The 57,671-nt window shown below is 70.6% G+C and carries 46 protein-coding genes (1 of these 46 cut by a window edge); 18 read left to right on the forward strand and 28 right to left on the reverse strand.

Annotated elements, in window-relative coordinates; all coding sequences use genetic code 11:
- Positions 1 to 6: 6 nt before the first annotated feature.
- From prfA to GF068_RS19285, 4 genes are read left to right on the forward strand one after another with little or no spacing between them, the layout of a single operon-like run.
- Positions 7 to 1,098, forward strand: a complete 1,092-nt coding sequence (gene prfA / locus GF068_RS19270) for a peptide chain release factor 1 (protein WP_153820873.1) — start codon at positions 7 to 9, stop codon at positions 1,096 to 1,098.
- Complete coding sequence (locus tag GF068_RS19275) at positions 1,095 to 1,673, forward strand: hypothetical protein (protein ID WP_153820874.1); 579 nt, start codon at positions 1,095 to 1,097, stop codon at positions 1,671 to 1,673. The genes prfA and GF068_RS19275 overlap by 4 nt, the downstream gene beginning before the upstream one ends.
- Positions 1,674 to 1,703: 30 nt before the next feature.
- Positions 1,704 to 2,042: a histidine triad nucleotide-binding protein gene (locus tag GF068_RS19280; protein WP_153820875.1), complete on the forward strand. Its 339-nt coding sequence runs from the start codon at positions 1,704 to 1,706 to the stop codon at positions 2,040 to 2,042.
- 17 nt (positions 2,043 to 2,059) lie between these two features.
- A complete protein-coding gene (locus GF068_RS19285) occupies positions 2,060 to 2,536 on the forward strand; it encodes an allene oxide cyclase family protein (protein ID WP_153820876.1) in 477 nt (158 codons plus the stop codon).
- Between the two features lie 9 nt (positions 2,537 to 2,545).
- Here GF068_RS19285 and GF068_RS19290 read toward each other — a convergent pair whose 3' ends face one another.
- From GF068_RS19290 to asd, 3 genes are read right to left on the reverse strand one after another with little or no spacing between them, the layout of a single operon-like run.
- Positions 2,546 to 4,582: an FAD-binding oxidoreductase gene (locus GF068_RS19290; protein ID WP_338046463.1), complete on the reverse strand. Its 2,037-nt coding sequence runs from the start codon at positions 4,580 to 4,582 to the stop codon at positions 2,546 to 2,548.
- Positions 4,579 to 6,600, reverse strand: coding sequence for a class I SAM-dependent methyltransferase (locus GF068_RS19295; RefSeq protein WP_153820877.1), 2,022 nt, complete (start codon positions 6,598 to 6,600; stop codon positions 4,579 to 4,581). Before GF068_RS19295 ends, GF068_RS19290 begins: the two co-directional genes overlap by 4 nt.
- Positions 6,597 to 7,400 carry an archaetidylserine decarboxylase gene (asd, locus tag GF068_RS19300; protein ID WP_338046464.1) on the reverse strand — a complete coding sequence of 268 codons (804 nt, stop codon included), beginning with the start codon at positions 7,398 to 7,400 and terminating at the stop codon, positions 6,597 to 6,599. Before asd ends, GF068_RS19295 begins: the two co-directional genes overlap by 4 nt.
- 367 nt (positions 7,401 to 7,767) lie before the next feature.
- Here asd and GF068_RS19305 point away from each other — a divergent pair, with 367 nt between their 5' ends.
- Together GF068_RS19305 and GF068_RS19310 are read left to right on the forward strand one after the other, a co-directional pair.
- Entirely contained in the window at positions 7,768 to 8,670 is a 903-nt protein-coding gene (locus tag GF068_RS19305; protein WP_338046465.1) for an MBL fold metallo-hydrolase, read from the forward strand.
- 89 nt (positions 8,671 to 8,759) lie between these two features.
- Complete coding sequence (locus GF068_RS19310; protein ID WP_153821196.1) at positions 8,760 to 10,301, forward strand: sigma-54-dependent Fis family transcriptional regulator; 1,542 nt, start codon at positions 8,760 to 8,762, stop codon at positions 10,299 to 10,301.
- A 9-nt stretch (positions 10,302 to 10,310) separates the two neighbouring features.
- On the opposite strand, the gene GF068_RS19315 is transcribed toward GF068_RS19310, so the two are convergent.
- Positions 10,311 to 11,843, reverse strand: coding sequence for a hypothetical protein (locus GF068_RS19315; RefSeq protein WP_153820879.1), 1,533 nt, complete (start codon positions 11,841 to 11,843; stop codon positions 10,311 to 10,313).
- The gene (locus tag GF068_RS19320) at positions 11,840 to 14,731 is read right to left on the reverse strand and encodes a DUF4175 domain-containing protein (protein WP_170319569.1); all 2,892 of its coding nucleotides are present in this window, start codon (positions 14,729 to 14,731) and stop codon (positions 11,840 to 11,842) included. The genes GF068_RS19315 and GF068_RS19320 overlap by 4 nt, the downstream gene beginning before the upstream one ends.
- A gap of 97 nt (positions 14,732 to 14,828) precedes the next feature.
- Here GF068_RS19320 and GF068_RS19325 point away from each other — a divergent pair, with 97 nt between their 5' ends.
- Positions 14,829 to 16,037, forward strand: coding sequence for a radical SAM protein (locus GF068_RS19325; RefSeq protein ID WP_170319570.1), 1,209 nt, complete (start codon positions 14,829 to 14,831; stop codon positions 16,035 to 16,037).
- A 1-nt stretch (position 16,038) separates the two neighbouring features.
- Positions 16,039 to 17,382, forward strand: coding sequence for a serine/threonine-protein kinase (locus tag GF068_RS19330; protein WP_153820882.1), 1,344 nt, complete (start codon positions 16,039 to 16,041; stop codon positions 17,380 to 17,382).
- Between the two features lie 10 nt (positions 17,383 to 17,392).
- Here the strand turns inward: GF068_RS19330 and GF068_RS19335 are convergent, their stop codons facing one another.
- Positions 17,393 to 18,751, reverse strand: coding sequence for a sigma 54-interacting transcriptional regulator (locus tag GF068_RS19335; protein WP_153820883.1), 1,359 nt, complete (start codon positions 18,749 to 18,751; stop codon positions 17,393 to 17,395).
- A gap of 91 nt (positions 18,752 to 18,842) precedes the next feature.
- On the opposite strand from GF068_RS19335, the gene GF068_RS19340 reads away from it, so the two are divergent.
- Positions 18,843 to 19,952 carry a serine/threonine-protein kinase gene (locus tag GF068_RS19340; protein WP_170319571.1) on the forward strand — a complete coding sequence of 370 codons (1,110 nt, stop codon included), beginning with the start codon at positions 18,843 to 18,845 and terminating at the stop codon, positions 19,950 to 19,952.
- Positions 19,953 to 19,958: 6 nt separating this feature from the next.
- Here GF068_RS19340 and GF068_RS19345 read toward each other — a convergent pair whose 3' ends face one another.
- From GF068_RS19345 to GF068_RS19355, 3 genes are all read right to left on the reverse strand, one after another.
- A complete protein-coding gene (locus GF068_RS19345; protein ID WP_153820885.1) occupies positions 19,959 to 20,819 on the reverse strand; it encodes a hypothetical protein in 861 nt (286 codons plus the stop codon).
- Positions 20,820 to 21,007: 188 nt separating this feature from the next.
- The gene (locus GF068_RS19350) at positions 21,008 to 21,661 is read right to left on the reverse strand and encodes a hypothetical protein (protein ID WP_153820886.1); all 654 of its coding nucleotides are present in this window, start codon (positions 21,659 to 21,661) and stop codon (positions 21,008 to 21,010) included.
- Positions 21,662 to 22,101: 440 nt separating this feature from the next.
- A complete protein-coding gene (locus tag GF068_RS19355) occupies positions 22,102 to 25,290 on the reverse strand; it encodes a serine/threonine-protein kinase (protein WP_153820887.1) in 3,189 nt (1,062 codons plus the stop codon).
- A 63-nt stretch (positions 25,291 to 25,353) separates the two neighbouring features.
- Here GF068_RS19355 and GF068_RS19360 point away from each other — a divergent pair, with 63 nt between their 5' ends.
- Positions 25,354 to 25,731, forward strand: a complete 378-nt coding sequence (locus GF068_RS19360; RefSeq protein ID WP_153820888.1) for a Smr/MutS family protein — start codon at positions 25,354 to 25,356, stop codon at positions 25,729 to 25,731.
- Here GF068_RS19360 and GF068_RS19365 read toward each other — a convergent pair.
- Entirely contained in the window at positions 25,721 to 26,584 is an 864-nt protein-coding gene (locus GF068_RS19365; protein ID WP_170319572.1) for an endonuclease/exonuclease/phosphatase family protein, read from the reverse strand. The genes GF068_RS19360 and GF068_RS19365 overlap by 11 nt on opposite strands.
- A 258-nt stretch (positions 26,585 to 26,842) precedes the next feature.
- On the opposite strand from GF068_RS19365, the gene GF068_RS19370 reads away from it, so the two are divergent.
- Entirely contained in the window at positions 26,843 to 27,757 is a 915-nt protein-coding gene (locus tag GF068_RS19370) for a DUF6882 domain-containing protein (protein WP_153820890.1), read from the forward strand.
- A gap of 300 nt (positions 27,758 to 28,057) precedes the next feature.
- On the opposite strand, the gene GF068_RS19375 is transcribed toward GF068_RS19370, so the two are convergent.
- On the reverse strand, positions 28,058 to 29,362 hold the full coding sequence (locus GF068_RS19375) for an ATP phosphoribosyltransferase regulatory subunit (RefSeq protein WP_153820891.1): 1,305 nt from the start codon (positions 29,360 to 29,362) through the stop codon (positions 28,058 to 28,060).
- Positions 29,363 to 29,649: 287 nt separating this feature from the next.
- Between GF068_RS19375 and GF068_RS19380 the strand changes: the two genes are divergently transcribed.
- Both GF068_RS19380 and GF068_RS19385 read left to right on the forward strand, forming a co-directional pair.
- Positions 29,650 to 30,342, forward strand: coding sequence for an RNA polymerase sigma factor (locus GF068_RS19380; RefSeq protein ID WP_153820892.1), 693 nt, complete (start codon positions 29,650 to 29,652; stop codon positions 30,340 to 30,342).
- Positions 30,343 to 30,461: 119 nt separating this feature from the next.
- Entirely contained in the window at positions 30,462 to 31,745 is a 1,284-nt protein-coding gene (locus tag GF068_RS19385; protein WP_153820893.1) for a hypothetical protein, read from the forward strand.
- Here GF068_RS19385 and GF068_RS19390 read toward each other — a convergent pair.
- Genes GF068_RS19390 through GF068_RS19405 form a run of 4 tightly spaced genes read right to left on the reverse strand, consistent with a single transcriptional unit; the run spans position 31,738 to position 36,396 of the window.
- Entirely contained in the window at positions 31,738 to 32,385 is a 648-nt protein-coding gene (locus tag GF068_RS19390; RefSeq protein ID WP_153820894.1) for an RluA family pseudouridine synthase, read from the reverse strand. The two genes, GF068_RS19385 and GF068_RS19390, sit on opposite strands and share 8 nt — an antisense overlap.
- A gap of 3 nt (positions 32,386 to 32,388) precedes the next feature.
- A complete protein-coding gene (locus GF068_RS19395) occupies positions 32,389 to 33,081 on the reverse strand; it encodes an HAD family hydrolase (protein ID WP_338046466.1) in 693 nt (230 codons plus the stop codon).
- A gap of 55 nt (positions 33,082 to 33,136) precedes the next feature.
- A complete protein-coding gene (locus tag GF068_RS19400; protein WP_153820896.1) occupies positions 33,137 to 35,419 on the reverse strand; it encodes a sulfatase in 2,283 nt (760 codons plus the stop codon).
- Complete coding sequence (locus tag GF068_RS19405; RefSeq protein WP_338046467.1) at positions 35,416 to 36,396, reverse strand: tyrosine recombinase XerC; 981 nt, start codon at positions 36,394 to 36,396, stop codon at positions 35,416 to 35,418. Before GF068_RS19405 ends, GF068_RS19400 begins: the two co-directional genes overlap by 4 nt.
- A 136-nt stretch (positions 36,397 to 36,532) precedes the next feature.
- On the opposite strand from GF068_RS19405, the gene GF068_RS19410 reads away from it, so the two are divergent.
- Together GF068_RS19410 and GF068_RS19415 are read left to right on the forward strand one after the other, a co-directional pair.
- Entirely contained in the window at positions 36,533 to 37,426 is an 894-nt protein-coding gene (locus tag GF068_RS19410; RefSeq protein ID WP_153820898.1) for a serine/threonine-protein kinase, read from the forward strand.
- A 6-nt stretch (positions 37,427 to 37,432) separates the two neighbouring features.
- Positions 37,433 to 38,701, forward strand: a complete 1,269-nt coding sequence (locus tag GF068_RS19415) for a serine/threonine protein kinase (protein WP_153820899.1) — start codon at positions 37,433 to 37,435, stop codon at positions 38,699 to 38,701.
- 7 nt (positions 38,702 to 38,708) lie between these two features.
- Here the strand turns inward: GF068_RS19415 and gor are convergent, their stop codons facing one another.
- From gor to GF068_RS47075, 12 genes are all read right to left on the reverse strand, one after another.
- On the reverse strand, positions 38,709 to 40,085 hold the full coding sequence (gene gor, locus GF068_RS19420) for a glutathione-disulfide reductase (RefSeq protein WP_153820900.1): 1,377 nt from the start codon (positions 40,083 to 40,085) through the stop codon (positions 38,709 to 38,711).
- A 55-nt stretch (positions 40,086 to 40,140) separates the two neighbouring features.
- A complete protein-coding gene (locus GF068_RS19425; protein ID WP_153820901.1) occupies positions 40,141 to 41,205 on the reverse strand; it encodes an STAS domain-containing protein in 1,065 nt (354 codons plus the stop codon).
- Between the two features lie 142 nt (positions 41,206 to 41,347).
- Positions 41,348 to 42,421 carry an STAS domain-containing protein gene (locus GF068_RS19430; protein ID WP_240807040.1) on the reverse strand — a complete coding sequence of 358 codons (1,074 nt, stop codon included), beginning with the start codon at positions 42,419 to 42,421 and terminating at the stop codon, positions 41,348 to 41,350.
- Positions 42,422 to 42,511: 90 nt separating this feature from the next.
- Positions 42,512 to 43,237 (reverse strand): dienelactone hydrolase family protein, encoded by a 726-nt coding sequence (locus GF068_RS19435; protein WP_153820902.1) that lies wholly within the window; start codon positions 43,235 to 43,237, stop codon positions 42,512 to 42,514.
- 11 nt (positions 43,238 to 43,248) lie between these two features.
- Positions 43,249 to 43,998 (reverse strand): hypothetical protein, encoded by a 750-nt coding sequence (locus GF068_RS19440; protein WP_153820903.1) that lies wholly within the window; start codon positions 43,996 to 43,998, stop codon positions 43,249 to 43,251.
- A gap of 129 nt (positions 43,999 to 44,127) precedes the next feature.
- A complete protein-coding gene (locus tag GF068_RS19445; RefSeq protein ID WP_153820904.1) occupies positions 44,128 to 46,230 on the reverse strand; it encodes a PAS domain-containing hybrid sensor histidine kinase/response regulator in 2,103 nt (700 codons plus the stop codon).
- 195 nt (positions 46,231 to 46,425) lie between these two features.
- A complete protein-coding gene (locus tag GF068_RS19450) occupies positions 46,426 to 48,543 on the reverse strand; it encodes an ATP-dependent helicase (RefSeq protein WP_338046468.1) in 2,118 nt (705 codons plus the stop codon).
- 86 nt (positions 48,544 to 48,629) lie between these two features.
- Entirely contained in the window at positions 48,630 to 49,556 is a 927-nt protein-coding gene (locus tag GF068_RS19455; RefSeq protein WP_153820905.1) for a hypothetical protein, read from the reverse strand.
- Between the two features lie 149 nt (positions 49,557 to 49,705).
- On the reverse strand, positions 49,706 to 50,899 hold the full coding sequence (locus GF068_RS19460; RefSeq protein ID WP_153820906.1) for a protein kinase domain-containing protein: 1,194 nt from the start codon (positions 50,897 to 50,899) through the stop codon (positions 49,706 to 49,708).
- The gene (locus GF068_RS19465) at positions 50,896 to 51,795 is read right to left on the reverse strand and encodes a serine/threonine-protein kinase (RefSeq protein ID WP_153820907.1); all 900 of its coding nucleotides are present in this window, start codon (positions 51,793 to 51,795) and stop codon (positions 50,896 to 50,898) included. Before GF068_RS19465 ends, GF068_RS19460 begins: the two co-directional genes overlap by 4 nt.
- Positions 51,796 to 51,977: 182 nt before the next feature.
- Positions 51,978 to 52,982 carry a FliH/SctL family protein gene (locus GF068_RS19470; protein ID WP_153820908.1) on the reverse strand — a complete coding sequence of 335 codons (1,005 nt, stop codon included), beginning with the start codon at positions 52,980 to 52,982 and terminating at the stop codon, positions 51,978 to 51,980.
- 86 nt (positions 52,983 to 53,068) lie between these two features.
- Positions 53,069 to 54,127 carry an extensin family protein gene (locus GF068_RS47075; protein ID WP_170319573.1) on the reverse strand — a complete coding sequence of 353 codons (1,059 nt, stop codon included), beginning with the start codon at positions 54,125 to 54,127 and terminating at the stop codon, positions 53,069 to 53,071.
- A 113-nt stretch (positions 54,128 to 54,240) separates the two neighbouring features.
- On the opposite strand from GF068_RS47075, the gene mrtC reads away from it, so the two are divergent.
- Genes mrtC through GF068_RS19490 form a run of 3 tightly spaced genes read left to right on the forward strand, consistent with a single transcriptional unit; the run spans position 54,241 to position 56,670 of the window.
- Positions 54,241 to 54,981: a myxosortase MrtC gene (gene mrtC, locus GF068_RS19480; RefSeq protein ID WP_153820910.1), complete on the forward strand. Its 741-nt coding sequence runs from the start codon at positions 54,241 to 54,243 to the stop codon at positions 54,979 to 54,981.
- Positions 54,981 to 55,646, forward strand: a complete 666-nt coding sequence (locus GF068_RS19485; protein ID WP_153820911.1) for an HAD family hydrolase — start codon at positions 54,981 to 54,983, stop codon at positions 55,644 to 55,646. The genes mrtC and GF068_RS19485 overlap by 1 nt, the downstream gene beginning before the upstream one ends.
- A 10-nt stretch (positions 55,647 to 55,656) precedes the next feature.
- The gene (locus tag GF068_RS19490; RefSeq protein ID WP_153820912.1) at positions 55,657 to 56,670 is read left to right on the forward strand and encodes an NAD-dependent epimerase/dehydratase family protein; all 1,014 of its coding nucleotides are present in this window, start codon (positions 55,657 to 55,659) and stop codon (positions 56,668 to 56,670) included.
- 10 nt (positions 56,671 to 56,680) lie between these two features.
- Here the strand turns inward: GF068_RS19490 and GF068_RS19495 are convergent, their stop codons facing one another.
- A protein-coding gene (locus GF068_RS19495) for an AI-2E family transporter (protein ID WP_153820913.1) crosses the window boundary here: on the reverse strand, positions 56,681 to 57,671 show its 3' portion. Its footprint extends 98 nt past the window's final position; only the last 991 of its 1,089 coding nucleotides appear in the window; the start codon falls outside the window, past its right edge; its stop codon occupies positions 56,681 to 56,683.

Below are 57,671 nucleotides of genomic sequence, written 5' to 3' on the forward strand. Positions count from 1 at the left end.
CCCCCCATGTTGCCGATCACGAAGCTCGAAGCCGTGGCGCGGCGCTACCGGGAGCTCGAGCACCTGCTCTGCTCGCCCGAGGTGCTCGCCGATCACGCGAAGCTGCAGAAGCTCAACAAGGAGCGCACGGAGCTCGAGCCCGTCGTGGCGCAGTTCGCGCGCCTCAACGACATCGAGCGCCGCATCACCGAGGACCGCGAGGTGCTCGGCGACCCGGAGCTCGGCGAGCTCGCGCGCGCGGAGCTGCCCGAGCTCGAGGCCGAACGCGACACGATCGCGCACGAGCTCGAGCTCCTGCTCCTGCCCAAGGATCCGGCCGACGCGAAGAACACGATCGTCGAGATCCGCAGCGGCGAGGGCGGCGAGGAGGCGGCGCTCTTCGCGGCCGACCTCTTCCGCATGATCGGCCGGTACGCCGAGACGAAGCGCTGGAAGGTCGAGATCCTCAGCGTGAGCGAGGCCTCGGCCGGCGGGTACAAGGAGGTCATCGCGCTCGTCACGGGCCAGGACGTCTACTCGCACCTGCGTTACGAGGGCGGCGTGCACCGCGTGCAGCGCGTGCCCGCGACCGAGGCGCAAGGCCGGATCCACACGTCGACGGCGACGGTCGCGGTCTTGCCCGAGGCCGACGACGTCGACGTGAAGATCGAGGACAAGGACCTCGACATCTCGATCGCGGCCTCCGGCGGCCCCGGCGGACAGGGCGTGAACACGACGAACAGCGCGGTGCAGATCCGCCACATCCCCACGGGGCTCATCGTCAAGTGCCAGGACGAGCGCTCGCAGCTCAAGAACAAGGCGAAGGCGCTGAAGGTGCTGAAGAGCCGCCTGCTCGACATCGAGCGCCAGCGCCAGGATGACGCACTCAGCGCCGAGCGGCGCACGATGGTCGGCTCGGCCGAGCGGTCGCAGAAGATCCGCACCTACAACTACCCGCAGAACCGCGTCACCGATCACCGCATCGGCCTCACGTTGCACAAGCTCGACCGCATCATGGACGGCGACCTCGACGAGCTGCTCGCCGCGCTGCGCACCCATCGCCAGGCCGAGCTCCTGAAGCAGGGCGGCGCGGAGGCACGCCCCGTCGTGGCCGAATGATCCCGCGGCCCGACCTCGAGGCGCTGCTCGTCGCGCTCGTGCTCGTCCCGGGGACGTACGCGCGTAACCGCTTCTTCGCCCTCTACACCGACCCCGCGGCGGCCCGCGTGCGCCGCCGCGCCCAGCTCCTGCGCAGCGTCATCGCCGAGGTCACGCAGAGAGATCCCGCGCGCCGCGGGCACGTGGTCGCGATCGACGAACACGAGGGCGGCGGCGCGAGCTTCACGTACGTCGTGCCCTCGTTGAACTTGCGCCGCACGACGACGCTCTCCGAGCTCGAGTTCGCGATCGTCCGGTACACGCTCTCGCGCCGCGCGCCCGCCGCGTCGCCGGACGAGACGATGTTCGCGCCGCTCGGCGAGGACGATCCGGCGAGGGCGCGTATCGAGGACGCGCTGCGAAGGCTCGCGCCCGACCTCGCCGCGCTCGGCGCGGGTGATCCGCTCGCCGTGGACGAAGGTTCGGACCTCGACGAGGCGGACGATCCGGACGAACACGATCCATCGGAATCCTGCGCGCCTTCCCCCGCGCCTTCCGGTCTTTCTTCTTTACCCGAGGGAGCGACCGAGCGATAAGGCGAGCTTCGGGCAGCCGGGGAGGACGAGATGTGCATCTTCTGCAAGGTCGCGAAGAAAGAGATCCCTGCGCGGATCGTGCTCGAGGACGATGATCTCGTGGCGTTCCACGACATCAACCCCGTGGCGCCGATCCACGTCCTCGTGATCCCCAAGCAGCACATCACGGGGATCGGCGACGTGACCGACGAGCACGCGCTCGTGCTCGGCAAGCTGCTCGTCGCCGCGCGACGCGTGGCCGAGGACGCGGGGCTCTTGCAGTCGGGCTTCCGCGTGGTCGTCAATCACGGCCAGCACGCAGGCCAGACCGTGCATCACGTCCACGTCCACGTGCTCGGCGGTCGGCCGCTCGCCTGGCCGCCGGGCTGATCCGAGCGAGGAGACCCATGCGGAAAGCTTCCTTGATGTGCGCCGTGCTCGCGTCGGCCGCGCTCGTGGGTTGCGGCGACGAAAACGGCGCGCCGGCCCCGGACACGAAGCGCGTGACGATCGAGCTCGTCGAGCACGTGGTGAACGAGTCGCTCACCGATCACCCGCCGATGGGTGACTCCGCGGGCGACGTGCTCACGTTCGCCAATCAGCTCTTCAACAAAGAAAACACGACGCAGGTCGGGACCGATCAGGGGTATTGCCTGCGCGTCGACGTGGGCAAGTCCTTCGAATGCACGTGGACGGCCTTCCTCGCGGACGGTCAGATCACGGTGAACGGGCCCTTCTTCGACACGAAGGAGTCGACCCTGTCGATCACGGGCGGCACCGGCGCGTACGCAGAGGCCGACGGGTACATGGAGCTCGGGTTCCGCGATACCCCGATGGGGACCGTCGAATACGATTTCGTCTATCAGGTGATCCTCCCCTACTGAGGAGAGCCGTCAATCGACGGAGGCCGCGGCGGACGCGATTTTCGCGATCCACGCCGCCTCGGCCTCGCCGACCGGCGGATTACGCTCGAGGCGCGCTTCGAGGGGGCGAGGGCGGTTCGACGTGTCCCGGGAATGCGCTCGCAAATGCGCCGAGCGAATCACGCCGGCCTCGCCGTTCATGCCAAAAAAAAGGGCGAAGAGGTCGGGGCCGACGGCGCGGCGCGGAGAGGGGCGCACCTCGAATTCGGCGCCGGAGCAGAGGCGCGCGGTGAAGCCGGCGACGAGGTGATCGGCCGGATCGAGCCAAGGGTCGGGCGCGCCGGGGGCGCCCCGCGAAAGCCAGGCGTCGACGGTCGTGGTGGCGAGGTCGGGCGCGCCTTCGCCGAGCGCGAGCGTGAGCCCCGACCGGGCGAGCAGGCTCTCCACCTCGCCGAGCGTGGCCGCGCCGCTCGCGTGGACGAGGAGCGAGGCGCGGTTGAGCGTGGGGCTCGGGGGCGGCGGCGTGACGGGGCGGCGCTCGGGCGGGTCACGCGGCAAGAGGTTGCCGGGGTTCATGATGCCGCGCGGGTCGAGCACATGTCGCAAGGCGTGGATGACGTCGACGCCGCGGCCGAGCTCGGCGCCGAGGCGCGGCGCTTTGCTGCGCCCGACGCCGTGGTGATGGGAGAGCGTGCCGCCGGCGCCGATCGCCGCGTCGAGCGCGGTGCGCCAGGTCCAATCGTAGACAGCCTCCATGGCGGAGGGCGTGGGCGCGCTGCCGGCGAACGTGAAATAGATGCTGCAGCCGTCGGGATACGCGTGGGAGAGGTGCGCCATGACGAACACGCTCTTGCCGAGGGCCTCGCGCACCGCTCGGTAGAGGTCGCCGAGGCGCGACCACGGGGCCGCGACCTCCATCGTGTCGCTGAAGGCTCCGGCCATGAAGACCGGCGATTGCCGATAACTGACGCTGTACCGATGCGAGAGCCAATGCCGCGCCGGCCCCTCGCCGAGGTCCTTCGCGCCGAGCGCGAGCGCGATTTGCCCCGCCCGCGCGAGGTCCGCCTCGCTCTGGGCGGCCTGCCCCTCGAAGACCAGGATCAACGTGGCGCCCCCGAGCCAATCGGACGGCGCCGCGTCGACGATACGATTGAGCACGTTCGGGCGACGCAGGATCCGACGCAGGACGGCCGCGCCAAACCCTGCGCCTTCGCCCCGCTCTTCGAGCGTCTTCTTCGGCCCGGCGTGTTTTTTCCGCCGAACCGAGCCGAGCCGCGCGATGAACGAATCGAACACGTCGTAGAGGCGCGCCACCGCGGGGCGGATGCCGCTCTGGAACATCTGCCGCATCGCCTCCCAGCCCGCCTCGACCGTGGGGAACGAGAAGGCGCCGAACGAGCGGCTCGCTGGCGCGGGGTGCAGCCTCAAACGCGCCGAGGTGACCACGCCGAGCACGCCCTCGCTGCCGATGATCAGCGGGGTCGCGTCGGGGCCACGCGTTCGGCGGTCGAATCGCACGATATCGCCCTCGCCGACGACACATTCGAGCGAGGCGACCATGTCCTCGATCTTGCCGTAGAGCCCGGAGCATTGCCCCGCGCTGCGGGCGGCGACCCAGCCGCCCACGGTCGAGCAGAGGATCGACGAGGGGAAATGGCCGAGCGTATGGCCCGCCGCATTCAGATCCTCCTCGAGCCGGATCCCCAGCGCGCCGGCCTCGACATCGAGCACGCCCGCCTCGGCGTCGAGGCGCCGAATTCGATCGAGGCGCTTCAAATCGAGGACGACGGTGCGTTCGTCCGGTAAAACCCCACCGCAGACGCCGGAGCCCGCGCCGAAGGGGACGAGCGGGATGCCCTCCCCGGCGCAGAAACGGACGATGGAGGCGACGTCCTCCGTCGTGTTCGGCCAGACGACGACGGCGGGCCGGTGCTCGGCGATGCGGCCGTCGGAGACGGCGAGGTGGTGGCGCGGCCAGAGGTCGCGCGCGTAGGCGATGCGATCGACCGGCGAGGCCGAGACCGTGAGGTTCGGCAGGGCCTTTCCGAGCGCCGCTTCGAGGTTCACTTGCGCTCGGCCACGATGACGAGCCGCGGCGACTCCGAGCCGAAGAACACGCCCGGATGCGCGGGGTGGCCCGTGACCTCGACGACCTTGAAATCGGCGTCGTGCATCATCTTGCCGATCTCGTGCAGGGCGTAGAGGCGGATCGAATACTCGATTTCGCGGGCGCGGCCGTCGTCGAACATGGCCGTGCGCTTGACCTTGAGCCGGCTCGAGAAGAAATCGACCTGCATCTCATCCATGCAGACGCAGCCGTCACCCTCGAACCACACGAGGCTCGGCTGGCGAGGGGCCACGTAATCACGGTTGACGATGTCGAGCACGAGGATGCCGCCGATCCGCAGGGCGCGGTGCATGCGGCGCAGGACGTCCAGGTTCTTCTCGTCGTCGAAATACCCGAAGCTCGTCGACCAGCAATACAGGCCGTCGAAGACCTGGTCGAAGGCCATCTCCCGCATGTCGCCCTGCAGGAAATTGAGCTTCTGCGCGCGGCCCTGCGCCTCGTCCGCGGCGAGCGCGAGCATGTTGAGCGAGAGGTCGTAGCCGACCACGCCATACCCACGGCTCGCGAGCTCGACGGCGTGCTGGCCCGTGCCACAAGCGAGGTCGAGGATCGTCGCGCCCTTCTCGAGGCCGAGGCAGGACTCGATGAAATCGGCCTCGCGACGGATCACCTTCGCCTCGGTGCGATCCATCGTGCGGATCATGTCGTCGTCGAAGAGGTCCTCCCACCAGGGCCGCTGCCGGCGGCGGCTCGGCTCGGGCAGGCTGACCGGCTTGGAGGGCGCCGATGCCGCAGGCGGCGGGGTCGCTTGCGCGGCCGCAGGCGGCGGCGGAGGCGCGCCCTTGGGCGGCGGAAGGGAGGGCGACGCGGCGGCCGCCTGCGCAGCGCCGGGCTCGGGGACCGTCGGCGCTTGACGCCGCGGCGGCGGCGGAGGCGGCGGCGGCTTCTTGGGGGCGGCCGCCGGCTGCGCTTCCACGGACGGAGGCGCCTTCTGCGTGGCCTCGGTGACCCGCTCGGGCTCGATCTCCTCGAACGCCTCGACCTCGTCGGCCTTGGCCTCCTCGGCCACGGCGGAGACGATCTCGTCGTCCGCCTCCTCCTCGGCGACCTCGACGACGAGGTCCGGCGCCGAGTCGAGCGGCTTCGCGCGAGGCGTCGCCGCCTTCGCCTCGATCGGCGTCACCGGCGTCTCCATCATCGGCCGGGGCGGCGGCGCGGCAGGCGGCGGCGCGAACGCGACGGTCTGCGCCTGCTCGGCGGCGAACTTCGCGGTGATGGCCGCGACCTCGGGCGGACGCGGCGTCCAGCCCTCCTCGACGAGCTCCTCCGCGGGCAACTTCGGCGGCGGAGCCGACGAGCGCGTCGGCTTGGCGGTCGCCTCGGCCGCGGGCATCGGGGGCGGCGGCTCCGAATACACCTTGACGGGCGGAAGATCGTCGCCGACCGAGAGGATGCGCATCGGCTGGATGACCCCGGCGTCACCGGGATCGGCCGCGGCCGGCTCGGGCGGCGGCTCGGCCGGGCTCGTGGCCTCGGGCAGCGGCGTGGCGGCGCTCTCCGGCGCGGCGAGTTGCCCTTCCGACGGCGGCATCGCGTCGTCCTCGGTCCGCACCGTGCGGCGCGAACGGCGACGCGGCAGCGCCGGAGGGGCGGGCCGCTCGGGCTCGGCGGCGGCGGCGGCCGGGGTCGGCGCGGGGGCGCCCTCGATCACGGGCACGGCGGGCGCGGGAGGCACCGCGGGCACGGGAGGCGCCGCGGGCGGGTTCGACGCGCGCGCGGGGGGCACGTTGGTGTTGGGGCGCGGCGGCGGGGATGAGCCGCTCACGGGCACACGCGAGGGGCGCGGCGGGGCCGGCACGTTGCTCGGGCGAGGCGGCGCGGGGCGCGGCGGCGCCCCGTCCAGGCTGGTCCCCGCGGCGCCGGCGACCCCCGAGACGCCGGGAGGGGGCCCGTCGATCCCGTTGGATGGTTGCGTCGCCGTGGAATCTTCAATCCCGCGGGGAGGTGTCTCGCTCATCGGGTGTCTGCTCCGTGCAGAGACTCGCCCATCCGGATCGGGCCGCCCTGGATCCCCCAGGGACGGGCCTTGCCCGGCTCGACGAAGATGACGGCGGTCGAGCCGAGATGGAACATGCCGATCTCGTCCCCGCGCTTGACTTCGTAGCCCGGCTCGAGCCGGTGCTCGCCGTACGGGACGTCGCGCGCGTCGATCCCGCTCACCGTGATTCGACCGACGATCATCGCGGCGACCATCACCACGGTGACGCGTCCGTGCGCCTCGGAGTCGATGCAGATCGCGACGCGCCGGTTCACCGAGAAGAGCTTCGGCACGTGCATCTCGCCGATCGCGTTCACCGGGAAGTACTCGCCGGGGAACGAGCGCACGAGCGAGATCGTGCCGCCCGCGGGGGCGTGCACGCGGTGGTAGTCGCGTGGGCTCAGGTAGACGATGGCGAACTGGCCGCCCTCGTAGCGGCGCGCGTCGTCCGCGTCGCCGACGAGATCGAGGGCGGAGTAGTCCTTGCCCTTGACGCGGAAGACGCCGTCTCGCTCGATGACGCCGTACGAGTCGATGCGCCCGTCGGCGGGGCTCACGAGGGCGCCCTCGTCGGGGCAGAGGGGCCGGGCGCCGTCACGCAAGGGGCGCGTGAAGAAGGCGTCGAAGCACGGGAAGCCCCCCTCGGGACACACGGCCTCGTCCATGTCGACGCGGTAGGCGCGTGCGTAGATCCCGACCACGGCGGACGTGACCGCCTGGGGCAACGGGAGGTCGCAGAGCCTTCCAACGGCCCGGGTGATGCGCTCACGGGGGAGCACACGCAGAAACTGAGCGGCAGCGTACGTAGCGATCATCGTCGAGATCGGAAAAAGTCGGCCTGGCGGAGCTTAGGCACCGGGCGGGATCAGGGTCAACGGCGGAGCGCGCCCGCGAGACCTGTTTTCACGGGGTTTCACTCGTACGACCCTGCTGCCCGACGCACGGCTGGGTACGCCTGGACGGCTGACTCGTGGGGCGCGCGTGTGTTCGGACCAACATGACGGCCCCTCTCCTCCTCGTCAACGACGGCGGGCGCCTCGTTCGGGCGCCGCGGGCGGGGGCGATCCGTTTCGGCGCGGCGCCGCTCGGTCTTGGTGCACCGCCAGAGGCCCGGCGGCGCGATCCGCGGGAAAATGGCGGGATTTCGTGTCGGCACGCCTCTCGCAAAGGGAGGAGCTCGAAGGCAACGACGAGGAGGAACTCATGGAGATCACGTTCTGGGGTGTTCGCGGCAGCATTGCTTCTCCGGGTCCGGACACGATCGGCGTCGGCGGCAACACGAGCTGCGTCGAGGTCCGCTGCGGCTCGACGAAGATCATCCTCGACGCGGGCACGGGCATCCGGGCGCTCGGCGACAAGCTCCTGCGCGAGGGGTCGGTCGAGGCGTCGCTCCTGCTCTCGCACGTGCACTGGGACCACATCCAGGGCATCCCGTTTTTCGTGCCGGCCTACGTGCCGAGCTCGAACATCCAGGTGATCGGCAGCGCGAACGGCGTGATGTCGCTGCGCGACGCGCTCGCCTACCAGATGACGGCGCCCGTGTTCCCGGTGCGCCTCGACCAGCTCGGCGCGAAGATCGACTGGCGCGAGGTCCGGAGCGGCGAGCGCTTCCAGATCAACGACGTCGTCGTGCGCGTGGCCCGGCAGAACCACCCGGGCGGCTCGTTCGCCTACCGCCTCGAGTGGAACGGCCGGAGCGTCGTGTACGCGACGGACACCGAGCACTTCGCGTGTATCGACCCCGAGCTCTACGCGCTCTCGCGGGGCGCCGACGTGTTGATCTACGACTCGCAGTACACGCCCGACGAGTACCGCGGCACGGCGCCGGGCAACTCCAAGGTGGGCTGGGGGCACTCGACGTACGTGGCCGGCGTGGAGCTCGCGAAGGCGGCGGGCGTCGGGCAGTACGTGCTCTTCCACCACGATCCGCGCCGCACCGACGCGGGCGTCGCCGACCTCGAAGAGAGGACACGCGAGCTCTTCCCGAGCGCCGTCGCCGCGCGCGAGGGCATGGTCATCGGCCTCGACTCCATCGCCAGGGCGGCCTGATGGGCCTCCCCGCGCTCCGCGTCCGGGACGAGCCGACGATGATGACGGCGGCGGCATGGCACCTTATGCTCGACCTCGCTCCGAGCTCCATGTCGCGCCTCTCCCTCCTCGTCGATCTCGCATCGCTCCTCGCACGCGAGGTCGACCTCGACGCGCTCCTCGGCACCGCATGCGAGCGCCTCGCGCAGGCGATGTTCGCCGACCGCGCGACGATCTGGCTCGTCGACGCGGAGCAAGGCGACCTCGTGACGCGCGTGGCGCTCCTGCCCGAGCTGCCCGCGCTGCGGCTGCCGCTCGGCCGCGGCATCGCGGGGTACGTGGCCCGCACGGGCGAGGTCGTGCGCGTGGACGACGCCTCGACCGACGCGCGCTTCGATCCGACGGCGGACAGGGCGACGGGCTACACGACGCGCTCAATGCTCGTCGCGCCGATCCGCGAGGAGGCGCGCGCGCCGGTGCGCGGCGTGGTGCAGCTCCTCAACAAGCAAGGCGGAGGCAGCTTCGACGAAGAGGACGAGCGGTACCTCGTCGCGCTCGCCAGCCAGCTCGCGCGCGCGCTCACGATGACCACGCTGCGCGCGGCCGACGGGGGCAACCCGGGCCTCGTGCTGCAAGGGCCGTTCAACCGCATCGTCGGCCGCAGCGCCCCGATCACGGCCGTCTACGAGAAGATCCAGCTCGCGGCGCAGACCGACGCGACGGTGCTCCTGCGCGGCGAGACGGGCACGGGCAAGGGCCTGTTCGCCCGCGCGATCCACGTGAACTCGCGGCGCCAGGCGCGCCCGTTCGTCACGGTGGACTGCACGACGCTGCCCGCGCAGCTCGTCGAGAGCGAGCTCTTCGGCCACGAGCGTGGCGCGTTCACCGGCGCCGATCGGCGTGTCCCGGGCAAGGTCGAGCTCGCCGAAGGTGGCACCTTGTTCCTCGACGAGCTCGGCGACCTGCCGCTCGACATCCAGGGCAAGCTGCTCCGGTTCCTTCAGGATCGTACGTTCGAGCGGGTCGGCGGGCGGAACACGATGCGCGGCGACGTGCGCGTGGTGTGCGCGACGCACCGCGACCTCGAGAAGGCCGTCGCCGAGGGCCGCTTCCGCGAGGACCTCTACTACCGCGTGCGCGTCGTGGAGATCGAGCTGCCGCCGCTCCGGACGCGCGGGCGTGACGAGATCGAGGCGCTCGCGCGGCACTTCGCCGACCTCTACGCGCAGCGCTACGGCAGGCCCACGCCCGCCTTCGATCCGGCCGCGCTCGTCGCCATCGGCACGCACGTCTGGCCGGGCAACGTGCGCGAGCTCGAGCACTGGATCGAGAGCGCGATCGCGCTCGCGCCCGACGGCCGCATCACGCCCGCGCACCTGCCGCGGAGGCGCCCGACCACGATCTCCGACGGGCGGAGCGGCGAGGACGAGGTGCGCCTGCCGCTGCATCTCTCGCTCGACGACGCGATCGAGCGTTACGTCGGCGCGGTGGTGGCCGCGTGTGACGGCAACAAGACCGAGGCCGCGCGCAGGCTCGGCGTCGGTCGAAACACGATCGCGCGCGCCCTCGCGCGCCGCTCCGGCGCGGGCCCGGCTTCACGCGGACCGGACTCGATCCTCGGCGGCTCGCAGAGCCGCGGCGACGACGACTGAGGGATCTTCCTAACGAGGCACGCGCCGCGCGGCCTCGCAGATCGCCGCGCGGATCGGGTCCTTCGGCAGCTCGGGCGCGACCTTCTCCTCGCACGCGACCGCGGGCTCGAGCGGATCGAGCGCGATGCCGAAGCGGAACGGTCGATCGAGATCGATCGGATCCGGGTGCAAGAGGCCGTTCAGCGAGTGCCACCGCCCGAAGCGGTTGTGCACGTCCTCGATGCGCTCCACGAGCGGCGCGGCGTTCTGCGTGTCGCCCATCGCGAGCAACGACTCCGCGAGGTGGCAACGCACCGAGGGCTCGTGCGGCACGAGCGCGTGCGCGCGGGCCCGCTCGATCGACGCGGCGCGCGCGTGGCCTCGCCCCTGCAGGAGCTCTCCGAGGCGGATGCGCTGCGCGATTTCCTTCACGTTCGCCGGCATCGCGCCCGGCTCCAGGTCGGGCGGCAGGTCCTTCGGCAGGCCCGTGATGTGCGCGCGCCAGCGCTTCACCCACGTCTGGAAATCTGCGGCGCTCACCTCGGCGATCGCCTGCTCGAAGTCCTTCGAGCTCTCGGCCGCCTTGAGCCGCACGACGAGCTGCGGCAGCGCCTCCTCTCCCGCCTCGCGGGCCCAGTACCGCACGAAGCTCGCCACCTCGGCGAACGCCACCTGCGCCTGCTCCGCCGACGGCAACATCGCGATGGACGGCCCGATCTTGTCGAGCTCCACGCCGAGCCCTTTGTCGAGCCCCACGCGCGCGACCACGTCGACCGGCGGGAAATCGTCGAGCGGCTCCGCATCGCGCCACCGCACCTCCTGCCGCTTCGCCACGCCCTCCTGCAACCAGAGCGGCGCCTTGTCGCGCGTGCCGCGCGTGAGCGCGAGGTGCGTGAGCTCGTGCGCCAGCGTGTCGAGCCACGCGTATCCGTTCACCGTCGCGCGCGGCGAGATCATCGTCACGCGGCCCCACTTCGCCACGGCCACCGTGCCCGTCGTCTGCGCCGCCTCCTCGGGCAAACCCGTCATCGCCGCGAGCGTGAACTGATCACGCACGAGGTCGATCCGCATCGGCAAGGGCAGCTCCACGCCGAGGTCCTTCGCGAGGTTGTCGCGCGCCCGGAGCGCCACGTCCACGATGAGCGGCACGAGCGCCCGATCCTCGTCGTCCTGCAGCCGCACGATGATGCGATCGTCGCGGATCGTCAGCGTCCCGGCCGTCGCGCGCGCGCATCCTCGCGACACGTCGCCGAGCTCCATCGCCTCCGGGCGGTTCGTCAGGTCCGGCCGCGAGAGCACCGTGACGGCCCCGTCGCAGTCGCCCTCGTAGAGCAGCAGGCGCGCCGTCTCCAGCGCGAGCGCCGTGTCCGACGTGTCCGCGCCGTCCAGGATCTTCCGCGCCGCCGCGACGTCGAGCTCCAGCGTCGCGTCGCGCGCTCGCCGCGCCCGATCCAGATCTCCGAGCAGCGGCACGTACGCCTCGCTCGTCTCCGTCGCGACGCCCATCGACGTCACGAGCGCGAGCGCACCCAGCAAGACCTTGCCCCTCTTGATCATGCTCATCGCAGGAGCCCCTCCGCGTAACGCTTCACGGCTTCCTTCAGCAGCGGATCACTCGACCCGCCGAGGCCCTCGAGCACGCGCTTGCGGAACGCGTCCGGGCCCTTGTGCCCGTCTTTGCCGGGGATGTCCGCCTTCTTCGCCATCGCGCGTCCGTCGCTCGACTCTTGCCGCTCCTGGCTCGACTCGTTCTCCTCGTTGCTCCGCTCGCCGCGCGCCATCTCCAGGAGGCGCTGCGCGTTCTGCTGGTGCTCGAGCCCCGCCTCGCCGTTGCCCTCGGAGAGCGCGCGCTCGGCGTCGCGCATGCTCTTCTCGGCGCGCTCCAGGAGGTCGAGCGTCTCCTCGGGCAAACTCCCGTCGCCCGACGCGCCCTTCTCCGCGAGCTTGCGCGCGCGCTCGGCCATCTGCGCCTCGCGTTTGCCGCTCTTCTCGAGGTCCCCCTTCGCGCGCTCGGCCGCCGATTTGCGCAGCTTCTCGAGCGCCTCCTCCGCCCACGCGAGCTCCTCGGACAGGCCCGGCCGTGCCCGCTCTGCCTCGCGCCCGGCGCTCTGCTCGCCGAGGTCCCACTCCGCGGCCCCTTGCCCGCGCTTCTTCGCGTCTTCGAGCGCGCGCATCGCCTCCTTGCCGCTCTGCACCGCGTCGCGCGGCCTGCCCTGTTCGAGCGCGTCGGCCATCGACTCGGCGAGGTCCCGCGCTTGTTTGCCCGCGGCCGACGCCGACCCCGGCTCCCCTGCGCGGCGCGGCAGATCCTTGATCGCCTCGCGGATCGCCTCGGCGTGTTTTTTCGCCTCGTCCTTCAGCTCGTCGAGCTCGTCCTGCGAGAACGCTCGTTCGAGCGCCCGCTCCACGTCTTCGAGCTCGTTCGAGTGCTCGCGGATCAGCTCCTCGAGCGCCTGCTCGCCTGCCTCTGCGGCGTCGTCGGCGCTCGACGGATCTCCGTCCCCCGTCCCGCTCCCTCCGGCGCCGGACTCCGTCCCGCTCCCCTTGCCGCCACCACCTGCGAACGACGGATCGGGGTTGCGCAGGCGCGCCGCGAGGTCGCGCGCGGCGAGCTCGGCGTGGAACAGATCGTTCGCCTTGCGGGCCCGATCGATCCGCCGCAGCCCGTTCGCCACGATCTCCCCGAGATCCAGGCCCAGCCGACCGAGCCTGAGGAGCTGCTTTCCGCCTCCGTCGAGCACGCTCACCGCCGCGTCGAGCCGCGTGACGCCGCTCGCCGTGTCGCTCCCGCGTTGCCCTGCCGCGACGGCCGTCGCCTCCGCGGCCTCGTCTGCCACCGCCGAGAGCCGCTTCGCCACGCGGCGCGTGTCCGACGTCCCGAGCGAGCGCGCCGCCGCGTCGATCGCGAGCAGCACCTCCTCGCTCTCCTCGACGAGCCTCTGGTGCGTCGCGGCCGACGGTTGCTTCGACTCCTCGTCGAGCGCGACCGCGAGCCTGCGGAGCTGCCCGCGGGCGAGCGCGAGCGCGCGGCGCGGGAAGCGCAGACCGCCGTACGTCCCGGCGAGCGCCTCGGCGACCACCTCCATCGCCTTCTCCTGCGCCTCGCGCTCCTTCTTCAGGTGATCGGCGCTGCCCTTGCCGCGCGGCGCCTCCTCCACGAGCCGCATCGCCACGAGGTCCGTCAGCGCGTCACGCGCGCGCACGAGCGCCTCGTACCGGAGCGCCTCCGGCTCGCCCACCTGCGGCGGGATCACCACGATCGCCGCGCTCTTGCCCCACTTCGGCCCCGCGATCGGATCGTTGTCGCGCGCCTCCACCGTGATCTCCACGGGCAAGAAGTTGCGCTTGAAGAACGCGTCGCCGCCGAAGACGATCCGGTGTGAACCTCGATCCGACGTCGGATCCCCCTGCGGCCGCGAGAGCACGCGCCGCGCCTCTCGACCTCCCGAGCGGTAGACCAGGTCCACCTCGCGCAGGCCGTGATCGTCGGTCACCTCGTACGACACCACGATCTCCGGCTCGTCGAGCATGCGCACCGTGCGCGGCGCGTCCTCGACGAGGACCTTCGGCGCGAGGTCCGGGATCGACGTGACGACCTGCTCGTCGGCCTGCGGGATCCGCACCTCGCCGAAGCGCGCCGCGACCCGGAGCGTCGCCGTATCGCCGAGCTCCCACCGCGCGACCACGCCGCCCACGCCGTCGAGCGCGAACGGCACCTCGACCTTGCCGTCCGTCAGCACCAGCGTGCGGCTCGCGAACGTCGGCCGACCGTGCACGGTGATCGTCGTCCCGCGCGGCAGCGCCGTCTCCTCGAAGGCATCGAGCACCCGGCCGTGCTGCTGCAGATACTCGGGCGGCTTCGCGACGATGTTCACGTCCTCGAGGTACGAGAGCGAAAGCGGCGCCTCGCCGTTTCGCGCGACGAGCACGTCGAGCCCCTCGACCACACGTTGCTCGATCGCCGCGCCCACCACCGCCACGAGCGCGAACACGAGGCCCGCGGCGGACCACCTCCGCGCCGCGATCGACGCGCGCTCCGCGATCCGCTCGATCGACGCGCGGCTCAGCAGGCGGGTGAGGTGCAGGCGGGCGAGCGACGCCGATCCGCGCGTCTCGCCCTTGGCCGTCTGCTCCACGAGCCCGAGGCCTCGCACCGTCGCCGCGGCGAGCTCCGGGTCCGTCGGGCCGATCGTGTCCATCACCGTGCGCCGTAGATCCTGCCTCCGTCGGTGCAGCACGATCGCGCGCGCCACCAGCAGCACGCAGAACGCGGCGAGCAGCGCGGCCACCGTCGCGCGGACGGCCGGCGTGCCTCGGCGCGCGAGGTGCGCGAGGCTGATCACCAGGGCGGCGGCGAGCGCGACGAGCGCGCGGCGCGCGGAGGGACGGATCTCGGCTTCCCAGGTGGAACGGAGCTGGGCGAGCAAGGCAACCGGGACGTCGTGCTCCACGGCCGAGAACGTAGCAGAAGGGAGGCGCGTGGCTCCTCCCGTCCGTTGCCGCCCTCGTGCGCCTCCCGTACGATGCCCGGCATCCGGGAGATCCCGCTTGGCAAACATCGGCTACATCCAGGTCGTCCGGCATTGCAACCATTTTTGTGGGTTCTGCTCGAACCCGACGACGCCCTACGTGCACACCTTCGACACGATGAAGGTGCTCGTCGACGACCTGGTAAAACGCGGGTATTTCGGGGTCATCCTCACGGGGGGTGAGCCCACGCTGCACCCGGAGCTGCCGAAGATCGCGGCGTATGCCTCGTCGCAGGGCCTCCACGTGCGAATGATCACGAACGGCTCGCGGCTCTCGGATCCCGCCTTCGCGCGGGAGGTGGCGGAGGCGGGCGTCCGGCTCGTGCACGTGTCGGTGTATTCGGTGCGGCCCGAGGTGGAGGCCATTTTGCGCGGCGCGGAGGGCACGCTGGAGAAGGCGTTCGCCGCCGTGAAGAATGCGCACGACCATGGCATCGAGGTGAACATCAACTGCGTGATCAACAAGCTGAACGCCGATCACCTCGACGAGAACATCGACCACTGGATCGAGCGTCACCCCTACGTGCGCCATTTCGTGTGGAACAACCTCGACCCCTCGATGGGCCGGGCCGAGGTGAACCAGGCGCAGTTCACCCCGCGGCTCGCCGAATTCGAGGTCTCGCTCCAGCGCGCGTTGCGCAAGCTCCACGCGTCCGGACGCACGTTCCGCGTGGAGAAGGTCCCGCTCTGCTACATGACCGAGTTCGCCTGGGCGAGCACCGAGACCCGCAAGATCGTGAAGGGCGAGGAGCGCATCGTGCATTTCCTCGACAACAAGCAGACCGTTCGCCAGACCGACTGGGAGCACATCTACGCCCCCGCCTGCGCCCATTGCACGCTCCGCCCGATCTGCGGCGGCCTCTTCGACCGCGGCGCCGCCTACGACCCGGAGGAGCTCTCTCCCGTGTTCGTCTCCATGGACGCCGTCGTCGAGACCATCATCACCGACCCGAGCGACCCGAGTTATCCGCTGCGCACGCTGCCCGCGTGGAAAAAGGATTTTGACAGGAGGCTCGCCGAGGCCCGCGACCATTCCTTCGAAAAACCCCACGCGTCCGCCGAGGAAATGCGCCCGCCCGACGCGCCGCCCGTCGGCATGGTGACCGAAAAAGGCCTCCGGCTCTTCGAGGCGAAACGAAAGAGCGAGGCGAAGAAGGCCGAGTCGCTCGGCGTATCGATGGAGCGCGTCGACGCCGCCGTGCCCGAGGACGGCGCGAACGGGATCTAGGATGGACGAGCGCTGGGCGGGTCCTTATCGGCTCGAATCGGTGATCGCCCGCGGCGGATTCGGGGTCGTCGCCCGCGCCACGCACGCGCCCACCGGCCGCGCCGCCGCGGTGAAGGTCATGCACGCCGAGCTCTTCGCCGATCCCACGGCGATCCCGCGATTCGAACGCGAAGCGGCCATCGTCTGCGACCTCCCCCACCCGAATGTCGTCCGCGTGCACGAGATCGGCCACCTCTCCGACGGGCGCCCTTATTTCGCCATGGAGCTGCTCGACGGCGAGAGCCTCGACGCGCGCCTCGCCGCCGCCGGCCGGCTCCCGCTCCCGGAGACCCTCGACATCCTCGAGCCCCTCGCGGACGCCCTCGCCGCCGCGCACGCGCGCGGCATCGTCCACCGCGACATCAAACCCTCGAACGTCTTCCTCGCCAAGAACCGCGCCGAGGGCCGGGTCGTCTTGCTCGATTTCGGCGTCGCCAAGCTCCTCGACAGCGCCGGCCCCTCGCTCACCGCTTCCCGCGCGACGCTCGGCACGCTCCCGTTCATGGCGCCGGAGCAGGTCCTCGGAAAACCCCTCGACATCCGGGCGGACGTCTATGCCCTCGGCGCGCTCGCATTCGCCATGCTCACGGGAAAACCGCCCTTCGGCGCCCAGGCCACCGCCGTCGTCCGCCAGATTCACCTCCACGCGCGGCCGCCCCGGCCGAGCGAACGCGCGCCCCTCGATCCCGCGCTCGACGAGCCCCTGCTCCGCGCCCTCTGCCGCGATCCCGCGGGCAGGCAGGCCTCCGCGCCGGAGCTCGTCCGAGCACTCCGCGCCGCGGGTGAAACCACGAAACGACCTCGAACTCCGGGCCCCGCGGCCTCCTCCGCCCGCCCCTCCATGGCCGTCTCCGCCCTGCTCCGCGCCGAAGCCACCGCGCTCGCGGACGGGGACGAGGCGCTGCTCTCGGCCCTCGAAATGAGCTTGCCCCTCGTCTCCGCCGAGCTCGCCGCCGCGGGCCTCGTGCTCGTCGAGGAGACCACGACGAACCTGCTCGCCGTCTCGCCCACGCCGCCCGACCCGCCCTTCGCCCGGCGCGTGCTCGAAGCGTGTGTCCGGGCCTATCGTCGTGTCCTCGCCGGACCCTTGTCCGGACAACCTGCCGCGCTCGGCATCGCCCTGCACGTCGGCGCGCTCCACGCGAGCGAGGCCGGCACGATCCTCCCCGGCGGCCTGCTCGACGTCGCCGCGTGGTCGCCGGGCCCGCTCTCGGGCGTCGTCGCCACGCGAGAGGCGCTCCTCGGCCAGGACCTCCCCCGCTCGCCTTGCCCGAGCGACGGGAGGTTTTTCTTTCTGGAACGATGACGGCGCGGCCTCACTCCTCCGCGGCCGATATCCCGTGCCTCCGCAAGAGCTCGCGCAGGTGATTTCGATCCATGTGCGCCGATCGCGCCGCGCGGGACAGATTCCCCCCGCTCTGACGCACCAGGGCCTCGATGTACCCGCGCTCCCACCGCGCCACGGCCCGCTCCTTCGCCGCCCGGAACGAGCCGAGGGCGAGGTCGTCCTCGTAATCGAGCCCGGCCGGCGGCGCCGGCGATCCCGGCGGCGCGCCGAGCGTCGCCTCGAACCAGAGCGCCTCGTCCTCCATCAGGATCGCCCGCTCCACCGCCGCGCGTAGCTCCCGCACGTTCCCCGGCCAGTCCTGCTTCGTGAACGCCGCCACGAGCTCCGCCGGCGGCAGCGACTCCGCGCCCCGCGCGAATTGCTCGTAAAAATGCGCGACGAGCGGCGGGATGTCCTCGCGCCGCTCGCGCAGCGGCGGCAATCGAATGCGCACGATGTTCAGCCGATAGTAGAGGTCCGAGCGGAACGTCCCGCGGTTCACCTCCTGCCGGAGGTCCCGGTTCGTCGCGGCGATCACCCGCACGTCGAGCTTGACCGGGTCGAGGCTCCCGATCCTCCGGACGATCCGCTCCTCCAGCGCCCGGAGCAATTTCGGCTGCATGTCGATCGGCAGCTCGCCGAGCTCGTCCAGGAAAACCGTCCCGCCCGCGGCCGACTCGAAGGCGCCGGCGCGTGATTGCAGGGCCGAGGTGAACGCGCCGCGCATGTACCCGAAGAGCTCCGCCTCGATGAGCGTCGGCGGGATCGCGCTGCAATCGATCACCACGAACGGCCCCTCGGCGCGCGGGCTCTTCTGGTGGATCACCTCGGCGAGGAGCCCCTTGCCCGTGCCCGTCTCTCCCTCGAGGAGCACCGTCGATTCCGAGGCGGCGATCCGCGGCAGCGCCGCGAAGAGCCGGCGCATCGAGAGGCTCTGGCCGAGGATCCGACCATAACGCTCCTCGTCGGCGAGCGGCTCGACGATCTCGTCCGGCAAGAGATCGAAGCGCAGCGTGGATTCGCCGACGCCGAGCGCCGCGCCCGGTCCGAGGTAGGCCCCTTCCACGCGGAAGCCGGCGAGCCGCGTGCCGTTGCGGCTGCCGAGGTCGCGCACGAGAAAACCGCGGTCCGTCACGGTGATCACGCAATGGTGACGTGATACCGCGCGGTCGGTCAGGACGAGGTGATTGCCGGCCGCCGTGCCCACGGAGAGCTCGGCGCCGTCGGAGACGCGCATCGCGCCTTGATCGGGCCCCGCCGTGACCTGGAGGCGAAAACGACCGATGGCGCACTCGCGTGGACGAGCGACGAGGGCCACCGTGTCCTTCGCGTGCGGATCCTTGCTCATGGTGCAGCACGGTATCACGGAGCGACGACCCCGAGGACGACGGGCGCGCCGAAGCTTGCTCTTCCCCTGGCGGGGCGTACCATGCGACCGGATGATGGGTCGGCAGATCCTCACCGACTACGAGATCGTCCGCGTGCTGGGTCAAGGCGGCATGGGGACGGTCTACGAGGCGAGGAGCACGAAGACGGGCCGGCCCGTGGCGATCAAGTGGCTGCACGTGCGCCCGTTCGCCTCCGACGACCCGGATCTGCTGCGCTTCGAGCAGGAGGCGCGGATCGCCGGCTCGCTCGACTCGCCACACGTCGCCGGCGCCATCGCCGTCGATCGGGATCCCGAGACCGGCGTGCCCTTCCAGGTGATGGAGCTGCTCGACGGCGAGGACGTTCGATCGCTGATCGCGCGCGCGGGCCCGCTCCGCCCCGAGATTGCGCTGCGAATCGTCGGGCAGGCCTGCGAGGGGCTCGCGGCGGCGCACGCCGTGAGCGTCATCCACCGCGACATCAAGCCAGAGAACCTCTTCCTCGCGCGGGGCGGGGACGGCGAGGTCACCGTGAAGCTCCTCGATTTCGGGGTCGCCAAGATTCGCCGCACGCCCGAGGCCGCGGGCGAGGGCGGCGCGCTCACGGCGCCGGCCGTATCGATGACGCAGAGCGGGCAGGTCATCGGCACGCCGCTCTACATGGCGCCCGAGCAGATCGAGAATGCGAAGCAGGTCGACGCCCGCTGCGACGTGTATTCGATGGGCGTGACGCTCTACGCGATGCTGGCGGGAGCGCCGCCGCACGCGCACGTGAAATCGCTGGTGGAGCTCCTGTATGCGATCACGACGCAGCCCCCGCCGCCGCTCGCTGAGGTCGCGCCCTGGGTGCGGGCCGAGGTCGTGCGTTTCGTGGAGAGGGCGATGGCGCAGGCCCGCGAGGACCGTTTTCCCAGCGTCGAGGCGATGCGCGAGGCGCTGCGCCCGCTCCTGCCGGAGGGAGTCTCCTTGCGGCAGGAGGCGCTCGTCGGCGTGACCGATGAGGAGCGGAAGGTTGTCGCGACGCACGCGCCGGAGCCGGGGCAGGCGGGGGCGGAGCGGTCCGCGGAGACGGTGAAGACCGCGCGGGCGAGGGCCGCGGAGCGGGCGAGGTGGATGGCCGCCGCCGCGATCGTGCTCGTGGTCCTCTCGATCGTGGCGGTGATTTTCCTGCTCAATCGGTGAGATAGCTCAATAACACGCCGTGGGGTCCTCGAGCTGCACGCGGACGGTCTCGGGGTTGTAGACGAAGCCGCCGGGGACCGGGCACGACCAGTAGGCGCCGTTCTTGATACACGTGGAGGAGCACGACCCGATGTAGATGAGGCCGCAGGCGCTCGGCACGTCGTCGCAGATCCGGTGATCGAGCCACGGCGTGGGGCCGATCGGGCATTGCCCGTTGAGGTCGTCCTCGCTGCAGATGTAGGCATGGAAGGCCGGCATGCTCTCCGTCGGCGGAATGGTCGAGTTGAACAGGTTGCCGAACACGCTCGACTCCTCGAACGGATAGAGCGGATCGTACGTCGCGTTCTCGGTGATCCGCGAATGCGCCCCCTCGAGGAGGACATCGACGTGCTCGCCGAGGACGTTGAGGCGCTGCACCATACACGCCGTCACCCATTTCTGTCCGTTCAGGTCGAGCGGATTCGAATACCAGCCCGTCGCGAGCGACCAGTGCCCCGTATACGTCTCGCCCGTCACCGGATCCCGCACGGATTGGCGCGGGGAGAGCGCGCACTCGACGGCGTTGCGAATGACCTCGCGACAGCCCGCGGCGATCGTGGGCGCGAGCGGCAGGAGGCCCGTGGCCGTGGTCGCGAGCTTTGCCTTGGCGAGATCACGCAGCCCCGTCTGCGAGCCCGCAGCCCAGAAGCAGGGGGGGCTGAAGCCGTTCGTGCCGCAAGGGGGCACCTCGCCGCCGATCCCCGCGGTCTCGAGGGGCACGTCGAGGTCCCCCTCGCCAAAGGGGTTTTCAGCGTCGGAGAGCACGCATCCGGCCAGGAGGGCCGTGGAGGAAGCCAGCACAACGAGAAAGGCGCGCAGAGGGTTCATGAAGTTCTCCTGGGGTCGAAGCCGCTCGGGAGAGGGCTGAGCAGAACCCATGCCACCACGCGCCGGGGGCAAATTCGAGGGAAAACAGGCCCCCACGGCGAGCGCCGGAGCGAGACTGCAGGCGGGAACATGCAGCAGGTGCAGGCGCGCGCCATCACCCTGCGGACGTGACGGCACGCCGCGCAGGCTCAGAGGCACATGATGTGCGAGGTATCCTTGAGCCGCACGCGGATCGTCTCCGTCACGGCGTTCCCGTCCGCATCCGAGAACTGCCAGTACCCGCCCGCGTTCGTCGCGACATCGGGATCGCTGCATCTGCCGAGGAACGTCATCCCGCAGTTGCCGGGGGCGACGCCGTCGCAGATCCGGAGGTTCAGCCAGTCGGCCCCGTAGCCCGCGCCGCCGCAATACGACACGAGGTCGTCCTCGGTGCAGACGTACACGGCGAAGGCCGGGACGCCGTCCTTGAGGGGATGGGTGGGTGAAAACATGTCGCCGAACGCGGTCGACTCGTCGAAGGGATAGGTCAGATCGAAGGCCGGATCCGTGGCGATCCGCGGATGCGGGCCCTCCATCAGGATGGGCACCTCGCGGCCGAGGTGGTTGAGCTTCTGGATCACGCAGGCCGTGACCCAGCTTCGACCCGGCGCGTCGAGCGGGTTCTTCAGCCAGCCCGGCGCGAGGCCCCACCAGCCCTGATGCACTTGACCGGTCACCGGATCCTCGATCGAGAGCTCCGGCGTGAGCGAGCACTGCACGATGGCCTCGAGGATCCCCTCCCGACAGGCCCCCGAGATCCCCAGCATCGCGGGGAGCTGCCCGCCGCCGGCGTCGAGCTTCACGTTCGCGAGCGCCCGCAGCTCGGCTTGTGTCGAATGGGCCCAAAGGCACGGGGCGGTGATGCCATTCGTACCGCAAGGCGGCACCTCCCCACCGAGAGCCGCGGTCTCCAGCGGTACCTCGAAGCGTACGTCCTCCCCGAGCATGTTTTCCTGTGAGGATACGCAGCCGGCGAGGATCAGGCTCACGGAGGAGGCCAATCGGACGAGGAGGGTACGCGAAGACGTCATGGAATTCTCCTGAACTCGAAGCGAGCCATCGAAAGGTTGCAGTTTTCGTACCAGCGCCCAGACCGCGAAAAATTCGGCCGAAAACGAACCCCTGATGGTGAGCCCTCCCAACCTGCAGGCTGGAGCATGCAGCAGGTGCAGGCGCGCCCCATCACCTCTCAAGTCGACATCGTGAATGAATCTGCGTTCACGCGTCGCTTCAGCGATACATTTTACAAAGCGAGCCTCGTTGCCTCCTTGAAGTCGCCGGCATATTCGCGTTCGAGCAAAGGGTTCTCCCGGAACGCCGACTCGAATGCCTCCTTGGCGCGCCGCACGGCGTCGCTTCGCGCGTCCCTCGTACGCGCCATGTGGGCTCGCACGAGGTGGAGATGTCCTCGCGCAAGGAGCGCCTTGGCCAGGCGGGGGTTCTGGGCGAGGGCACGCTGTGCCATTGCGAGTCCACGCTCGACCTCCTCCTCGTACGCGGCGCCGCGCTCGGAGAGCCACCTCGCCCTCAAAGCATGAATTTCGGCGTGGATCTGGTAAGGCGTGGGGTCCAGCCCAGCCTTGTCGAGCGTCGGCTGGACGTGCGAGAGCGCCGCGTCGAAGGAGCTCGCTCGTACGTCCTTGCGCACCTCCCCGGCGCGTATCGTAAGGATCTCGATACGCGCGGACAGGATACGGAGCGTCGTCCGCGGTGACGCCCCGGCCTCGGCTGCCCTCTGCGCGGAATCCCGCGCCTTCGCGAGGAGGTGCGACGGATCGTGCCCCTGGCGAAGTGCATACGTGGCCTCGAGCAGGAGACACTCGGCGACCTCTTCGAGGAACCAGTGATCCTTGGGCTCCTGCCCTGCAAATGCGTGAATCGCCGTGAGCGCTGCCCGGGTCGGGCCACCTGGATCTCGACGGAACGCGACCTCGTGCGCCGCACGAAATCGGTGCACCCTCGCATTCCAGTACGCCACGAGCCACGGGCTGGAGCTCGTCTTCTCGAGGAGGGCCACGGCGTCCGCGAGCGCGCGCAGCGTGTGGCTCCCGTCTCGCCCACGCTCGATTTGCAATCCGAACAACTCGGACAGCGAATTCAGCCGCCCGCCCACGGGCAGGATGAACTTCGGATCGATATCGATGGCCTGTTCGTAATGGCGAATCGCGTTGCGCAGCAACTTCGACCCGTCTCGCCCCAGCATGTTCTCTTTCCTGGCCTCTGCGTAATATGCGCCCCCCAGCTCGTTGACCGCCCAGGTGAAACGCGGGTCGAGCTCCAGGACCCGCTCGTACGCAGCGATGGCCCGCTCCATGGTGGCCTCTCGACCCAGGGCGTACATGACCTTCGTTCGCGTGCAGAAGGCCAGCGCCACCGCATAATGTGCCATGACGCTCATCGGGTTCGAGCGCACGCCCTCCTCCGCCGCTCGGACGGCGTCCTCGATCGCAGAAATCGTATCTTCCGAGATGTCGTCCCCGAGAAACTGGACATGCACACGCGACGCCATCACGAGCGCCCGCTGCACGCGCGCCGCGCTGTCCTTCGAGCTCGACTGCACCGCGCGCCCGCAAGCCGACTCCGCCGCGTCGAACGCCGACCCCGGCGACATCCCCTTCATGAAGGCCGCCTGCCCCATCTTCTCCCAGAGCTCGCACGCCGCCCGGTGCACCTCCGGATCGCTGCGCCCCATGTCCGCCGCGATCGCGTAGGCCTCCGCCGCCGGCTCGAAATACGATTTCATCTTCTCGTAATCGAACGCCGCGTCGTGCCGGTACCTGCTCCCCATTGCATAAAGCGCGTCCGCCTCGAGCTTCTTCGCCTCGTACATCCACGGCGCCTTCTCGAACGCCGCCTTCGCCTTCTCGATCGCCTCCTCGTTTTTCCCCTCGTAGAGCGCGATGAGCCCCTCCGCGTACGCCGGCACCTCGATCTTCGCCGCGAGCGCCGCCCGCAGGGCCTCGCGCGCCGGGTCCCGGAGCGCCCGCTCGAGCTCCTCGACCTTCTTCTTCCGCTCCTCCTCGTTCGTGATCCGCCGCGTCTCCGCGAGCGCCCGACGGAACATCTCGCCGATCGCCCGCCCGAGCGCATATTGCAGATCCGCCGACGAATACCCCGCCGCGAGCGCCTTCTCCAGGTGCTCCCGCGCCCCCTCCGGGTCCCCGAGCGCGAGGTAACCACGCCCGATCGCGTAATGCCCCGGCCCCTCCCCTGCCCGCCCGGCCGCCGCCATTCTCTGCTCGATCTCCCCGAGCCTCTCGCGCACCACGTCCCGCTCCCGCTCCACGTCGTGCAGCGGCAATTCGTAGGCGGCGCGCAGGAACAGCTCCATCTCCTTCACGCCCTCGCCGAGCTCCCGCGCGAGCCGCGCCCGCTCCGCCGCCTGCCGCTCGGCCCGCACCCACACGCCCACGAGCACCAGCGACGAGCTCACGACGAGCGCGAGCAGCGCCGTCGCGAGCTTGTGCTTGCGCGCCTTCTTCCAGAGCACGTAGCCCAGCGAGGCCCGCCTCGCGTGGATCGGCTCGCCGTCGAGGAAACGCTGCAGATCCTCCGCCAGCGCCCGCGCCGAGTCGTACCTCCGCGACGGCTCCCGCTCGAGGCATTTCATCACGATCGTCTCGAGCTCCGCCGGCACCCCTCGCTTGACCGCCCCGAGCAAGGGCGCCTCCTCGTACGCCACCGCCATGAGCAGGTTCCACGCGTGATCCGCGACGAACGGCGGCCGCCCCGCGAGCACGTCGTAAAGCGTCGCGCCCAGCGAATACACGTCCGAGCGCCGATCCATCGCCCGCACGTCCCCCTTCGCCTGCTCGGGCGGCATGTACGCCGGTGTCCCGATCACCGCGCCCGTCTGGGTTTGTCCTCGGTCGGACACCTCCCGCGCCAGGCCGAAATCCATCACGTACGGCTTCAGCGCGCCGTCCTCGCGCGCCTCGACGAGGATGTTCCCCGGCTTGATGTCCCGGTGGATCAGCCCGAGCCGGTGCGCCTCGTGCACCGCCGCGCTCACCTCCTGCATGAGCTTCACGCTTTGCTCGAGCGTCAATCTCGCCGCGACCTTCGACAGCGGCTCGCCGTCGATGAATTGCATCGCGATGTACGGCTCGCCGTCCGCCTGCCCGGCCTCGTACACGCGGCACACGTGCTCGTGCTGGATACGCGCCTGCGCCCGCGCCTCGCCCAGGAACCGCCGCCAGAGCTCCGGATCGTCGCCCTTCAAGAGCTTCAGCGCCACCGTCCGGCCGAGCCGCGGATCTCTCGCGCGGTAGACCGTCCCCATCCCGCCTTCGCCGAGGAAACGGATGTCCTCGTAGCGCTCCGCGAGCGACGGCGGCACCCTCCGCCGCTCGCTCGGCGGCCCCGAGAGGACGAGCGGCAGGGTCGACATCTCCCCGATCTCCACGCCTCCCCCCTCGTCCGCCGCCGGCATGACCCGGGAAGATACACGGCCGAAGGCGGCCACGACAGGCCCACGTGATATCCTCTCCCGGCCATGCTCCGCGCCCTCCAGGACCTCCTCGCGCGCCTCTTTTCCCCGTCAAAATCCGAGGAGCCGCCCCCGCCCGCGGAGGACGAGGACGAACCGCCGCCCGACCCCGACGCGATCGCCGTCCTGCCGATCGAGGACGCCATCGACCTGCACGGCTTTCAGCCCCGCGACATCCCCTCGGTCGTCGAGGAATACCTCCACGAGGCCCACGCGCGTGGTTTCCCCGAGGTCCGGCTCATCCACGGCCGCGGCAAAGGCGTGCAGCGCCGCGTCGTGCAATCGATCCTCGCCCGCCACCCGCTCGTGGAGTCGTTCCGGGACGCGCCGGCCACGCGGGGCGGATGGGGCGCGACGATCGCGCGGCTCCGGATCAATCGATGAAAATCTCGACCCCCACCCCGAAATGGTCCGACGCGAACGCCCGGCCCTCGTAACGCGCCGGGCAACCCGAGAGCTCGCCGAGCGGCGCCACGAGCTCCATGCCGATCCGCGTCGGCGCCGCGCGCCGCGAGGTCCACACGTAATCGATCAGCGCCCGCTCCGGGCCGCCCTCGTGAAAGGCCCGCGCCACGTCGTTCTGCTCGGTATCGTACGTCAAGAGCCCCGCGCGCGCCGTGTGGTCCGAGAGGCCCTCGCCGAGGCGCCGCGCCAATCGCTCGTATTCGCTCGTCCCACACGGCACGTTCAGGTCCCCGCAGAGCACCGTCGGCGCGCCGCTCGCGAGCGCGTCTCGGAGCGCGTCCGCGAGCACGTCGACCTGATCCTTCCGCACCGCCTGGCATTCCTCCGGCGAGACGCGCCCGTCGTCCGCCTGCAAATGCGTGTTCACCAGGAAGAGCTCGCGCCCGCCGGGCAAACGCACCTCGGCGAGCGCGGCGCCCTTGCGCGCGAACCCGTCCGCACCCACGCCGCGAGGCAATCGCAAGAAGCGGGCCTTCAATGGGAAACGCGAGAGGATCACGAGCCCCGCGCCCACGAGCGTCTTGTCGACGCCGTCGGGCCCCGGCGGATCGTGCCAGAGCTCGGAGAAACCTCCCGCCACGCGTAACGCCTCGAGCCGCTCGTGGACACCACCCACGAAGTTCTCCTGGATGCACACGATGTCGAAGCCCGAGAGCGCCTCGATCACCGACGGCGAGAGCAGCCGCTCGGGCCAGAAGGGCCGCCCTTCCAGGAAATCCTCGAGGCTCTGCGGCGCGCCGAAGCAGTTCCAGGTCGCGAGGCGGACGGACACGGGCCTTCGATCCTCCATCGGTCGAGGATTCTAAAACAAAACCCGCGCGCCCGGACCCCCGGATCGCCTCATTTCCAGGCCGCACCGCGACCCCCGGGGCCCGCGCCCCGCGGCTGCGGCCCGGTCGCCCGCAGATGCGGGCTGGCGCACCCGGCCAGGACGGTCCTCGGCCCGGATCCAACGAAAACGTGACAAACGAGTGGATTCGTTGCAAATGGTGACAGAGCGCGGAGACCTCCGCGCTGCCTTCGAGGCACGATGAACAAGGCGCGCGCAGGATCGAAGCCGAAGCCCACGAAAAAGGCCGCCGCAAAGCGCACGAAGGCCGCCGCGACGAAGGCCGCCCTCGTGCCGACCGCCCCGCAGGCGCCGGAGTTCCGGCTCGCGCGGACCGAACCTCCGCCCGCGGCGGACGAGCCGCTCGTGACGAAGTGGGCCGCGCGTGGCGCCGCGCTCCTGCGTGAGCTCGCCGCGCACGGCGCCGGGGACCACGAGTATCGCGTGGACCTGAAGGACGGTCGTTTCGTGTGGCTCGACCCGCGCGGCCGTGTCTCGGCCGAGGCCCGCGCGAAGGCGCTCTGTAGCTTCGCGCCCACGACGTCGTCGCTCACGATGGCCTGGGCCGATCCGCTCCTGCGCGCGGCGTCGGTGCGCCCGATCGATCGGATGCCGACGGAGCGGGACGACCTGGACGAGGAAGGGGCCTGGCGCGTGGCGATCGCGGCGGCCGAGGCCTCGGGCGTCGAATGGGTCTACCGCGTGGCCGCGCCGCACTCGTGGTACTTCCTCGGGCTCACGGGCCTGTCGTTCCAGCCGATCAGCCCCTCGTTCACGCCCGGCTCGCCGGCGGGCCTGGTGCTGCTCGAGCTCGAGGCGAGCCGCAAGGCGATCCGCTCGGGCGCGGAGCCGGCCGTCGTCCTGCGCGAGCGCCTGGCGCGGGTGGGCAGCGCGCTCCTGCACGAGGCCGAATACGCCTACCGCAGCACGGACTGGGTGTCGCGGCTCTCGCGGACGGGGAAGCGGCTGGAGACCCTGGCGGAGAAGGTGCCGGTGCCGTCGTTCGAGGCGGTCGCGAAGGAGGGCACGGCGTCGGAATGGCTGGCGCCGGAGCTCGCAGGCAACCTCGACGAGGCGCTCGGGTTGCTCGAAGACGAGTGGCGGTTGTTCGCGTAATCGACGCCCTCGACCCGGTCTGCGACGCCCTCGACCCGGTCTGCGACGCCCTCGACCCGGTCTGCGACCCCCTCGAGACCTTTGCTCGAAGGTCTCCACCCGGTCTGCGACCCCCTCGACCCGGTCTGCGACCCCCTCGAGACCTTTGCTCGAAGGTCTCCACCCGGTCTGCGACCCCCTCGACCCGGTCTGCGACCCCCTCGAGACCTTTGCTCGAAGGTCTCCACCCGGTCTGCGACCCCCTCGAGACCTTCGATCGACCCCCTCGAGACCTTCGATCGACCCCCTCGACCCGGTCGATCAACCCCCTCGAGCCCTCGCGCCAGCCGCGGGGAACCCGACCGTCTCGGCGATACGCTCGGCGCCGGTGTCCGCCGCCACCTCCACCGCCGCCTCGGGCTCGTCCGTCGGCACGATTCTCACCGCACCCTCGCTCCCCTCGACCACCACATGCGAATAATGGTGCGCCTGGGCATATCGCAACACGTCCGGCCCCTGCCCGCGCGCCGCCGCGATTCCCCTCGCCCGCAGCGCCAGCACGAGCGCCTCCCCCGGCGGATCCGCCGCCACGAGCACCCGGATCGGCCTTTCGTCCCGCACGCCCGAGGCCTCGCGCGCCCGCGCGATCGCGTCGAGGTGCAGCCCGAACCCCACGGCCTGCATGGGCAGACCAAATCGTCCGAGCAAATCGTCGTATCGACCACCCGCCCCGATCGGCTCGCCCGGCCCCGGCGCCAGCACGTGGAAAATGGGGCCGGTATAATACGCAAAACCCCGCACCTCGCCGAGATCGAGCCGCAACACGTCCGCGAGGCCGTCCGAAGGCGCGCCCGCGGGCGCCGTCCTCGGCCGGCGCGCCGTCTCCCAGAGCGCCCGGAGCTCCCGCAAAGGCCCCTCCGCCCCCGTCCCCGCGAAGAGCTTTTCGGCGCGCGCGAGGATCTCCTCGCCCGGCCTGTCCTCCGCCCCGCCCGCGAGCTCCGGCAGCGCCACGAGCGCCTCCGCCACGCGCCTCGGCACCGCCGCCGCCTCCCGCCCCGAGAGCAACACGACGAGCCGCGAGGCGTCCTTCTGCGCGAGCGCGTCCGTCACCTCCACGTCGAGCGGCGACGGCACCGCGTCGATCAAGGCGCGCGCGATGAGCGCGTGGCCGAGGTCGATCACGAACGACCCCAGGCCCACCACGCGCGTCACGGACGCGAGCAGGCGCAGCGCCTCGAGGTCCCCCTCGGGCGACGGCGCGCCGTAGAGCTCCACGCCCGCCTGCGGGATCTGCCGGTGTTTTTTGGCCCGACCTTGCCGGCGACGGACGATCGTCCCTTCGTAGCACAGACGGATCGGCCGAGGCTCGGCGGCGAGGCGCGTGGCCACCATCCGCGCGATCTGCGGGGTCATGTCCGGACGGAGCGCGCACACCTCGCCGCTCTCCGGCTCCACGAAGCGCAGCACGTCGCCTGGATCCAGCGCGCCGAGGCCCTTCTCGAGCACCTCGGCCAGCTCGAACGCCGGCGACGTCACCAGGTCGTAGCCGTGCAGAGCAAAATGGTCGAGGATCCCCCGAGCGAGCGCGCGCCTTCTTCTCGTCTCTTCCGGTAAGAGATCACGCATCCCGGCGGGGAGGGGATGCGACAGCGCCTTGGGCGGAGCGACAGCACGGTCCACGCGTGGGCTTATACCGCGGCTGGGCAATCCGTGCGCATCGTTTGTGCCCTCGCTGCGATTCCCTACGCGCCCGACGAGGCGCGGAGGCACATCCATCACGCCCCGACGTGCCAGCGGCGCCAGCCATTCGCGCGAATCCCCTCCTGCCATGCCTGGCAGATGACTTGCTAACGCCGAGCACCTGCCAGGCGCGCCCACGAAGTGCCGGGAAAGCGCTGGTGATGGAGGCTCTCATGGCCGTCCAGGCCGTCACGACGACGCGTACCTCCGCGGCACCGCCCGCGCCTGCCGGGGCAGAGGCCCGGCTCAGCGAGCTCATCGAGCGCGTCAAGAACGGAGACACCGTGGCGCTCGACGCGCTCACGCGTACCATCCGGCCGCATGTGGAGCGGCAGCTCGCTCGGTATCCCGTCTCGGACGAAGACAGGCTCGATCTGGTTCAATCCACGCTCCTCCAGGTCATCCGTCGAATCCGATCTTTCCGCGGCGATTCGAGCTTCACGACGTGGCTCTTCCGGGTCACGGCGAACGAAGCTCTGATGCTGATGCGCTCCCAGAGGCGTCAGCGAGCGCGGTTCGTGGGCGGGCTCGACCTCGAAGACCTCAGCGTTCTGCCCACGATGCGCGCGCCCGCGCTCGAGGACGACGCCGCGAGCGTGGCCGAGCGCGAGCGGTTCGTCCGGCTCGCATTGGGCGAGCTGCCAAACGATTATCGGGACGTGGTGATGGCGCATTACCACGAGGACCTCGGCCTGCAGGAGATCGCGCAGAAGCTCATGGTGAGCGAGAGCGCCGTCCGCTCGCGCCTCCACCGCGCGCGCCTGCGCCTGCGGGCGATCCTGAACGCGACACCTTATGGTCGCGAGCTCCAGGCGGGATTCGTCCCGGCCGAGCGCCGGGGGGCCCCGGGGACGACGGCCGGGTGACATCCACGTCCTACCCGGCGACGACAAATGCGTGCGTCTCTCCGTACGCACCGGCGCGTGACACCATTTTGCCACGGGCTCCGCCTGCCCGCGGCGGATTTCGGTGGTAAGGTCCGACCATGCGCCCTTACGTCTTGCTTTCGCTCCTCGCCTCGACCCTCGCCACCCTGGCCGTCGCGTGCGCCGCGCCGAGGGGCGCGCCCACGTGGGACACGTCCGGAGGGGGCGGGAGCGGCGGGACGGGCGCGGGGACGGGCGAGGGCGGCGGCGGGCTCTTTCAGGGCGACGACGCGGGGACGAACGCGGACGCGCCGAACGACGCGTTTCTCTCGGAGGACGCCGCGTGCGCGAAGACCGTCTCCGAGGCGACGGTCGAGAAGCTGCCGGTCGACATCATCTGGGTGGTCGACAACTCATCGAGCATGCAGCCCGCGATCGCCGAGATCAAAAAAGGCCTCAACGCCTTCGCCTCGCTGATCGCCGCGAAGAACCTCGATTACAAGGTCGTCATGCTCTCCTTGCGGAACAAGACGAGCCCGGTCCAGGTCAGCGGCAGCACGAGGTATCCGATCTGCATTCCGATGCCGCTCGCCGGCGACGACAATTGCGGCAATGGCCCGCGGTTCTTCCATTCGAGCGTGGACATCCGGAGCACGCAGCCGCTCGAGCAGCTCCTCGGCACGCTCGGACAGACCGAGGGGTACCAGCTCGGCGACGAGCGCGGCGGCGAGCCGTGGAAAGAGGAGCTGCGTCCCCAGGCGACGAAGACGATCGTGATCGTCTCGGACGACGACGCGCGCCTGTCGGCGAACGATTTCGAGTCTTTCCCGGGCGGGAAGAACCCGTTCAACTCGCTCACGTTGCCGCCCGGGCTCCTCCACCCGAGCTGGAACGGGCTCTTCACCGATTACGTGTTCAGCGGCATCTACGGCTGGGGCTCGACCTCGAACCCGGACACGGCCTGCCAGTATCCCGACGGCAGCGAGCCTTCGAGCTCGGGCCCGACGTACACGACGCTCGTGCAAAAGACGAGCGGCGTCCGCGAGAAGATCTGCACCGGCAGCGCCGCGTGGCAGCCCTTCTTCGACGCGGTGGCCCAGGCCGTGGACAAGACGGCGAAGCTCTCGTGCGAGCTCACGATCCCCCCGCCGCCTTCAGGCGAGAACATCGATCCGGAGCTCGTGAACGTGGCCCTCTCGGACGGCGACACGCCGACGTACCTCCCCCGCGTGGACGGCGGGGCGGCCTGCAATGGCGGCGGCGGCTGGTATTACGACGACCCCGCGGCGCCGAAGAAGGTCGTCCTCTGCCAGAGCTCGTGCGACCAGGCGCAGTTCATGGTCGGGCCGAACAAGACGGGCAAGATCGAGGTCCTCTTCGGCTGCCAGACGATCCTCAAATGACGACGCCGATCCGTTCGAACGGCGCCCGGAGGTCCTCCGGCAGCGCCGCCTCGAACGTGACGGGCCGGCCCTCCCACGGATGCAAGAAGCCGAGCGAGCGCGCGTGCAGCGCGAGCCGCCCGAGGCCAAAGCGGTCGCGATAGTCACGGTTCAGCGCGCCTTTGCCATAATTCGCGTCCCCGAGGAGCGGGTGGCTGATGTGCTTCATGTGCCGCCGCACCTGGTGGAGCCGGCCCGAATGTGGCTCGGCGTCGACGAGGGAGAGGTGTTCGCCGCGCCAGACCCGCCGATACGACGTCGAGGCCGGCACGCGCGGCCCGCCCTCGCGGCGGGGGATCGGGTGCTCGATCGTGCCCGCCTCGGGCGTGACGCCGCGGACGAGCGCGAGGTAATGTTTCTCGATCCGGCCCTGCTCGAACATCTCGCAGAAGGCGCGGGCGCTCTCGGAATCGAGCGCGAAGACGAGCACGCCGCTCGTGGCGCGGTCGAGGCGGTGGACGGGAAAGACCTTCCTGCCGATCGCGTCGCGGACCTCATGGAGCGCGGTCCGCTCGTCGCCGGACCAGCCGGGGTGCACGGCGAGGCCGGAGGGCTTGTCGACGACGATGAATCGATCTTCGTGGTGGAGGACCGGGAGCAAGAGCTAGCGCAGCTTGATCTTCGTCGTCGGCTCGCGCCAACGCTGCACGATCCCCGGCAGCATCGAGAGGTCCCGCACGGTCACGTCCGGGCCCGCGTGCACGAGCGCCTCGACCGTGGAGAAGCCGCTCTCCACGCCCACGGCCCAGGTCCCGGCGCTGCGCGCACACAGGATGTCCTGCACCCCGTCGCCCACCATCACGACCGCCGCCGGCGTCGCGCCGAGCTGCTTCGCCGCGAGCAGGAGCGGCGCCGCGTGGGGCTTGGGCTCCTTCGTGTCTCCGCCCGCCACGATCGCACCGAACCGATCCTCGATGCCGAGCGCCCGCAGCACGACCTCGGTCGCCGAGCGGTGCTTGTTCGTGCAGATGCCGAGCGTCATGTTCTCCATCGACGAGAGCGCCTCGATCGCCTCGAGCGCGCCCTTCGCCCAGCGCGTGAAATCGAGCGGGTGCGCCTTGTAGTAGTCGAGGAAGAGGCGGATGAGCTCCTCGACCTCCGGCGCGTCCTCCGGGATCTTCGCCGCCCTCGCGCAGAGCGCGCGCGTGCCGTCGCCGACGAGGCGCACGATCACCTGCGCGGGCTGCGGGCTGCGGCCCGTCGTCAGGAGCGCGTGGTTGATCGCGGCCACGATGTCGCCGCGGCTGTCGAGCAGCGTACCGTCGAGATCGAACACGACCGCTGTGGGAGGAAGCACGGGGTTCATCCTAGTTGATCCGCAGCCGGATCTGGAAGGGGACGTTCGCCGAGGGTCATTTGCGCGGGCCCGTCACGCGGATCTCCCGGAGCCGCGCGCGCAGGGCCGCGTAACGCTCCTCGATGCGCGCGCGCGCGTCTGGCGAACGCCAGAGGTCCTTGCGCTCCTCGGGGTCCTCTCCGAGGTCGTAGAGCGCGTACTTCGTGTTGTTCGAGACGATCAGCTTGAGGTCGCCGTGGATGAGCGCCCGACGCGCGTCGTTGTAGGGGCCGGCCGGCATGTCGATGACGACGTCACGCTCGGCCGGCGCCTGGCCCTCCGGCAAGAAGACGTCAGGCAGGAGCGAGGTGCCCGAGAGGAAGTCCGGGCCCTCGGCGCCGGGCTCCGGCCGCTCGATGTGGAAGAGGTCGAGCACCGTGGGCGTGACGTCGATGGTGCTGCGGCGCGCGTCGATCCGCGCGGGCTTCGCGCCCGGGACGTGCACGAGGAGCGGCACACGCACGAGCGGCTCCCAGAGCTCGAAGCCGTGGCGGACCATCTTGTGCTCGCCGAAGGCCTCGCCGTGATCACTCGTGACGACGATGGCCGTCTTCTTGCCCCACGGCGCCGCGCGGATCCCGTCGATGAGCCGGCCGATGTGTTTGTCCGTGAACGCGATCTCGCCGTCGTAGAGCGCGCGCTCGCCGGCGCCGAAGCTCGGCACGTCGTCGTGGCGGAGGTAGTCGGCGTGCGGGTCGAGGTAGTGCACCCACAGGAAGAAGCGCCCCGAGGTGTTCTCGGGCTTCTGGAGAAGCGCGAGCGCCGCGTCCGTGAGCGTGTGGCTCGACTTCATGTCCGCCACGTCCCACTTCGCGCTCTCGGGCGGCGCCGCGGACATGTCGACCACGTCGAAGCCGGAGTCGAGGCCGCCGAACTCGCCGAAGTAGCGGTGCGCGTGGACGCCCATCGTGCGGACGCCGGCGCGCGAGAGGCGCTCGGCGAGGAAGGTCTCGGCGTCGTCGAACTTGTTGAAATGTCCCCAGTTGCGCTGCGTCTCGCTGCCGTACTTGCCGAGGAGCATCGGCCCGACGCTCTTGCCCGTGTACGAGGCGAGCGCGTAGGCGCGGAGGAAGACGGCGCTCTCGGCGGCGAGTTTGTCGAGGTTCGGCGAGACGGGCTGCGGGTAGCCGGCGTAGCCGAGGTCGGCGCGCAGCGTGTCGACCGTGATGAGCACGACGTTGAGATCGTCCGGGATCGCGGCGCTCGTCGTGGCGGTCGCGGGCGCGGCCTGGGGGGCCGCGAGCGCGGCGAGGACCTCGGCCCGCAGGTCCGAGCCCGAGCAGTCCTCGTCGACGCCGTTGTCGGGGATCTCCACGCCGAGCGGCCCGATCGACGCGTCTCCCTCGCGGCAATCGCCGCCGCCGAAGAGCGCGCTCGCGCCGTCCCGATCCCGATCGGCGAGCTTGCGCATCGCCGCGAGCGAGAGCTTGCCGAGCGGCGCGTCACGCTCGATCGCCTGCGCCACGGGCGCGCCCTCGCCCCCGAGCGAGACCGCCGTCCGCGGCACGAGCAGGACCGGCGCGAGCGCGAGCAGGGCCGCGGCGACGGTCCTGCGCGGCGAGGCGAGCGCGGACGCGAGCAGCGCGGCGAGCGCGACGAGCGAGAGCATCCCGACGGCGCGGAGATCGAGCTCGGGGCGCTTGAGCACGCCGTAGATCCCGAGGAGCCCGCCCTCGCCGCTCGGCCCGCCCGTCGCGACGCCGAGGCCCAAGAGCAGCCCCACGACGACGAGCGCCGCGAGGCCCGTCTTCGCCGGATCCACGAACGCGGGCCTTCCCTCGCTCGCCGTCGCCAGCGCTTGCCGGAGCGCCGGGGTGAGCGCGAGCGAGAGCAGCGCCGCGAGCAGGCCGACGACGAGCGCGGCCGTCGCGATGGCGAGCCCCGCGAGCGGCGCCGCGACGTCGAGCCCGAGCAGGGCCCGCGCGAGCTGCGCCGAGAGGGTCATCCACAAGAACGCGGCCACGATCGCGAGCGGCACGAACGCGGCCACGTCCGCGGGCCTGCCCTTCGCCCGCGCCCGGAGCGACGCGACGGCCGACGCGGGCGTCGGCGCCGACTCCGGGAAGAGCACGACGAGCGCCGTCGCCACGACGAGCCCCACGACGAGCGCGACGGGCGCGACGAGCCCCACGTCCGCCACGAAGATCACGAGCGCGCGGCCGGCGTCGATCCGCTCCTCCTCGCCGCCCCGCGTATAGGCCGCGTCGAGCGCGGCGGCGGCGAGGCCCGCGATCGAGGCGCCCATCGCCCCGCGGGCGATCCGGCTCGCCCAGGCTCGAAGGTAGAGCGGCGTCTTCATCCCTTGTTACGAGCGCGAGGCGCGCTTCTCTTCGCGAGCGGGTGCGCCGCGTCGTACACCTTCGTCAGGTGGTCGATCGACACGTGCGTGTACCTTTGTGTCGTCGACAGGCTCGCGTGCCCCAGCATCTTCTGGATCGCGCGCAGATCCGCGCCGCCGTCGAGCAGGTGCGTGGCGAACGTGTGCCGGAGCGCGTGCGGGTGCAGGTCCGCGCGGCCCGCGCCGAGCGCGCCGTACCGATGCACGAGGTTCTGCACTTGCCGCACGCTGATGCGCCGGCCGAGCCTCGACACGAAGAGCGCTCGCTCGTCGAGCGCGCCCGTCTTCGGGTGCCGCAGCTCCTCGCGCCGCGCGAGCCAGCGCGTGAGCGCGCCACGCGCGAGCGAGCCGAACGGCACGATCCGCTCCTTGCTCCCCTTGCCGAGCACGCGCGCGCGCCCTCCGTCCGCCTCGAACTCCACGTCGCCGAGGTCGAGCCCCACGAGCTCCGAGACGCGCAGGCCCGAGCCGTAGAGCACCTCGAGCAGCGCCCGATCCCGCAGCCCTTCCGCCGTCGCCTCGTCGGGCGCCTCCACGACCTCCGCCGCGGCGTCCGCGTTGACGAACGTGGGCAGCGGCCTGCGCACCTTCGGCAGCTCGAGCTCGGCCGCGGGGTTCTTCTCGATCTCCCCGCGCCGCTCGAGCCAGCGCAAGAATGCCCGCACCGCCGCGATCTTCCTGCCGATCGAGGGCGGCGCGTGCGTCCGGGCGAGCTGACCCAAGAACCCTCGCAGGACGAACACGTCGAGATCCCGCGGCCCCCGGATGCGCCCCCGCTTCTCCTGCACGTGCGCGACGAGCTGGGCGAGGTCGCGCCGGTAGGCGGACACGGTATGCGGCGACGCCCGACGCTCCTCGCCGAGGTGGCGCACGAACCGCGCCACGGCTTCCTCGAGGCCAGCGCCCTTCGCGGCGTTCTCCGGGCCCGCGCTCTTCACGGCCCTTCCCGTAGCATCGCCCCCCGCCCCCGGGCAAAGAGAGCGTACCGCGTCGACCGAGCGACCCGGACCGGTCCGCAGGGCAAAAAGATGCCTCCCGCGCGAGGGAACGGGTAGATTGCTCCTCGGGGAACCTATGGAAGGGGAGACGCTCGACGGCCGCTACAAGCTCGGGGAGGAGCTCGGCCGCGGGGCGCATGGCGTCGTGTACAAGGCGACGGACCTCGAGGCCGGCGCCGAGGTCGCCGTCAAGCTGCTGCGCGGGCCGATCCAGGGCGCCCCGGAGGCCGCGGCGCGCCTCCTGCGCGAGGCCCAGGCCCTCGCGTCGCTCTGGGGCACGAGCGTCCTCCGCGTGCACGCCGCAGGGCCGAGCCCCGAGGGCGGCGTGTTCGTCGTGACGGAGCTCGTCGAAGGCGAGAGCCTCGAGGCGCACCTCCAGGACCTCGCGGTCTTCGACGATCGTTTGAGCTCGTACAATCTGCTCACGCTCCTCGACCCGATCGCGCGGGCGCTGCACACGGCGCACGCCCAGGGCCTCCTCCACCGCGACGTCAAACCGGCGAACGTCTTCCTCGTCTCGCCCGAGCGCGGCGGCGGCGTGCGCCTGCTCGACTTCGGCGTCGCCCCCGTCCTCGGCGCCGAGGCGCTCCGGGCCTCGGACACGCTTCGTGGCTCGGCTTGTTACGTCGCGCCCGAGGCGTGGCACGACGGCGCGCTCGATCATCGCGCGGACGTGTACGCCTTCGGGGCCCTCGTCTTCCGCGCGCTCGCCGGCCGTCCGCCGTTCCAGGGCGAGAGCGCCGCGGACCTCGCCGAGGCCACCCAGCGCGCGCCGCGCCCCCGGCTCTCGCCGCTCCGCGCGGACCTCGCGCCCGAGATCGACGCCTGGGCCGAGCGCGCGCTCGCGGCCGATCCGAACCAGCGTTTTCCGTACATCCCCACGTTGTGGAACGACCTCATCCGCGTGATGATGAACGGCAGAGGCCCGAGCGCCGATCGGGTGCGACAGACCTTCCGCCTACCCGGCTAGCCCCGCATGTCGCCTACCGAAGAGAGCGCGCAGTCCATCGAGATCGAGACCGAAGCCGAGCCGAAGGTCGACGTCGACGAGCAGAACGCCCTGGCCCACGAGCAGGCCCTCGAGCGCGCGCGTGACCTCATCGGCCGGGTGATCTCGGACCGCTACCGCATCGTCGACCTCGTGGCGATGGGCGGCATGGGCGCGGTCTACCTCGGCGAGCACGTGCTGATGCACAAGCGCATCGCCGTGAAGATCCTCCACCCGGAGAGCGACGACAACCCCGAGATCGTGGCGCGCTTCGAGCGCGAGGCCCTCGTCGGCGCGCACATCGACCACCCGAACATCGCCCACGCGACCGACTTCGGGAAGCTCGACGACGGCTCGTACTTCCTGATCCTCGAGTACGTCGACGGCAAGAACCTCGCCGAGGTGATCAAGGAGGGCCCGATGAAGCCGCGCCTCGTCGTGCACGTGGCGCGGCAGCTCCTGCTCGGCCTGCAAGCCGCCCACGAGCTCGGCATCGTGCACCGCGACCTCAAGCCGCGGAACGTGATGCTCGAGGCGAGCTTCACGCCCAAGCTCATCGACTTCGGCTTCGCGAAGGTCTCCGTCGGCAAGCTCCCGCTCACCGTGTCCAAGGAGGGCCGGCCGCCCTCGCGCCTCACGGGCGTCGGCGTGATCTTCGGGACGATCAACTACCTCGCGCCCGAGGCCGCGCACGGCATGGACGCGGTCGACGAGCGCGCGGACCTCTACGCGCTCGGCGTGATGATGTACGAGATGCTGACGGGCAAACACCCGTTCGACTCGACGGACCCGGTGGAGATGTTCCAGCACCACCGCACGACGGCGCCGCCGAGGTTCTCCGAGCGCGCGCCGAAGGTGAAGGTCCCGGCCGAGCTCGAGGAGCTCGTGGGCAAGCTGCTCGAAAAGGACCCGTACGAGCGTTTCCCGAACGCGAGCGAGGTGATCGACGCGCTCGACGCGCTCGCGATCTCGAGCGAGCCCGTCGAGGAGGCGGCCGTTCGCTCCAGGAAAATCACCCCGCCGCCGCCTTCCGTCTCGACGCGCCCCCCGGACAAACCGGGAGAGACCTCGGACGCCGAGCCCGCCGCGGCGAAGGCGCCCGAAAAGGCGCATTCGAGCGCGGCGCGCAAGAAGAAGAAAAAGGCGCGCGCCGACGAGAGGGCAGCCCCAAAGAAGGGGCCGACCACCTTGAATTACACGCTCGCGCTGATCGCGATCGTGGCCGTGGCGGCCGCGGCCTTTTTCGCCGCGCGCTGAAGTCCCCTCAATCGCCCGAGAGCGAACTCGGATCCGGGACCGGGTCGCGCATCGTGACGAACTCCTCCGCGGCCGTCGGGTGAATGCCCACGGTCGCGTCGAATTGCGCCTTCGTCGCGCCGCATTTCACCGCGATCGCCACGCCCTGGATGATCTCGGGCGCGTCCGCCCCGACCATGTGCGCGCCGACCACCTTCTGCGTCGCCCGGTCCACGATGAGCTTCATCATCGTGCGCTCGTCCCGCCCCGAGAGCGTGTGCTTCATCGGCCGGAAACGCGCGCGATAGACGTCGATCTTGCCGTAACGCCGCCGCGCCTCGTGCTCCGAGAGGCCCACCGTCCCCACCGGCGGCTGCGAGAACACCGCGCTCGGCACGTCCGCGTGATCCATCTCGGTCGGGCGATCTCGGAAGAGCGTCTCCGCCACCGCGCGCGCCTCCGCGATCGCCACCGGCGTCAGGTTGATCCGGTCGGTCACGTCGCCGACCGCGAAGATGCTCGGCACGCTCGTGCGCGAGTACGAATCGACCTTGATCGCGCGCTCCTCGTCGAGCGCGACGCCGATCTCCTCGAGCCCGAGCCCCTCCGTGTTCGGCGCGCGCCCCGTGGCGAAGAGCACGACGTCCGTCTCCACGATCTCGCCACCCGCGAGGCGAACGGACAAACCGTCCGCCTCCCGCGCCACGCTCCGGAGGATCGTCTCGCGCAGGATCTCGATGCCGCGCTTTTGCATGCCCTCGGCCACCGACTCGCGCACGTCCTGATCGAAGCCACGCAGCACGTTGTCGCCGCGGACCACGAGCGTCACCTTCGCGCCCGCGGCGCGCCAGATCCCCGCGAACTCCACGCCGATGTAGCCCCCGCCCACGACGAGCGCGCGGCGCGGCACGTACGGCAGCGCGAGCGCCTCGTCCGACGAGATCCCGAGCTCCTTGCCGGGGATGTCCGGCCGCACCGCTCGGCTGCCCGTGGCGATGAGCACGTGCCGCGCCGTGTACCGCTCGCCGGAGACCTCGACCGTGTGAGGCCCGACGATCCGCGCGGACCCTTCGATCATCGTGACGCCGGCGTCGCGCAGCATGCGCACGTAGATGCCGTTCAGCCGGTCGAGCTCGCGGTCCTTGGCCTCGATGAGCTTCGCCCAGTCGAGCTTGGCCTCGCCGATGGTCCAGCCGAAGCCACGCGCGTCCTCGAGCTCCTCGGCCACGTGCGCGCCGTGGACGAGCAGCTTCTTCGGCACGCAGCCGCGCAGGACGCAGGTGCCGCCCACGCGGCCCGCCTCGCAGATCGCGACACGCGCGCCGTACGAGGCCGAGCGACGGCTCCCCGCCACGCCGCCCGAGCCTGCGCCGATGGTGAACAGATCGAAGTCGAACGTGGTCATCGCGGGGCCTCCTCGGCGGGAAGTATGCGGGAGGAAGGGCCCCCGGGCGACGCCCTTATTTGCGGACCATCTCGCCAGGACGCATGCAGCGCCGCAGCGCCTCGCGCAGCGTCGCGAGCGTCACGATCTTCGTCAGATCGATCCCGATCTGCACCATCGTCTGCGCCACCGCGGGCCGGATGCCCGTGATGATGCAGCGCGCCCCGAGCAGCTCGGCTGCGCGCACGAGCTTGCCGATGTGATCGGCCGTCGAGGTGTCCACGATCTCGACGCCCGTGAGATCGATGATCGCGTACGTCGCGGCTTTTTGCGTGATCGCGTCGAGCAGCCGCTCCATCATCTCGGCCGCGCGCTGGCTGTCGACCACGCCGAAGAGCGGGAGCGAGAGCACGCCGTCCCAGACCTCGATGATCGGGGTCGAGAGCGCCCGGATCGCCTCCTCCTGCCGCGCGATGAGCTCGAGCTTCTCCCGCAGCTCGCGCTCGGCGAGGGCGCGCTCCTCGACCTCCTTGCGGACGCGCTCGAGCGCCACCGCGAGGTCGGCCTTCGTGGCCTGATCCGATTGCATGAGCGCGTCGAGCCGGTCCTCGAGGCTCCTGTCGGAGGGTTTTACGACGAACTCGTCGAAGGCGTCGCCCCGGGCGGCGAAGGACGTCTGCTCGGCCCAGCAGGTCGAGACGCCGAAATGGCGCTGGAAGATGCCGGCGAACTTGCCGCCCACGTACGCCGAGCCCCAATCGGCCTGGATGGCGCGTTGCGCGAGGGACTCCCAGCTATTGTGGACCCGGACGCGCGCCTCCTTCGCTTTTGCGTCGATCGAGACGATCTCCCAGCGCCCCCAGCCCGCCGCCGCCGCGATCGTCGCAATCGCCGCGAAGCCCTCCTCGAACGTGGGCCTCGAGGTAATGACGGCCCAATCTCCGTCGGTGCTGTCACGACCGCCGCCGTGGAGCGCCAGCTTGAACCGCTCTGTGCCGACCATCCGGTGAAAACCGGAAAAAAGCCCCGCGACGGACGACTCGGTCCACATCGTCACGGCGGGAGAGCCGGCCCAGAGGTTCAAGCCCGCCTCGGCATTCCACTCTACATCCACCCCCCCGATGCGGAACTTGTCGGTCATCTTCCGGAGTACCTCGCGAAGAACCGTCAGCGTATCGCGACGGCCGCGATCGATCCAGCAAAATCACTGGATCCAGCCCCGGCGTAGGGACACGTGTCACGCAGGATCGAGCGACAGTGGCATGACGCTCGTCGCGAGCGACTCAAGGATTTTTCGGTCGGACTGTATCGGTCGAACGCATGCAACGACGCAATGCCTCGCGCAGGGTCGACAACGTGACAATCCTGGTGAGATCGATCCCGAATTCGACCATCGTCTGCGCGACGGCGGGGCGGATCCCCGTGATGATGCACCGCGCGCCGACGAGCTCCGCCGCCCGCACGAGCCTCCCGATGTGGTCCGCGGTCTCCGCGTCGATCGTGTCGACGCCGGTCAAATCGATGATCGCGACCTCGGCGCCCTTGTACGTGATCGCGTCGAGCAGCCGCTCCATCATCTCGGCCGCGCGCCGGCTGTCGACCACGCCGATGAGCGGGAGCGAGAGCACGCCGTCCCAGACCTCGATGATCGGGGTCGAGAGCGCCCGGATCGCCTCCTCCTGCCGCGCGATGAGCTCGAGTTTGTCCCGGAGCTCCCGCTCGGTCCGCGCGCGCTCCTCGACCTCCTTGCGCACGCGCTCGAGCGCCACCGCGAGGTCCGCCTTCGTCACCTGATCCGAATGAAAGAGCGCCTCGAGCCGCTCTTCGAGCGTCCTGTCCGAAGGCCGCACGACGAATTCGTCACAAGCGTCGCCCTCCGCCGCGAAGGCCGTCTGCTCGGCCCAGCAGGTCGGAACCCCGAAATGGCGCTGGAAATAGGCCGCGAGCTTGCCCGCAATGAAGGACGCGCCCCACGAGACCCCGAGCGCGCGCTGCGCGATCGATTCCCAGTTGTTGTAAACGCGCACCCGGGCCTCACGCGCGGCGCGGTCGACCGAGACGAGCTCCCAGCGCCCCCAGCCCGCCGCCGCCGCCACCCGGGCGAGCCTCGCGAAGCCCTCCTCGAACGTCGGCGCCCCGGCGATCACGCGCCAATCCCCGTCGATGCTGTCGCGGCCCCCCTGCTGCATGGCGATCTCGAACCGCTCGGCCCCCACCATTTTCTGCACCGTCGCGAGCAGACCCGCCATGGTGCTCTCGATCCAGGCCGTCATCACCGGCGCCCCGGCCCACAAGCAAAGCCCCTCGGCTTCTCTCCACTCGATGTCGATCCCAGCCACCTGAAGCTTCGGGTCCATGTAAAGCTCCTTTGGGCCGAACATAAACCCAGCCGCGATTTTCCGCACAAGAAAATCAGGAAGAATCTCAATCCCGTTACGTTGCGTCACTCAATCGAGGTGTTCCTTGAAAAACGAGAGCACGCGCTCCTTCGCGTCGAGCGCCGAGGGCTCGTGGTAGCCGGCGTGCATCGGCAGGAGCGGCCCGATTTTCCGAAGGATGAAGCCCTCGGTGCGCGTGAAAAACGAATGACCGGCGTCCTCGTAGACCTTCACGTCGGAGGCGACGCCGAGCCGATCGAGGCTGCGCCGCAAGCGCGCGGGCGCCTCCCGCAGAGGCTCGTCGCGCCCGCCGAAGCTCGCGACCATCGGGCACGCGCTCGGCAGCTCCTCGGGGACCTCACCATAAAAAGGTGCAGCCACCTTGTAATGGCCGCGCATCGCGAGCACGATCGCGAAGCCGCCGCCCATGCAAAAGCCGATCACGCCGAGCCGCGCCGCGTCGACCTCGGGGCGCGACACGAGATACCGCCTCGCCGCTTCGAGGTCGTCGAGCGGCCGGCCGCGCTGGCGGATGATCGAGCGAATGGCGCCCGCCACGCAGAGGGCCTTCGGGCCGCGGTGAAAGAGGTCCGGGATGAGCACGACGTACCCCGCCTCGGCGAATTCCCGCGCGACGCGCCTCATCTCCTCGTTGAGGCCAAACACCTCGTAGATGAGCACGAGCCCAGGGCGAGGCTCCGGGTGGGTGGGGAGCGTGAGGATGCCCCGCATCGAAAAGCCGTCGTCGCAAGGAAACCTGATCTCGCGCTGATCCATCGAGCCCCCTTGTACCATGGGGGCTCTCCTCAGCCGAGGTTGCGCTTCTTGTCGCCCGGCGCGCCCGGCCCCGAGACCTGTGGCATTCGCACCGAAGGCTTGCGCGCCGGCCGGCCCTCCGCGCGCGGCGGCGCGAGCTTTCGCAGCGTGGCCCCGACCTCCTCGCGCACGTGGGGTCCGAGCAGCCGCTCGGCCTGCGCCACGATTCGACCGGCGAAGGCGGCGAGGATCGCCTGGCCCTCGAGGTCGTCGTGCTCGGGGGCGCTCGTCTTGCGCCGGTGCTCCTCGTAATCGCGCGCGGCCGCGCCGAGCGGACCCGGCGCGGAGAGGGCGCGGCGCACGACGAGGCGCGCGCCCCGCTCGCTCGTGACCTCGGGCAGCTCCGCGACGATCCGGAGCGCGCCCTCGACATTACCAGCCGCCGCGAGCATGGGCGCGAAGTATCTGCGGGCGAGCTCGACCAGGCGCGGGGCGAGCTTCTGCTCGTCGAGCACGTGGACGTCCGGCGAGAGCAGCCCCGCCACGCCGGCCTCGTGCAAGAAGGCGTTGAGGACCCGCGAGCGCGTGGGGGCCGGGCGCAGGTACGTCCCGGAGCCCCGCTCGGCCGGGCGCGCCGCGGGCATGGCCTTGACGGAGCGAGGCCGCCGCGCCCGCGCGAGGTGCCGGTCGGCGAGCGCCTTCTGCGTAGCCGGGTCGGCGCCCGAGACGAGCTCGGTCACGCGTTTGGCGGGGCCAAAGCCTGGATCCGAAGGACGAGGGGGGCGCTTTCCGCTGGACATGCGACGAGGTGTCTCCCGAAAAGGAGGCTGCTCGTCCGTCTACCACGCGGAAAGCGTTCAGGTGTGGAGAACTTGGAGAGGCCCGGACGAATATTGTCCGAGGCTGGATCCAGGCTGATCCTGGAGAGCTCAGGCGGCCCGGAGCACGGCCTGGATGGCGTCGAAGCTCGCGGGCTTGACGAGGTGGGCGTCGAAGCCGGCCCGGAGCGCGCGATCGCGGTCCTCGGCCTGGCCATACCCGGTGATGGCCACGATGAAGGGGCGCGCGGCTCTGCCGTCGCGCAGGCGCCTGCAGACCTCGTAGCCGTCCATGCGCGGCAGGCCGATGTCGAGCAGGACGACCTCGGGAGAGCCGCTCGAGACGGCCTCGAGGGCCGCCTCGCCGTCATGCGCGACGGCGACCTGGTGGCCGAGGGTCTCGAGCAGCGCGGCCATGGTCTCGGCCGCGTCGACGTTGTCGTCGACGACGAGCACGCGGCGGCACTGGCCATTCGTGAGGACCGCGGGTTTGTGTGCGTCCGTCATCGGGCGATCCTCCAGCGCGAGCCGGACCAAAAATTCGGAGCCCTTCCCGAGCCCGTCGCTATGGGCTTCGACCTTCCCGCCATGCAGCTCGACGAGGCGGCGAACGAGCGAGAGTCCGATTCCGAGACCCCCCTCGGAGCGATCGAGGGTGCGGGTCGATTGATAGAACGTATCGAATACATGCGGCAGGTCCTTCGGGTCGATGCCACGGCCGTTGTCCTTGATGCGGATGAGCGCTTCGCTTCGGGGCCCCCTCTCGATGCGGAGCTCGATGCGTCCGCCGTCGTCGGTGTATTTGGCTGCGTTGTTCAGCAAATTGGACACGACCTGCGTGAGCCGCGCGGCGTCGACGTTCACGGGCAGCGGCTCCGCGCAAGGCGCGAGGACGAGCTCGTGCTTGCGGGCGTCGATGAGCGGGCAGGTCGATTCGACGGCGTGGCCGACGATCTCGCCGAGCTCGCGCGTCTCTCTCCGCAAGGTGATGCGACCACGCGAGATGCGCGAGACGTCGAGGAGATCGTCGAGCAGGCGCGCGAGGTGGCCGACCTGTCGCTCGATCACGTCGCGGGACCTCGCGAGCCGCGGCTCGTGCAGGTCGAGCCGCTTCTGGATCTCCACGGCGGTCTTGATGGGCGCGAGCGGATTGCGGAGCTCGTGCGCCAGCATGGCCAAGAATTCGTCCTTGCAGCGATCGGCCTCGCGCAGGGCCTCCTCGTTGCGCTTCGCGAGGGTGATGTCCTCGACCACCGCGGTCGACGAGCGGATGACGCCGTGGATGTCCCGCAAGAAAAAGCCGTGCACGCGCACCCAGACCGCGCCGCCGTCCTTGCGGAGGTATCGCTTCTCGGCCCGATAGACGCGCCCCTCCCGCGAGGCCTCCCGGAATTCGGCGCCGTTCCTCTCCCGATCGTTCGGGTGCGTGATGTCCTGGAAGGTCTTGCCGACGAGCTCGTCCGCCGAATACCCGGTGATCTCGCAGAAACACGCGTTGACCCGGATCAAGCGCCCCTCCGCGACGGAGACGTGCGCCATGCCGAGCGGGATCCAATCGAAGAGCAGCCGGATGAGCTCGTCGCTCCAGCGCGTCGCGGTCTCGGCCCCCCTGCGCGGCGTGACGTCGCGGATGACCGTGGCGCGCGCAGGGCGGCCCTTCACGCGGGTGTTGCCCCCACGAAGCTCGGCCAGGAATCGGCTGCCGTCCTTGCGCTGGAGCACGGCCTCGTAGGTGGTCTCGGCGCCGCTCGTGCTCTGCTCCTCGAGCAAGGGTCGATATTCGGCCGGCGCGAGCATCTGCTTGCGCGTGCCGACGACCTCCTCGCGGCGATACCCGAAGACCTCGGTGAAGGCCTGGTTGACGTCGAGGATCACGCCCTCGCTATGCAGGACCAGCGGATCGAAGCACGCCTGCGCGAGGGCGCGAAATCGCTCCTCGCTCTCGCGCAGGACCCGGGCCTCCACCTTCCGTCGCACCTCGCGCGCGAGCAGCCAATCGACGAGGGACGTGCAATCGCCGAACCGCTTCTCGGAGCCACGCACCCGCGCCCCCATCCAGCCCATGGCGAGGCAAAACGAGAGGAACAGGGCGAAGAGCAGCCCGTCTCCTCCAACCGCCGCCGAGCGCGTGAACACGGCGACCGCCGCGACCAGCGACAGGGCGGCCACGAAGAAGCCGAGCGACGCGGACCATTGCTTTCGTTGGGTCTGCATTCTCTTGCCGTTCCGTGACGTCACGGAACGTCGAACACACCCGTACTACGATCGGCGCAGGTCGCACGTCACGGCGTATGCATTTGCTCGATGATGTCCGGACTCTCCCGCGATCACCGTCGGCGGCGCGATTCTCTCGATCCTGCGGGGTTCAGCCGCCCGGCAGGATCGAGAGAATCGCGAGAGGAGCGTCCCTCAAAACTTCGGGCGCGCCCGCGGGATCATCGGCAGCTCGCCCGGCGGGAGCGTCGGGATCGAGTTCAGCGCCGCCAGGAGGTTCGCCGCGCCGGCCTTGGTCTTCTCGATGCCCGGCGCGATCGGCGTGGTCTCCTCGCGCTCCTCGTAGAGCTCGCGCGGCAGCTCCAGCAAGAACCGGCTCGGCGTGCGCGGCACGAGCTTGCCCCGCTGCCCGCGCGCCATGCAGCGCGACATGTAGAGTTTTTCCCGGGCGCGCGTGACGGCCACGTAGAAGAGACGCCGCTCCTCTTCGATGCTCACCGCCCCGTCCTGGTCGCCGGGCACGAAATCGGTGGCGCGCTCGGTCGTCGTGCGAGAATGCGGGCAAAACCCCTCCTCGACGCCGATCACGAAGACGTACGGATACTCGAGGCCCTTCGCGCCGTGCATCGTGGTGAGCGTGACGCGGTCCGTGGCCTCCTCGTCCTGCTCGTCCATGCGGAGCGCGAGCAGGCGCAAGAACTCCATGAATTGCACCCGATCCCCTTTGCCGGCCTCGTCGCGGCGCGCGAAGAGCTTGAGCAGGCCCTCGACGTTGCCCCAGCGGCGCGCCGCGACCTGCGGGTTCGCCGAAGCCGCCAGGATGTCGGCCTTGAGGCCAATCGCCTCGCAGAGCCTCGCCGCGACCTCCGCGCTCGGCAATTTTTGCTCGAACGCGAGCCGACCCCCCTCGATGATCCGGACGAACTGCCGGCACCCCTCGAGCGCCCCCGGCGGCAGCTCCCGCACCGCGTGCGCGCGCTGGATCACGGCCCAGAGGCTCATGTCCTGCGCGGTCGCGTGCGCGGTGATCTTGTGGAACGCGACCTCGCCGATGCCACGCGCCGGGTAGTTCACCACGCGCCGGAGCGACATCTCGTCGTCCGGCGAGAGCACGACCTTGAGGTACGCGATGAGGTCCTTGACCTCCTTGCGCTCGAAGAACTGCTGGCCGCCGATCATACGAAGCGGGATGCTCCGCTCCTTCAAGGCCTGCTCGATCGGCTGGGCCTGGAGGTTCGAGCGGTAGAGCACGGCGATGTCCTTCGGCCGGACGCCGTGCTTCTCGATGAGCATCTGCGCCTCGTTCGCGACGAAGCTCGCCTCGACCTCGGGGTCGGCGCAGACGACGACCTGCGCGATCGGCCCCGCGCCCTGCGTGGGCACGAGGACCTTCCTGTGCCGTTTACCCGATTGCCGCGCGAGGATCGCATTCGCCACGTCGAGGATCGGCTTCTTCGAGCGATAGTTGTGCTCGAGCTTGACGACCTTCGCGCCCGGGAAATGGTCCTCGAACGAGAGGATGTTCTTCACGTCCGCGCCGCGCCACGCGTAGATCGACTGATCGTCGTCGCCGACGACCACCACGTTGCGGTGCGAGCCCGCGAGCAGGAGCACGAGCTCGAGCTGCGCGTGGTTCGTGTCCTGGTACTCGTCGACGATGAGGTACCGGTAGCGCATCCGGTACTTCTCCAGCACGTCGGCGCGCTTCTTCCAGAGGCGGACGAGCTCGCAGATGAGGTCGTCGAAGTCGAAGGCCTGGAAGGTCCGCAGCGCGGCGAGGTACTTCGGGTAGACGAGCATGCTGATCTCGTCGTACTCGTCCACGCCGCGGCTCTTGCGCTGCTTCTCGAGCCACTCCTCGGGCGTGATGAAGTCGTTCTTCGCCGCGGAGATACGCGCGAGGATCGCGCCGATGTCGTAGTTCTTCGTGGTGCGCAGCTCGCGCAGGATCTCGCGGATCGTGCTCGTCTGATCCGCCTGGTCCAGGATGGCGAATTTGGTGCCGCGGAAGCCGAGCGCGCGTGTCTCCTGGCCGAGCGTGTCGAGGCCGAAGCGGTGGAAGGTGCAGACCTTGAGGTCCTTCGCGACCTTCGGGCCGACGAGCTTAGAGACGCGCTCGTGCATCTCGGCGGCGGCCTTGTTGGTGAAGGTCATCGCGAGGATGCTCTGCGCGGACACGCCCTTGCCGAGCAGCCGCCCGATCCGCTCGGTGACGACACGCGTTTTGCCCGAGCCGGCCCCGGCGAGCACGAGCATCGGCCCGAGATCGTGCTCGACCGCCTGCTTCTGGGAGGGGTTGAGATCGATCGCCACGGACCGGGGGTAGCGCGGCCGGGGCGGGTTGGGTAGTCGGAATTTTTCGCGGTGCGTCGGGGCGCTGGATCGCGCTGTTTTCCCGATCAGGGCGGGGTGGCGAACTGGCCGGGGAACGGATTGGCGTCGTGGCGCTTGTTGACCTCGTCGTTCGTCCAGGGGAACGGGTTCGTCCCGCGCTCGTGGAAGAAGGCGAAGCCGATGACGCCGACGTTGCGCGAGTCGCCGCCGGATTTGCGGGTCGCGTACGCGCCGCGCACGGAGCCGAAGCGGAAGGCGGCGACGGCGTCGACGCTCTGGCGGAAGCCGTCGATCTCGAGCTCGCCGTGCGGCTGCACGAGGTAGCCGCGCTTCGTGAAGCTCGCGGCGCGGCCGTCGATCACGTCGAGGCCGTCGACGGAGACGACACACTCGATGCGGTTCGGCGTGCGATTGCGAATGACGATCGTGTAGCGGCGGCCCGCCTCGCCGACGATGTAGCTCTTGTCGCTCGCGACGAACCCGTTCAAGAACGCGCCATTCTCGTCACGCAGGCCGACGAGCAGCGCGCCACCCGCGACGGGGGTGACGCCGCCCGAGGTGCGGCGGAAGCCGGCCGCGTTCGCCATGGAGCGCGCGCCCTCCTCGTCGTTGTAGAAGAGGCTCGACATCGAGAACGGGCTCGTCGGCTCGGCGCGCTGGAACGGGACCGTGGTGATCGACGACGAGCGCGTCTCGCCCCACTGCGTGCCGAGGCCCGGGCGATTCTGGGGCTCGGGCTGCATGACCTCGGCGCGCTTGGCCTCGGCCTCGAACGCGCCGGGGCGCTGCGCGGCGCCGGCCGTCGCGGCGGCGGGCGGAGGCGCGCTCGGGGCTGCCTCGTCCGTGACCGGCGCGTCGCTCGGGAAGCCGGCCGAATCGCCGCCGAACTGGCCCTGCGAGGCGCTCGCGCCCGTCGGGGTGGCTTCACTCGCCCGCGCGTCACCCGGCGTCGCCGAGCCGCCGCCCGTGTAGGAGGCTCCTCCGCATCCCATGGCGGAGGAAAACAACGTCGCCAACGAAACAGCCAAAAACCCGCGTCGGATGAGGTCCATCGTCGTTCTCCCCACGGCTCGCGCCGTTCGCCGGTGGAAACGGAGGCGTGCAAGGAGACCTTACACCGATCGTGTGTCGATCGGATCGTTCACGACGCCCCCCGCGCAAAAACGACCGGAGTCGCGGGGCCCGGGGAGGACGCGTGCGGGCCGAGGAGCCTGCCCACCGCGAGCCCGACGGCGAGCGAAGCGATGGCCAGGGCGGAGACGACCATGCGGCGCAAACCTTCCCCGCCGTCGTGATCCCGCGAAGGCGAGGCGGCGCGGCGGGACGAGGGGCGAGCGGCGGATGAAAAAACCGCGGACGGCGTGGTGTCCTCGGCGGGGCGCGCGTGACGAGGCGCGAGGAGGGCGGGGATCTCGGCGGCCATGGCCTCGGCGGAGGGGAAGCGGTCGTCGGGATCCTTTTCGAGCGCGCGGAGGATCCAGGCGTCGAGGGCCGCGGAGATGGGCTGGGGGGCGAACCGCGACGGCGGCGCGGGGATCCGATCGAGGTGGGCGAAACGCAAGGCGTCGAGGTCTGCGATATCGTCGAAGGGGCCACGACCTGCGAGGAGCTCGTACAGGACGAGGCCGAGGGCATAAAGGTCGGCGCGCCCGTCGACGGGTCTGCCCGCGAATTGCTCGGGGGCCATGGTGCGCGGCGTCCCGAGCGAGGCGCCCCGCGCGCCCGGCCCCTCCGCGCCCCGGGCGGGCTCGGCGGCGCCGAGGTCGAGGATCTTGGCGCGGCCGTCGTCGCAGAGGAAGAGGTTCTCGAGCTTGACGTCGCGGTGCACGAAGCCCGCGCGGTGGAGCGCGCCGAGGCCGCGGAGGATCTGCGCCGCGATGGCGAGCGTCGTCGGCACGGAGAGGACGCCGATGCGGCCGAGCTCGGCGCGCAGATCCCGCCCTTCGAGCAGCTCGAGGACGAGGTACGGGCGGCCGTCGTCCGAGAGCAAGCCGAGGTCCTGGACCTCGACGAGGTTGTCATGACGCACCATTGCGAGGATGCGCCCCTCGTCGGCGATCCGCTCGGCGAGGCCATGGCGCTCGGCGTTCGCGGGGAGCAGGGCCTTCAGCGCGGCGCGGCGCCCGAGCAGGGCGTGCTCGACCTCGAAGACCTCCCCGACGCCGCCCTTTCCGAGGGGGCGAACGACGATCCACTGCGTGCCGGGCGCGCGCTCGCCGCGGCGGAGGGGCGTTGCGGGGAAAACGCGCCGGGTGGAGGGCGCGCGAGGAGGCTCGACGGCGTGATCCTCGGGCACGGTGGAGCGCGCGTGGGGGTCTTTGCGGGTGGTGTTCACGACGCCCTCCTCTCCGCGGCGAAGGCGGCCTCGGGCGCGACGGCGCCGCGGATCGCGGCGGCAAAGGCGGCGGCCGTGGGATAACGGCGCGCGGGCTTCTTTTCGAGGGCGCGGGCGACGACGCGGGCGAGCGCGGGCGGGGCGCCCGAGACGTCGTCGAGGCGGCGCGGGGCGAGGCCGAGGTGGGCGCGCATGACGGTGAGCATGTCGGCGCCGACGAGCACATCGAAGGGACCACGCGCAGCGACACACTCGAAGAGGACGATGCCCATCGAATACACGTCGGTGCGGGCATCGACGCGTCCGCCGAGGATCTGCTCGGGGGCGAGGTAGCGAGGGGTGCCGAGGATGAATTGATGGTCCGTGGTGCGCCAGGTGGCGGCGCCGTGGACCTTGGCGATCCCGAAGTCGAGCATCGCCGGGCGCGGGGGGCCGGACGTGGATTCGACGAGGAAGATGTTGCCGGGTTTGACGTCGCGGTGCACGACGCCGTGGTGGTGGGCCGCGTGCAGACCGTCGAGCGCGCCCGCGATGAGGGTCGCGGCGAACGCGGGCGCGAGGGCGCCTTTGCGGAGGCGGATCTCGCGGAGGGTCTCGCCGGCGAGGCGGGGCATGGCGAGGAAAGGACGGCCGTCGCGGGTCATTCCAATCTCGCGGAGGGGGACGAGGTTCGGGTGCCGGAGCGAAGCGAGCAAGCGGCCCTCCTGGAGGAGGCGCGCGGCGGCCTCCTGGGAGTCACGCATTTCGTGGCGGAGGACCTTGATGGCGCAGAGCTCGCCGGAAGGGCCTTTGGCCTCGTACACGTCGGCGGACGAACCGCCGCCGATCAAACGAACGACACGATAACGGGTCCCCACGAGCGGATCGGTCGGGAGTGCAGCAGCGTCGATGAGCATGAGTTCGTCCCTCCGGGGGTTCGTCCGAGCATGACCCCCTCGCACGCATGTCGACAGAACGAGGGCGGCAGTTGCGTGGTTGGACGAAAAAATCGTAATGGGGGGACGGGTGTTCAGGTCTGCGGGGGTGGGCGCGCGGGACGCGCGAACGAGGGGAGGGCCCGTTCGACCGCTGCCGGACCTCAGCGCCCGTTCGTCGCCGCGAGCCAGGAGGCGAGGTCTTCGGCGGAGAGGTCGAGGACCAGGTCGCCGATATGCTCGGCCCCCTGCGCGAGCACCCGCTCGGCGAGCCGCGCCCGCTCGGCGTTGGTCAGCCCTCGCGCGAGCCGGCGCTCGAACTGGCGGACGAGCGGCCGCAGCTCTCCTTCCAGGAGCCCCTCGGCGCGACCTTTCTCGATGCCCTTCTCGATGCCCTTCTCGATCCCCTTTTCGATGCCCTTCTCGATGCCCTTCTCGATCCCCTTCTCGATGCCCTGTTCGAACCCTTCCTCGCGTCCCTTCTGGAAGTACGTTCGCGCGAACTCGCTCTGGTACTCGTAGTTCTTCATGCTCATGACGGCCTCCAGGGCCCTTCGTGCTGCCGCGCCCATCGAGAATAGCACGAGATCCGCGTACATCGCACGGGTCTCCTCGTCCTCGATCCCCGCGCTCGCGATGATCGCAGCCACCGCGACGTCCACGCCCTTCTCGGTTGGCCCGTGCGCCATCGCCGACAGGACCGCGAGCTCCGGCCTCCTCTGCGCCTCCTCGATGTCCGCCACGACCGGGACGCCCGCGGGTCCCAGGACGAACGGCGTGACCAGGTTCTGGCCAGGGCCGAGCACGATCGGCTCGGCCAGGCGCGCCGCGAGCGCCGGGTCGGGCGTGACGAGGAGGAGGCACGCCGGGCACTTGTGACGCGCACGCGCGCCGACGAGGTAGGCCGGCCACGCGAATGACTTCTCCCGCTTGGCGTCGTTGAGCTGGACCTCGACGATGATGGCCAGCACCGGCCTCCCGTCGAGCAGGAGCACGAGCAGATCGGCGCGCAGCTCCCGGGGGATCACGTCGCCGAGCACCGCGGATTCGATCCGCGCCTCGGTGAAGCTCGGGAGCACGACGTCGAATGCCTCGCGCAAGATCTCCGCCGCCAGGAGCGGGCGGTTGCGGAACAGCTCGACGATCCCTTCGTGGGGCAGGGAGGGCACGGGCGCGTTCTTACGCCGGTCTCCCCCAGTTTGTCAAGGGAGCGTTTGCCCGCGGATACGCCGACAACCTCCCCTGCCCCGTGCCTTCAATGCACGAGGAACCACCGCACGCCGGGCTTGATCTCCATGTGAAAATGGTCGGCGTGGTCGGCGTTGTAATTCGGCGAGAGCACGTACGTGAAGATGCCCGCGTCCTGCGATTCACACACGAGCGCGCGGAGCTCCTGCGCGAGGGCCTGCTCGGGCCTCCGCGCGCCCTCGCCGCAGGTCTTTTCGCCGATCTTGCCGTGGAAATGGTCGAGGACGCTGATCCAGGTGCCGTCCTTCTTGCGGAGACGGCCGACGTCGATCGCGAGCCCCGCGGGGTGACGCGTGCCCGGCGGGGCCCAGCGCGGCGAGGGCTTCGGCTTCGCCGCCTCCGTGACGATCTCGCGCGGCTTGCCGAGCTTCTCCGGAGCCTTGGCCGGCTCCTTCCGCTTCGTCCCCTTCGCCGCGCCCTCGTGCGCGTGTTTCGCCCCGAGCGCGCCCTTGCCGAGGTCCCGCGCCTTCGCGGTATTCGCCGGCGGGAGCTTCGGGTTCGCTCGGGGCGCCTCCTTCTTCGAGGCTTCCTTCCCCGCCGCTCCCTTCTTCGGGGCGGCTCTTCGCGGCGCTTGCTTCTTCGCGACCTTCCGCTTCGCCGGGGCCGCGGGCGCTCTCGCCTCGCGCGGCACGTTCGGCCGATACATCGTGTAATGGATGACCTCGTCGATCTCGTGCCGCTCGAGCACCGCCGCGAAATCGTCGAGCGCGAGCGCCAGCCGCGCGTCGAGGATCTCGAAGATCGACGTGGCCCGCTGCTCCTCCGGCAGCGCGGAGTGGATGTACACGCCGTGCAGCCGGCCCGTGAGCCGGATCGGCGCCCGCACGCCGGGCGCGCTCTCGACGCGGATGTACGGCAGGCTCCGGCGGTCGAGCTCGGCGAACGCCTCCTCGTCCGTCATGTTCGCGTATCGATAGGCCGGGCTCGCCTCGACCACCGCGGGCTCGGGCGTCACCAGGAACGGCGAACCCGCGCTCGCCGGGCGGGCGCAGACGAGGCCGGCGCCGAGCGTGAGCGCCGCGAGGCACGACGGGGCCAGGGAGCGGAGAAACGAACCGAGCACCACGAGCCGAATGTACCCGTCGTCCCCAGGAAGGCCAGAAAATCGAAGTTCTTCCCGCCCGGCCCTGCCTCCCCGGGCTCGCGCGGGCGGCCAGACGAGGGTATCCTCGCCCGCGCGTGCTCCCCGACTCCCCGGCTCCCCTCGCGCCCGAAGCGCCCGCCCCCGAGGCGCCGAACGCGCGCCGCCCGCTGCTCGTCGCGCTCGCCACGACCGTCCTGGTGACGGCGCTCTCGTACCTCACGCCGAAGGATCACGCGGGGACGGCGGTGGGGCTCGTGTTCCTCGCGGTCACGTGGTGGCTCGTCCTGCGCGCGGACGAGCACGTGATCCGCGCGCATGGGCTCTCGCTCGGCGGCCTGCTCGAGCCGCTGCCGCTCGATCGGCGGCGGCTCCTCCGCGACGCGGCCACGGCGCTGCTCTGGGTGCTCGTCCTCGCGCTGATCATTTTCCCGCCGTTCTGGATCGGCTTCAAGCTGTTCTGGCGCCTGAAAATGCCCTTCGTGTTCCGGGCGCTCACCTCGCCGTGGAACGAGATTTCCGGCCATTTCCTGGCCGTGGCGCTCCCCGAGGAGGCGTTTTTCCGGGGATACCTCCAGACCCGGCTCGACGCCGCGTGGCCGCCGCGGTGGCGCGTGCTCGGCGCCGATCTCGGCCCGGGGCTCCTCGTCGCCTCGGCGATCTTCGCCATTGGGCATTTCTTGACCGTCCCGAGCCCGGACCGGCTCGCGGTGTTTTTCCCCTCGCTCGTGTTCGGCTGGCTCCGCGCGCGGACGGGCGGCATCGGCGCGGGTGTCGTGTTCCACGCGCTCTGCAACCTCTTCTCGGCCACGCTCCAGCGCGGATACGGCCTCACGTGATGAACGAACAAAAACCACGCGCCGCGCTCTTCGACATGGACCGCACCCTCGTGCGCAAGGAGACCGCGAGCCTCTATGTGCGGTATCTCCGGGACATCGGCGAGGCGACGACGTTCGACCTCCTGAAGACCTTGTACTGGGTCGGGCAGTACACGCTCGGGCTGCTCGACGCCGAGAACATGGCGGAGAAGGCGCTCGGGCCGCTCGCGGGCACGCCCGAGAGCGTGCTCAGCGCGCGTTGCGAGGACTGGTTCGGCAAATACGTGGAGGTGCACATCGCCGAGGCCGGGCGGCGCGCGGTGCAGCGGCACAAGGAGGCGGGCGACGTCTGCGCGATCGTGACGGGCGCGACGAAATACGCGGCGCGGCCGCTGGCGAGGCGGCTCGCGATCGAGCACGTCGTGGGGACCGAGCTCGAGCTCGATACGCGTGGCCATTTCACGGGGCGCGCCGAGCGGCCCCTCTGCCTCGGCGCGGGCAAGGTGCGGCGCGCCGAGGCGCTCGCCGCGAAGCTCGGGTTCGTCCTCGAAGAGTCCACGTTTTATTCGGACAGCGTGACCGACGTGCCCCTGCTCGAGCGCGTGGCCGAGCCGATCGCCGTGAACCCCGATCCGCGGCTCGAGCGCGTCGCCAGGCAACGCGGGTGGAGGATCGAGCGATGGTGACGAGGCAGCGATGAGCGGCATCCCGCGCAGCAAAACCGCCTTCGTGACGGGCGGGACGGGCTTCCTCGGCTGGGAGATCACGCGGCGATTGCTGGAGACGGGGCATCACGTGATCGCGCTCTCGCGCAGCGGTGAATTGCCGGGCGAGCTCCCGCGGGCCGAGCTCGAGATCGTGCGGGGGGACCTCGACGACGTGGCGACGCTGCGCGAGGCCATGCGCGGCGCGTCGGTCGTGTATCACGTCGCGGCCGACGTGCGGATGTGGCGCGCGAAATGGGCGGAGATCGCGCGGACGAACGTCACGGGCACGCGGAACATGGTGCAGGCGGCCCGGGACGCGCGGGTCGACCGATTCGTGTTCACCTCGACGGGCTCGACGATCGGAAAGCCGTATCCCCCGACCGAAGAGGTCGTCACGGTCGACGAGACGAGCGCGTACAACTTCGCTCCGCTGCAGATGGTCTATCCGCACACGAAATGGCTGGCGGAGCAAGAGGTCGAGCGGGCCGCGAAAGAGGGGCTCTTCGCCGTGATCACGCACCCCGTGGCGGTGTTCGGCCCGGGTGACTGGAAGGCGAACGTGCTGCCGCTCTTCCTTTCGACGCGGAAAGGCACGACGATCGCCGTGCCAAACGGGATCCGGACCACGTGCGACGTGCGGGACGTGGCGACGGCGCACCTCGCGGCGGCCGAGCGCGGAGGCTCCGGGCGCCATTACATCCTCGGGGGCGAGTCGCTCTCGGTGCGCGCGCTGCTCACGCGGATCGCCGCCGCGGCCGGCGGGCGGGCGCCGCGCTTCACGCTGCCCGATCGTGCCGTGATGGGATTGTCGTTCTTGATGGAACGGGCGGCGCGGATCTCCGGCCGGCCGCCCCTGTTGAGCCACGAAATATCGCTGCAGAGCACGCTCCGGGTGCGGATGTCGTCGGCGCGCGCCGAGAAGGAGCTCGGGTACACGTCGCGCCCGCTCGACGTGTCGCTCGGGGACGCCGCGAGGTTCTACCGGGAACGCGGATGGTTGTGAAGCGCTCGCCTCATGACGAGGCGGGGGGCGCGCTCTTCGGCGGCGGGACGTTCGGGTCGCTGGGCGGCGCGACGGCCTCGCGGCGCGGCGGGTGCAGCTTCGCGTAGGTGTCGACGGTCCAGACGGCCATCGCCGCGATGACGGGGCCGAGGAAGACGCCGACCGGGCCGAAGAGCTCGAGGCCGCCGAAGATGCCGAGCAGCGCGACGAGCGGGTGCATCTTCGTCGACGAGCTCTGCACCCAGGGGCGGACGACGTTGTCGGAGAGGCCGATGAGCACCGCCGAGATGGCCATCCCGACGCCGCTGCCGACGTGGCCCGTGGCGAAGAGGTAAATCGTCGAGCCCACCGTGACGGGCGTCGTGCCGACGAGCGGGATGAACGAGAGGAGCGCCGCGAGCACGCCGAGCAAAAACGCGTTTGGCACGCCGAACACGTAGAGCGCGACGAGCGACAGGCTGCCCTGCACGAGCGCGGTCGCGAGGATGCCGAGGATGGCGCCGTTGACGGTCTCGCGCACGGACGCGAAGAGCTCGCGCGTCTGGTTCTGCGGGAACGGAGAGAGGCGGAACAACCAGCGGACGAGCCTGCCGCCGTCCTTCAGGAAATAATAAAGCGAGACCCCGAACAGGAAGAGGCTGAGGATGAACGCCGGCACGGCCGCGGCCATGCCGCCGACGGCCGCGGCCGCGATGGTCGCGGCGCGCTGGCCGACGTTCTGGATGGCGGCCGTGAGCTGAGGCCCGCCGATGTGGATGTTCCGGCCGCGGATGTCGATGCCGTTCGTCAGGAACGATTGCAGGCGCGTGATGGTCGAGGTCCAGTCGCGGGCGAGGAACTCGCTGATCGACTGGACGACCTCGATCGTGATGAAGACGAACGGAATCACGACGAGGACGATCGTGCCGAACGTGAAGAGGAGCGGCGTGAACTTCTCGGCGCGGCCCAGCCGGGGCCTCGCCTTTTCGGCGAGGGGGCTCAGGAGGAGCGCGAAGAGCCCG

The organism is Polyangium spumosum (genome assembly GCF_009649845.1).
Taxonomy (GTDB): domain Bacteria; phylum Myxococcota_A; class Polyangia; order Polyangiales; family Polyangiaceae; genus Polyangium; species Polyangium spumosum.

Coding starts and splice junctions, on each gene's coding strand:
- prfA (WP_153820873.1), top strand. CDS start 7: ATGTTGCCGATCACGAAGCTCGAAGCCGTGGCGCGGCGCTACCGGGAG.
- GF068_RS19275 (WP_153820874.1), top strand. CDS start 1,095: ATGATCCCGCGGCCCGACCTCGAGGCGCTGCTCGTCGCGCTCGTGCTC.
- GF068_RS19280 (WP_153820875.1), top strand. CDS start 1,704: ATGTGCATCTTCTGCAAGGTCGCGAAGAAAGAGATCCCTGCGCGGATC.
- GF068_RS19285 (WP_153820876.1), top strand. CDS start 2,060: ATGCGGAAAGCTTCCTTGATGTGCGCCGTGCTCGCGTCGGCCGCGCTC.
- GF068_RS19295 (WP_153820877.1), bottom strand. CDS start 6,600: ATGAGCGAGACACCTCCCCGCGGGATTGAAGATTCCACGGCGACGCAA.
- GF068_RS19310 (WP_153821196.1), top strand. CDS start 8,760: ATGTCGCGCCTCTCCCTCCTCGTCGATCTCGCATCGCTCCTCGCACGC.
- GF068_RS19315 (WP_153820879.1), bottom strand. CDS start 11,843: ATGAGCATGATCAAGAGGGGCAAGGTCTTGCTGGGTGCGCTCGCGCTC.
- GF068_RS19330 (WP_153820882.1), top strand. CDS start 16,039: ATGGACGAGCGCTGGGCGGGTCCTTATCGGCTCGAATCGGTGATCGCC.
- GF068_RS19335 (WP_153820883.1), bottom strand. CDS start 18,751: ATGAGCAAGGATCCGCACGCGAAGGACACGGTGGCCCTCGTCGCTCGT.
- GF068_RS19340 (WP_170319571.1), top strand. CDS start 18,843: ATGATGGGTCGGCAGATCCTCACCGACTACGAGATCGTCCGCGTGCTG.
- GF068_RS19345 (WP_153820885.1), bottom strand. CDS start 20,819: ATGAACCCTCTGCGCGCCTTTCTCGTTGTGCTGGCTTCCTCCACGGCC.
- GF068_RS19355 (WP_153820887.1), bottom strand. CDS start 25,290: ATGCCGGCGGCGGACGAGGGGGGAGGCGTGGAGATCGGGGAGATGTCG.
- GF068_RS19360 (WP_153820888.1), top strand. CDS start 25,354: ATGCTCCGCGCCCTCCAGGACCTCCTCGCGCGCCTCTTTTCCCCGTCA.
- GF068_RS19370 (WP_153820890.1), top strand. CDS start 26,843: ATGAACAAGGCGCGCGCAGGATCGAAGCCGAAGCCCACGAAAAAGGCC.
- GF068_RS19375 (WP_153820891.1), bottom strand. CDS start 29,362: ATGCGTGATCTCTTACCGGAAGAGACGAGAAGAAGGCGCGCGCTCGCT.
- GF068_RS19380 (WP_153820892.1), top strand. CDS start 29,650: ATGGCCGTCCAGGCCGTCACGACGACGCGTACCTCCGCGGCACCGCCC.
- GF068_RS19385 (WP_153820893.1), top strand. CDS start 30,462: ATGCGCCCTTACGTCTTGCTTTCGCTCCTCGCCTCGACCCTCGCCACC.
- GF068_RS19400 (WP_153820896.1), bottom strand. CDS start 35,419: ATGAAGACGCCGCTCTACCTTCGAGCCTGGGCGAGCCGGATCGCCCGC.
- GF068_RS19410 (WP_153820898.1), top strand. CDS start 36,533: ATGGAAGGGGAGACGCTCGACGGCCGCTACAAGCTCGGGGAGGAGCTC.
- GF068_RS19415 (WP_153820899.1), top strand. CDS start 37,433: ATGTCGCCTACCGAAGAGAGCGCGCAGTCCATCGAGATCGAGACCGAA.
- gor (WP_153820900.1), bottom strand. CDS start 40,085: ATGACCACGTTCGACTTCGATCTGTTCACCATCGGCGCAGGCTCGGGC.
- GF068_RS19425 (WP_153820901.1), bottom strand. CDS start 41,205: ATGACCGACAAGTTCCGCATCGGGGGGGTGGATGTAGAGTGGAATGCC.
- GF068_RS19430 (WP_240807040.1), bottom strand. CDS start 42,421: ATGGACCCGAAGCTTCAGGTGGCTGGGATCGACATCGAGTGGAGAGAA.
- GF068_RS19435 (WP_153820902.1), bottom strand. CDS start 43,237: ATGGTACAAGGGGGCTCGATGGATCAGCGCGAGATCAGGTTTCCTTGC.
- GF068_RS19440 (WP_153820903.1), bottom strand. CDS start 43,998: ATGTCCAGCGGAAAGCGCCCCCCTCGTCCTTCGGATCCAGGCTTTGGC.
- GF068_RS19445 (WP_153820904.1), bottom strand. CDS start 46,230: ATGCAGACCCAACGAAAGCAATGGTCCGCGTCGCTCGGCTTCTTCGTG.
- GF068_RS19455 (WP_153820905.1), bottom strand. CDS start 49,556: ATGGGATGCGGAGGAGCCTCCTACACGGGCGGCGGCTCGGCGACGCCG.
- GF068_RS19465 (WP_153820907.1), bottom strand. CDS start 51,795: ATGCTCATCGACGCTGCTGCACTCCCGACCGATCCGCTCGTGGGGACC.
- GF068_RS19485 (WP_153820911.1), top strand. CDS start 54,981: ATGAACGAACAAAAACCACGCGCCGCGCTCTTCGACATGGACCGCACC.
- GF068_RS19490 (WP_153820912.1), top strand. CDS start 55,657: ATGAGCGGCATCCCGCGCAGCAAAACCGCCTTCGTGACGGGCGGGACG.